Below are 57,671 nucleotides of genomic sequence, written 5' to 3' on the forward strand. Positions count from 1 at the left end.
GGACGAGGGCCATGTGGTGGCGACCGCCCAGCTGGACCGTACGCCGCACCGTGCCGTGCCCGCCGTACGGCTTCCGTCCGACTGGCGGCGGAGCGACGGGACGCTGACCCTCGGCATCGCCGAGTTCACCGACGGGGCCCTGGTACGGCTCGCCGGCCGCGCCGTGGCGGGCCCCCGACTGGAGCTGTTCCGCGCCCCGACCGACAACGACGAGGGCACCTCGGGGGTGGCCGAGGAGAGCGACGCCTACGTTCCGGGGGTCTCCAACGCCGAGCTCTGGCGGCGCGACGGCCTGGACCGGCTGACCTCACGGCTGTTGTCGGTGGAGACCGCCGCGGACGCCCTGCGGACCGTCGCCAGGGTCTCCGCGGCCGACTCCGCCTCGTCGGTGACGGTGGAGACGGTCTGGTCCCTCCAGGGGGACGACCTCGAACTGCGCGTGGAGATCGAGCCGTCGCGCGGATGGACGACGGTGTGGCCGCGGATCGGCATCCGCTTCGACCTGCCCGACGGCGGCGCTCCGGTCGACGGCGCCGAGTGGTTCGGTCTCGGCCCGCACGAGTCCTACCCCGACAGCCTGCGCGCGGCGCGCACCGGCCGCTTCTCCGCGGGCCTCGCCGGGCTCTCCGTCGACTACGCGCGCCCGCAGGAGACCGGGCACCGCTCCCGGTTCCGGGAGCTGGCGCTGACCAGCGGCGGCGCTGGTGTGCTGCGCTTCACGGCCGTGCCGGACGTGCAGGGCCGCCTCCCCGGCTTCACGCTCAGCCGTCACACACCTCAGCAGATCGCCCGGGCGGCGCACCCGTTCGAGCTCCCGGAGCCGGCGGCGAGCCACCTCTTCGTCGACGCGGCCCAGCACGGCCTCGGCTCCCGGGCGTGCGGACCCGACGTGTGGCCCGGGTTCGCGCTGCGCCCGCAGGCCCGCACGATCAGGCTCCGCGTCACGGCGGGCTGACGTGCGCCCGGCAGAAGGCCGCGCGCGGCGGCCTTCTGCCAGGGTGGTGCCATGAAGTACATGGTGCTGATGTACGCCGACCCCGCGGCGACCGAGGCGATGACCGCCGAGCAGCGCGCCGAGGTGTTCCGCCGGCACGACGAACTGCACAGGGATCTGGCGGACACCGGCGAGCTGCTGAACGGGGCGGGTCTCGGATACCCCCGGGACAGCACGACGATCCGGCTGCGCGGGGACGGCTCGTCGACGGCGGACGGACCGCTCACGAAGGCGCGGGAGCAGCTGACCGCGTACTACGTCGTCGACTGCGTGAGCCGGGAGCGCGCGCTGGAGATCGCCGGACGCGTCGTCGATTTCCACGTCGTGGCGGTCGAGGTACGGCCCGTCCACGACTCGTTCGGCATGCACGAGGACTGACCGGACGGGGTCAGGGAGCGGTGTGGGTGAAGGAGGCGGTCGTGGTCTGTGCGGTCTGCCCTGCGGGCAGGTAGTCGAAGGTGTAGGTGAGGTTGTCCCCGGAGCGCAGCGGGACGGGCTGCTCCCAGCGGCCGGCCGAGGCGTTCCAGGTCAGGAAGTAGTTCGCCTGCGTGCCGCCGTTCACGCGGTAGTGGACGGTGACGAAGGTCGCGGTGAAACCACCGGGCTTGAACCAGACGACGGGGGCTGCGCCCTGGGTGACGCCCTGGGTGAAGCCGGACTGCGGGGGCGGGTCGGTGGGGTCCGTGGGCGGCGGTCCGGACGTACCCGTGCCGCCCACCCACTGCGTGCCGCGCAGTTCGGCGAGGAAGCGGTCGCGGATCGTCGCGTCCGCCTGGATGCGGGCGTCGCCCCAGTAGCCGTTGGAGCAGCCGGGGCCTCCGGCCGCCGCGCCGTCGGCGCACTGCCACTGGGTCTGGCCGTCCCAGTCGGTGTTGATGTAGGCGGCGGCCCGGATGACGTCGCGGTTGGCGGTGATCCAGGCGAACCAGGGCCGGTACCACTCGTTCCAGATGGTGTCCGCGCCGGTGGCCACGGGGTTCTTCCGCATGATGCAGCTCTTGGTGTGCGCGCCGTTGTCGTAGCCCTGCGGTGAGGACTCGGCGATCATCACCGGTTTGCCGTGTCCGCGGGCGAAGTCCAGGACGCGGTTCTGCAGGCCGGTGGGCGAGGTGTCGTAGCTGCTGCAGCCCCACTGCGTGCCGACCGAGCCGGTGCCGTAGAAGGCGGAGACGCCGACCCAGTCGACGTACTGGTCACCGGGGTACCAGGCGTCGTAGTGGGCCGGGTCGGTGACGACGTAGTTCCACTCGGGGTGGTCGGGGCTGGTGTTGAGGGGCCAGGCCGCGGTCTGCCAGACGGTGGCCACCTTGGTGGCGCCCAGGGCGTCGATGCGGCCCTTGATGTAGACGAAGGCCCGCTTGTAGAAGTCGGCGTTGTAGCAGTTCCAGGGGCCGTCGAACTCGTAGCCGATGCGCAGGAAGACCTGCCGGTCGTAGCTCTTGAGCCGGGTGACCATCTCGTCGACCTTGGCCCGGTACTGGCTCGTCAGGTTGGGGGTGCCGGACGTGACGTCGCTGTCGCCGGTGCCGATGATCGCGCGCAGGGGCTGGTTGCCGCAGCCGGTCGTGGCGTCCGACAGGTAGAGGCCGACAGCGAGGGCGGACCGGGGGTACTGGGCGAGGGTCGCGGCGAAGTCGACGGTGCCGGAGCCCCAGTTGACGGGCCCGTTCATGCCGGCGAGCGGCGCCGGACTGCCGCCGAGGACCAGGTTGGTGTAGAGGGTGACCCCGCCGGGGGCGGGGGCGTCCAGCGACGCCCGGTCGAGCACGTCGCGCTTGTAGTCGGCGAGGGTGTCGCTGTCCTGGCCCATCAGGGCCAGGACCTTGCCGTCGGGCGGCAGGTTGCGGGCGGCGACGGCGGCCTGCGCGGTGCCCGTGGCCAGTCCGGGCGCGATCAGGACGGCGACCGCGGCGAGGCCGGCGAACAGTGCCCCGGCTCGTCTTCGCAGCGCGTGCATTCAACTCTCCTCGGTGCCGGGTGGATGTGTCGCACGGCATGGTGGAGAGCCGCAACTTCCCCGTCAATCATTCGCGTAAGTTTCGAAGGACTGCGCAGGTCCGGAAACCGGAAGCGAAACTTCGGCCACGCCGGGGACATCCGGGGCGCGGTCAGGAATCGCCTTCGACAGCGACCAGTTGCAGGTCACGGCGCCATCGCGGATTCTCGAAACTTCTACGTAACTATTGACAACAAGTTTCGTGCGGCGGCAGGTTGTGCGAGCCGCACCGTCCACCGGTCGTCATTCTCCGGATGCCACGTCGGCCTCTCCCCCACGCCGTCACCCGTCCTTTCCGCACGCCCCTGGAGGTCCGCATGGGCTCCTCGCACATCCGCAGATCGCTCGCCGCAGCCGCCGGCCTGACCGCGCTCCTCGCGCTCGCGGGCTGCTCCACCGGCTCCACCGGCACCACCGGCGAGATCACCCTCACCGTCGCCACCTTCAGCGACTTCGGCTACAAGCCGCTGATCGCGCAGTTCGAGAAGACCCACCCCGGCATCAGGGTCCAGGAGCGCGTCTCCCAGCTCGACCAGCACCACAACAGCCTGTCCACGCAGCTCTCCTCGGGCAGCGGCGCGGCCGACGTGGTCGCCGTGGAGGAGGGGTACATGCCCAAGTTCCGCCAGGTGAAGGACAAGTTCGCCAACCTCGCCGACTACGGTGCGCTCAAGCGCGAGAACGAGTACCTGCCGTACAAGTGGGCGCAGGCCACCGCAGACGACGGCCGCTTCGTGATGGGCTACGGCACCGACGTCGGCGGCCTCGCCATCTGCTACCGCCGCGACCTGTTCGCGCGGGCCGGGCTGCCCACCGACCGCGACGAGGTGGGCAGGCTGTGGCCCACCTGGGACGACTACTTCAGGACCGGCGACACCTTCACGGCGAAGGTGCAGGACCACGCGTGGTTCGACTCCGCGGGCAACGTGTTCAGCGCGATGATGAACCAGACCGAGGTCGGCTTCTTCGACACCTCCGACTCCTACGTGGCCGACACCAACCCGGACGTCAGGAAGTTCTTCTCCGACACCGCGAAGGCGGCCGCCGCCGGCCAGTCGGCCAACCTGGTGCCGTTCAGCCAGCAGTGGAACGCGGGCATCAAGCAGGGGAAGATGGCCACCATCACCTGCCCCGCCTGGATGACCGGGCTGATCCAGACCGCGGCCGGCAAGGAGGCCGAGGGCAAGTGGGACATCGCCTCCGTGCCAGGGGGCGGCGGCAATTGGGGCGGCTCCTTCCTCACCGTGCCCAAGCAGGGCAAGCACGTGAAGGAGGCCGCCGAGCTGGCCGCCTTCCTCACCTCCGCCGACTCGGAGAAGAAGATCTTCCGGGGGCCCACCGGTTCGCTGCCCTCACTGACCGACGCCCTGTCCGACCCCGCCGTGCAGGACACCCGCAAGGCGTACTTCAACGACGCGCCCACCGGGAAGATCTTCGCCGCCTCCGCCAAGGACCTTCGGCCGAGCTTCCGAGGCAGCAAGGACCAGCAGGTGCGCGTGCCGTTCGCCAATGCCCTGCAGCTGGTCGAGCAGCGCAAGGCGTCACCGGACGAGGCGTGGCGCAAGGCCCTCGCCGACGCCGCGAAGAACCTCGCGCACTGACCGGCGGCACGAGCCCGCGACCCCACGATCCCCGTCCCGTACCCATCCGCTCATCACTCACCCAGGAGGTCACCATGGCGGTCGACGCCGCCGGTGCCGGGCGCGTGCCCGCCCGCACGCCGGGCACGCCCCCTCGCCGCGGGGCCCGGCCGCGCCGCGGCGGCCGCCTCGTCCCGTACAGCTTCGTCGCCCCGTTCTTCCTCGTCTTCGGGATCTTCGGCCTGTACCCGCTGCTGTACACGTTCTGGGTGTCGCTGCACCACTGGGACCGGCTGACCGGCGACGGCGGCTTCGCCGGAGCGGACAACTTCCGCGACCTGTTCGCCGATCCCGACTTCTACACCGCCACTTTCAACACCTTCAGCATCTTCCTGCTGTCGACGGTCCCGCAGTTGCTCCTCGCCCTCGCGGTGGCCTGGCTGCTGGACCGCCGGCTGCGGGCCCGTACCACCTGGCGGGCGCTGGTCCTGGTCCCGCAGTACGTGTCGGTGGTCGCCGTGGCGCTGGTCTTCTCCCAGCTCTTCGGGCGCGACTTCGGCGTGGTCAACTGGGCGCTCCAGCACCTCGGACTGATCTCCGAGCCGGTCGACTGGACGGCCGGCACGTGGAGTTCGCACCTGGCGATCAGCTTCATGGTGATGTGGCGCTGGACCGGCTACAACGCCCTGATCTACCTGGCCGCCATGCAGGCCGTGCCACGTGAGCTGTACGAGTCGGCCATGGTCGACGGCGCCGGCCGCATGCTCACCTTCCGCCGCATCACGCTTCCGGCCATCCGGCCGACCGTGCTGTTCACCGTGGTCATCTCCACCATCGGCGGCCTCCAGCTCTTCGCCGAGCCCTTCCTGTTCGACCCGCAGGCCAACGCCGAGGGCGGCACCGAGCACCAGTTCCAGACGCTCACGCTGATGCTCTACAAGTACGGCTTCATCAACAACGACGCGGGCTACGCCTCCGCCATCTCGTGGGTGCTGTTCCTCGTCATCGCCGCCGTCGCCGCACTCAACTTCCTCGTCACCCGCCGCCTCGGCGGCTCCGACCGCTGACCGCCGGCCCCCGAGAGGAGATCCGTCCATGGCCCCGTCCCTCACCGCCCCCGCGTCCCGCCCGGACGCCCGTACCGCCCTCCCCGGCGCCGGCGGCCCACGCGCTCACCCGCGCCGCCGGCGCGGCACCGGCCCGCGGCGCCACGACAGCGCGGGTCCACTGGCCCACATGCTGCTCGCCGCGGTCGTCCTCGCCTCCGTCTTCCCGCTGTACTGGACAGTCGTCGTCGCCTCGCACGGCGACAACTCCGTGCTGGGCGGCTCCACCCCCTCGCTCGTGCCCGGCGGGCACCTGATCGCCAACATCCGACGGGTCTTCGACACCGTCGACTTCTGGAAGGCGCTCGGGAACTCCTTCACCGTCGCCGGGACCACGGCCGTCAGCAACGTGCTGCTGTCCTCCCTCGCCGGCTACGCCTTCGCCAAGCTCCGGTTCCCGGGCCGCGACGCCCTGCTCGTGGTGGTGATCGCCACCGTGATGGTGCCGACCCAGCTCGGCATCATCCCGCTGTACCTGCTCGTCACCGACATGGGTCTGTACGGGACGCTCAGCTCGCTGATCGTGCCCGCGCTGGTCTCTGCCGTCGGCGTGTTCTGGATGCGGCAGGCGATGGAGGAGAACATCCCCGACGAGCTCATCGAGAGTGCCCGCGTCGACGGCGCCGGCCACCTGCGCACCTTCCTGCACGTCGCCTGGCCCGGCGTACGCTCCACGGCCGCCGTGCTCGGCATGTTCACCTTCATGTTCGCCTGGAACGACTACTTCTGGCCGCTGATCGCCCTGCCGCCGGAGAACGGCACCGTGCAGATCGCCCTCAACCAGCTGGCCGCCGGCTACTACACCGACTACACCCTCATGCTCGCCGGGGTCGTGGTCTCCGTCCTGCCGGTCCTGGCGCTCTTCGCCGTACTGGCCCGCCGCATCGTCTCCGGCGTCATGGACGGCGCCGTCAAGGGCTGAGCCCGCCGCCCGTGCCGCCTCCCGTTTCGCCGCCCCCGATCCCGTACCGCCCGACCGAGTCCCGAGGAACCGCATGACTGCCGCCGTACCCGCGACCGGGAATCCCGTCCCGGCCCCCGACGACCGCCGCGCGGTGATCCGCAACCCCGTGCTCACCGGCTTCCACCCCGACCCCTCCCTGCTGCGGGTCGGCGCGGACTACTACCTCGCCACGTCCACCTTCGAGTGGCTCCCGGGCGTGACCCTCCACCACTCCCGCGACCTCGTCCACTGGGAGCCGCTGGGCGGGGCCCTGACGGAGGAACGGCTGCTGGACCTGACCGGCGTGCCCGACTCCGGAGGTGTGTGGGCGCCCTGCCTCTCCCACGCCGACGGTCTGTTCCACCTCGTCTACTCCGACGTGAAGAGCCTGACGGGCGCGTACAAGGACGTCCACAACCAGGTCGTCACCGCGCCCGCGCCGACCGGCCCGTGGTCCGACCCGGTGCCGGTGGCGGGGCACGGCTTCGACCCGTCCCTCTTCCACGACACCGGCCCCGACGGTACCGGCCGCAGCTGGCTCCTCTGGCTGGAGTGGGACCACCGTCCGGGCAAGGACCCCTTCGCCGGCATCCTCCTGCAGGAGTGGGACCGTGCCGGGCGCCGGCTGCGCGGGCCGGTGCACCGCATCTTCACCGGGACCGCGCTCGGACGGACGGAGGGCCCGCACCTCTACCGGCGCGACGGCTGGTACTACCTGGTCACCGCCGAGGGGGGCACGTCCTGGGAGCACGCCGTCACCGTCGCCCGCTCCCGCGAGGTCACCGGGCCCTACGCGCCCGACCCCGCCGGGCCGTTGCTCACCTCGCTCGGCGACGACGGACTCGCGCTCCAGAAGGCCGGCCACGGCAGCCTCGTCGAGACCCCCGAAGGCGACTGGTACCTGGCACATCTGACGGCCCGTCCGCTGACCCCGCGCGGCGCCTGCGTCCTGGGCCGGGAGAGCGCCCTGCAGCGCGTGCACTGGACGGCGGACGGCTGGCCGCGCGTCACCGGCGACGCCGGGCCCGGCCGCCCCGCGCGGCGCGTACCGGCGCCCCCGGCCCCGGGCCCGGTGGACACCACCGCCGGGCCGGGCCCCGCACCGTACGACGGTTTCCCGGGAGCGGAGTGGATGACCCTGCGCCGCCACCCCGACCCCACGTGGCTGTCCCCCGCGGACGGCTCCGGCGGACTGCGGCTGCGCGGCGGCGAGTCGCTGTCCTCCCGGCACCGGCAGAGCCTCGTGGCCCGGCGCCAGCAGCACACCCGGTTCCGCTTCGAGGCCACGGTGTCCTTCGCACCGGACTCGCCGCGGCAGATGGCCGGCCTCGTCCACTTCTACAACACCCGGCTGTGGCACTACGCCCATCTCACCGCCGACGCCGACCACGGCCGTGTGCTGCGTCTGGCGGTGTGCGACCGCGGCCGCTACTCGGAGCCGGCCGGGCCGGTTCCGGTGCCCGGCGAGGGGCCGTTGCGGCTGCGGCTCACCGGCCGGGGCGGGGCGGCGTCCTTCGCCTGGTGGGACGAGGCCGCCCAGGGCTGGCGGCCGCTCGGCCCAAGCCTCGACGCCGGCCGGCTCTCCGACGAGTACGCCACGGTCGGTGACGCCGACGGGCACTTCAGCAGCTGGGGCTTCACCGGCGCCTTCGTGGGCGTGTGCGCGCAGGACCTGACCGGCGGCCGCCTGGGCGCGGACTTCACGGGCCTGGAGTACGAGGGCGATCCCCAGCCGGACGCGGACGGCGGGGCGCCGTGACCGCGCGCCGCACGCGGCGGGGCGCCGTAGGGACGGCCGGGCCGGCGGAGCCCGGCCGTAGGCTGACCGGGAACACCGGGGCGGGCCGGGTGGTCCGGGCGGCCACCGCCTGCGGCACCGCACCGACGGGCAGGACGAGGGGGACGCACGGCGCATGAGCACTCAGCCGGGATCCAAGGTGACGATCGGCGCCATCGCCGCCGAGGCCGGGGTCTCCACCGCCACCGTCTCCAAGGTCCTCAACGGCCGCAGCGACGTCTCCGCGGCCACCCGCGAGCGCATCCAGCAGATCATGGCGCGCCGTCACTACCAGCGGCGCGGGGCCCGCCGCCGCGGCGGCATCGTCGACCTCGTCCTCAACGAACTCGACAGCCTGTGGTCCATCGAGATCATCCGGGGCGCCGAGGAGACGCTGCGCACCGCGGGCGTCAGCATGGTGCTCTCCGCGGCCCACGGGAGCGGCGCCGCCACCAGCGCCTGGCTGGAGCAGCTGACGGCCCGCCGCTCCGACGGCGCGATCCTGGTCGTCTCCGACCTCAATCTGCGGCAGCGCACCAAACTCACCTCGCTGGGCGTCCCCTTCGTCCTCGTCGACCCGGTCGGCACCGTCGAGGCCGGTGTACCGACGATCGGCGCGACCAACTGGGCCGGAGCCGTCTCCGCCACCGAGCACCTCATCGGGCTCGGCCACCGCCGCATCGCCCACCTCGCCGGGCCGCGGCAGCTGCTGTGCAGCCGCGCCCGCGCCGACGGGTTCCGCGCCGCCATGGAGGCGGCCGGTCTCGACGTGCCGCAGGAGGCCGTGCGGCACGGGGAGTTCAACGACTCCTCCGGGTACACCGAGACCACGGCCCTGCTGGAGGAGGCCGAACGGTCCGGCCGCCGGCTGCCGACCGCGCTCTTCGCCGCCAGCGACCTGCAGGCGTTCGGCGCCTACACCGCGCTGCGCGAGCGCGGGCTGCACGTCCCCGGCGACGTCAGCGTCGTCGGCTTCGACGACGTGCCGGTCTCCCGGTGGACGGCCCCCGCCCTCACCACCGTCCGCCAGCCGCTGCAGGCCATGGCCGCCATGGCGGCACGGACCCTGCTGCGGCTGGTCGACGGCGAGGAGGTCGACCTGCCGAGGGTGGAGCTAGCGACGCAGCTGGTCGTCCGGGACAGCACGGCGTCGCCGCGCGACGAAGGGTGACGGATCGATTGCGGTCCGTCACACCCACCTCCGAGGTGCGGCTATCACGCCCACTTATAGGTTGAATGTGCAATTTAACCCATTTGGGCGAATAATGGACCAATGGACGTGATGTTTGAACCTTCGGTGTACCCACCGCTCGCACTCGGCTTCTTCGGCCTCGCGACCGGCTACCTGATCTGGGGCTCCCAGGAACTGTTCGGCTGGCCCAAGAGGGACGAGAAGGTCGACCGGGCGATGGGCGTCTGGGGCATCTGGCTGCCCGGCCTCTGCCAGCTCCTGGCCGGCGTCATCCTCTTCGTGGGGCTGACCTGGTTCGAGGTGTTCAAGGAGCCGCCGCTGTACATGGCCGCCCTGGCCTTTACCGCGTACGGCATCCACTGGTTCGCGCTCGGCTGGGACCGCTACCGCGGCAACGACGCACGCGTCAACGCCGGTGTCGGCGTCGCCTACATGGTCCTTTCGGCCCTCGGCGCGACGGTGTTCTTCGCGGTCGACGACTGGCCCGTGGGCCTGGTCTTCGTCGGCCTCTTCGCCGTCTACCTCAGCAAGTTCGCGATGTCCCTCGGGGCGCCGCTCGCCGAACGCGTGATGGGGCTGTTCCGCCTGCTGACCGCCGTCTGGCTGCTGTACCTGACGTTCGCCGTGGTGGTCAACTTCACCCTCGGGTACCACTGGGAGACGTGACCCCCACGCAGCGTCAGACCTCGACCAGCCCCAGCCGGAACAGGCTCTCGGCGGTGTCGAGGACGGTCGCCTCCACGGGGCGGGGCTCCCAGCCCAGCACCGCGCGCGCCTTGTCGGTGCGGAGCACCGGCACCTTGCCCAGCTGGCTCTCCGCCTCCCGCAGCGCGGGGTCGGTGCGCGCACCCTCCCGCACCTCCTCGGGGGTCAGTTCCCTGGCCGGCACCTTCGCGGCGCGCTCGCCCAGCCCCTCGGCCAGGACACGGGCCATCCCGTAGAAACTCGTCGCCGTGCCGCTGCCGATGAGGAAGCGCTCGCCCGCGGCGGCCGGTTCCGTCATCGCCCGCAGGTGGGCCCGCGCCACGTCCCGCACGTCGGCGATGTCGAAGTACAGCGGCGGGACCACCGGCAGGGCCCCCTGCAGCATCGCCTTGACGAGCCGCACCGAGGCGGACAGGTGCCCGTCCAGCACGGGACCGAAGATCCCGGGCGGATTGATAACGGCCAGTTCGAGGTCCCCTCCCTCCGCGGCCGTGAAGTCCCACGCGGCGCGTTCGGCGATCGCCTTGGACTTGATGTAGGGGCTCAGGTCGTCCCCGGGGTCGGTCCAGTCGCTCTCGTCGTAGGCGTCGCCGCTCTTGCGGCTGTAGCCGATGGCGGCGAAGGACGAGGTCAACACCACGCGCCGGACGCCGTGGTCACGCGCCGCCCGCAGTACGCGCAGCGCGCCGTCCCGTGCCGGGACGACGACCTCGTCCTCGTTGCGGGGCTGCACGGCCGGGAAGGGCGACGCCACGTGCAGGACGTGCTCGCAGCCCTTCACCGCCTCCGCCCAGCCCTCGTCCGCAGCCAGATCGGCCGCGACGATCTCCAGCCGTCCGGGGTCGGCTCCCGCCCGGGCCGCCGTCGCGCGGACGCCCTCCGCGCGGTCAGGCGACCGGACGGTGGTGCGCACCCGGTGGCCGGCACGCAGCAGCGCGTCGAGGACGTGCGAGCCGAGGTAGCCGCTGCCGCCCGTCACGAGGACGGGTCCGGAGCCGGGGTTCAGGTCGTACATGGTGTTCTCTTCCCTATCTCAGATCGGGCACCGTGCGCGTGAGTTCGTCCACGGCACGCTGCTCCGCGTCGTCGTCGCCCCGCTCACGCGCGTCCCACAGTTCGGTCTTGAGCTGCAGGTACCGCAGGCGGACCCGCATCAGCTCGAGCTCCCCGGCCACCCGGTCGGCGTTGCGCCGGAACAGGTCGCGCAACCGTGCGGCCCGGTCGGCGTCCGCCTCCCCGTCGAGGTGACGGAGATACGCGCGCATGTCGTGCACGCTCATCCCGGTCGCCTTGAGGCAGCTCAGGGCCTCGATCCGCTCCACGACGGAAGCGCCGTAGCGGCGGTGGCCGCTGCTCTCGTCGCGGGGGACCGGGCCGATGAGGCCGATCTTCTCGTAGTAGCGCAGTGTCGGCTCGGAGAGGCCGCTGCGTCGCGACACCTCCTGGATCGACACCGGCGGGGCGTCTGTCATTGCCACGTCCTCAGTCTTCGGAACCTCAAGCGCTTGAGGTCAAGCGTGGGGGTGCGGACGTGGCCGGGGTCACTTCGCCCCGGCTTCCGGCGCGTCGTCAGCCGGGGTCCCCGAGGTGTTCACGGGGCCTCACCCCCGAGGGGGAGTTAGTGTAGCCTTACCTAAACTCCAGACATGGGGTGCTGATCGCCGTCGGCTGGGTACCGGAAGGGTTCGCGGGGTGGGAACGAAGGCGCCGTCGGGGCGGGATGTGCTGCTGCGGACGGTCAGGAGCCGGCGGAGGGACGTCGCCGTGGGCGCCGTGCTCGGCGCCGGCCACCAGTTCGGGGAGGCGCTCGTCCCCGTGCTCATCGGCATCGTCATCGACCGGGCCGTCTCCGACGGCGACGGCCGCGCCCTCTTCGGCTGGCTCGCGGTGCTCGCCGTGGTCTACGTGGGCCTCTCCTTCAGCTTCCGCTTCGGCGCCCGCGCCGGTGAACGCGCCGCGGAACAGGCCGCGCACGAATGGCGGATCACCCTCGTACGACGGGTCCTCGACCCCCGCGGCGGCGCCGAACGCGGCCACCTGCCCGGAGAACTGGCGAACATCGCCACCGAGGACGCCAAGCGGGTCGGCGCCGTCAACATGGCCGTCATGACCGGGATATCGGCCCTCACCGGCCTCCTGGTCAGCGCGGTGGCCCTGCTCCGCATCTCCGTGCTCCTCGGACTGGTCGTCCTCCTCGGCACCCCGGTGCTGCTCTTGCTCGGCCACCTGCTGAGCAAGCCCCTGGAGCGGCGCAGCGAGGCCGAGCAGGAGCGGGCCGCGCACGCCTCCGGGATCGCCGCCGACCTGGTCGCCGGACTGCGGGTGCTCAAGGGCATCGGCGCGCAGGCCGCGGCGGTCGAACGGTACCGGCGCACCAGCCGCTCCTCGCTCGGCGCGACGGTGCGGGCGGCGCGCGCCGAGGCCTGGCAGAGCGGGGTGGTGCTCACCCTCACCGGCGTCTTCATCGCGCTGGTCGCGCTGATCGGCGGACGGCTCGCCACGGCGGGCGACATCACACTGGGTCAGCTCGTGTCGGCGGTCGGCCTGGCGCTGTTCCTCCTGGGCCCCCTGGAGGTCTTCGCCTGGGTCAATGCCGAGTTCGCCCAGGGCCGGGCCTCCGCGGGACGCATCGCGGCCGTGCTGGCCGCGGAGCCCGACGTACTGCCCGGCGAACGCGGCCTGCCGGAACCGGTGCTCGGCGGCCTGCGGCTGCGCGGCGTCACCCTCGGCGCCCTGCGCGGGGTCGACCTCGACGTACCGCCCGGCGAACTGCTCGGCGTCGCCAGCACCGACCCGGCCGCCGCGCAGGCGCTGCTCGCCTGCCTCGGCCGCACCGCGGACCCGGAGTCCGGCGTCGTCGAACTGGACGGCGTGCCCCTGCCGGAGCTCGACCCCGCGCGGCTGCGCACCGCGGTCCTCGTCGCGGCGCACGACGCCGACCTCTTCGAGGGCACCCTCGCCGACAACCTGGGCGGCACCGGGAGGACCGGGGACACCGACCGCGCGCTGGCCGCCGCGTGCGCCGACGAGGTCGCCCGGACCCTGCCGCAGGGCACCGCCACCGAGGTCACCGAGGGCGGCCGCTCCCTCTCCGGGGGGCAGCGCCAGCGTGTCGCGCTCGCCCGCGCCCTCGTCGCCGACCGCCCGGTGCTCGTCGTCCACGACCCCACCACGGCGGTCGACGCGGTCACCGAGGCCCGCATCGCCGGCGGACTGCGCGAGCACCGCCGCGGCCGCACCACACTCCTGGTCACCAACAGCCCGGCCCTGCTCTCCGTCGCCGACCGCGTCGTCCTCCTCGACGGCGGCCGGGTGGCCGCCGACGGCGCTCACCTCGACCTCGTGCACGGCGACCCGGCCTACCGGACGGCGGTACTCGCATGACGACGGCAACGGGATCCGCGGCGCGCGAGCTGCTGCCCACGGCGACGCCCGCGCGGACCAGGACCGCGGTACGTGAACTGCTGCGTCCGCACCGGACGCTGGCGATGGGCGGCGCCGCGGTGATGGTGGCGGCCACCACGGTGGGGCTGCTGACGCAGCCGCTGCTGGGGCACATCGTCGACCTGGTGACCGACCGGCGCCCGGCGGGGGCACTGACGCTGCCCGTGGTGCTGCTGGTGCTGGTCGCGGTGGCGCAGGGCGTGGCAACCGCCCTCGGCATGTCGCTGGTGTCACGGCTGGGTGAGACCGTACTGGCCGAACTGCGCGAGCGCTTCGTCGAGCGGGCGCTGTCGCTGCCGCTGGAGCGGCTGGAGCGGGCCGGTTCCGGCGACCTCAACTCCCGGGTGACGCGGGACGTCTCGCGGGTGGCGGAGGCGGTGCGGACCGCGCTTCCGGAACTGGTGCGGTCGGGGCTGTCGATCGTCCTGACGCTGGCCGCACTCGCGGTGCTGGACTGGCGGTTCCTGCTGGCGGCGCTGCTCGCGGTGCCGGTGCAGGCGCACACCGCCCGCTGGTACGTCCGCAACGCCACCCCGCTCTACGCGAAGGAGCGCATCGCCACCGGCGCCCAGCAGCAACAGCTGCTCGACACGATCGGCGGTGCGGCCACCGTACGGGCCTACCGGGCCGAGGACGGGCACACCGAGCGGGTCACCGAACGCTCCCGCGCGGCCGTGGACCTGACGCTGCGCGGGGTCCAGCTGGTGCTGCGCTTCTACAGCCGGCTGCACGTGGCGGAGTTCGCCGGGCTGGCCGCCGTGCTGGTCACCGGTTTCCTGCTGGTGCGCGGCGGTGCCGCGTCGATCGGCACGGCGACGGCGGCGGCCCTGTACTTCCACAGCCTGTTCGGCCCGGTGAACACCGCGCTGGTGCTGCTGGACGACGCCCAGTCGGCGACCGCCGCCCTGGCCCGGCTGGTCGGTGTCGTCGACGAACCGGCGCCCGGCGCCGACGACGAAGCGCTGCCGCGGGACCTCCCCGGCGTTCCCGCCGTCACCGTGGAGGGCGTCGGCCACGCCTACGTGCCCGGGAGGCCGGTGCTCAGCGACGTGGACCTGGTGCTGCGGCCCAAGGAGAAGGTCGCCCTCGTCGGTGCCAGCGGCGCCGGCAAGACCACGCTCGCCAAGATCGTCGTCGGAATCCACCGGCCTTCCTCGGGCCGGGTCGACGTCGGCGGCGGCGAACCCTCGGCGACCGGGCGCACGGTCGCGCTGGTCACGCAGGAGGTGCACGTCTTCTCCGGCCCGCTCGCCGACGACCTGCGGCTGGCCCGTCCGGACGCCACCGACGAGGAACTGTGCGAGGCCCTGGAACGGGTGGGCGCGCTCGGCTGGGCGCAGGCCCTGCCGGAGGGCCTGGACACCGTCGTCGGCGAGGGCGGCCACCGGCTGACCCCGGACCGCTCGCAGCAACTCGCCCTCGCCCGGCTGGTGCTGGCCGACCCCCCGGTCGCCGTACTCGACGAGGCGACCGCGGAGGCCGGCAGTGCCGGTGCCGGACGGCTGGAGGAGGCCGCGGAGCGCGCCCTGGAGGGCCGTACGGCCCTGGTCGTCGCGCACCGGCTCAGCCAGGCCGCCACCGCCGACCGGGTGGTGGTGATGGAGGAGGGCCGCGTCGCCGAGACCGGCACCCATGACGAACTGCGCGCCGCCGGGGGGCCGTACGCCGCCCTGTGGCGGGCGTGGGCGGAGCACCGCAGCAGCCCCCGGCCCTAGCGGCCACCGCCCCGGAAGACCCCGTCCACAACCGAAACGAACAGAAGGATCACGCGATGCCCCGCGCCACCAGAGCCACCCGGTTCGCCGGACTGCTCGCCTCCGTACTGATGCTCGTCGGCGCGGTAGCCGGCTGCGGCTCCTCCGACTCGCCCTCCGACGCGTCGAAGCCGGGCTCCGGCTCCACCAAGGCGGCGAGCAGCACCTTCCCCGTGACGATCGCCCACAAGTACGGCAGCACCACCATCAAGGCCGAGCCCAAGCGCGTGGTCACCGTCGGGCTCACCGACCAGGACGCCGTCCTCGCGCTCGGCACCGTTCCGGTCGGCACGACCGAGTGGATCGGCGGCTACAAGGGCGCCGTCGGTCCCTGGGCGCAGGACAAGCTGGGCTCCGCCGCGGCCCCGACCGTCCTGAAGGACACCGGCACCGGGCCGCAGGTCGAGAAGATCGCCGCCCTCAGGCCCGATCTGATCCTCGCCCTGTACTCGGGCCTGACCAAGGCGCAGTACGACACGCTGTCGAAGTTCGCGCCGGTCGTGGCCCAGCCCAAGGAGTTCAACGACTACGGCATCCCGTGGCAGCAGCAGACCGAGACGATCGGGAAGGCGCTGGGCAAGGCCGACGAGGCAACCAAGCTCGTCGAGGGCGTCGAGGCGAAGTTCGCCGAGGCCAAGAAGGCCAACCCCGCCTTCGCCGAAGCCACCGCGGTCATGGCCACCCCGTACGAGGGCACCTTCGTCTACGGCAGCCAGGACGCGCGCTCCCGGCTCCTGGCCGACCTCGGGCTGAAGCTCCCGGCCGACCTCGACAAGGTCATCGGCGACACGTTCGGCGCCAACATCAGCAAGGAGCGCACCGACCTGCTCGACCAGAGCGTCGCCGTGTGGATCGTGCCCGACACCACCGGGGCCGTCGCCAAGCTGCACAAGGACAAGCTGTACGCCGACCTGAAGGTCGTGAAGGAGGGCCGCGAGGTCTTCGTCCAGGAGAGCGGCGACTACGGCAACGCGGTCTCCCTGTCGACCGTGCTGAGCATCCCCTACGTCCTGGACCGCCTCGTCCCGCAGCTCGCGGCCGCGGTGGACGGCGACCCGGCCACGAAGGTGGAGCAGCCCGCGTCCTGACCGTCCCGTCCCGCGGTGCTCCGTGCGCCGCCGGGACGCAAACCCGCCGCCGGGCGGTGTGTGCAGGCACACGCCGCCCGGCGGTCTTTGCGCTTCTCAGGGAGCGTCCGGCTACCGGAACCCGAGTTCCCGAGCACGCTCGCAGGTGTCGTCGCAGACGCGTCCGCAGGTCTTCGGACCCTCCTCGGCAAGGAGGTGCAACACTGCCCCCACCGGCTGGGCTGCGCAGGCTGCCCGTTCTACGTCCCCAAAGCCTCCGCCTGCGTTCAGCTACTGGCCGTCAGGAACAGCATCGATCAGATGCTCGAGCAACTCGACCTGACGAGCCCGAGGCCCCCAAGGAGACCGCGAAACTGTCACCGTCCTTGCCGAACGTCTCGCGGACAGCCCCGCTCCCGCCGGCCTCACTCCCAGGGACCTCGGAACGGCCGGCGCCCTTCATCCCACTGACCCAGCTCATGAGCACCGTTCCTGCGCAGGACCCGAGGCAGCACGACAAGCGAGATATCGATCGAAAACCGCCTGGCTATCAGGAGTGAAGGTCCACTGCTGCAGAGCCCGCCGCAGCTCGGACTCGGTCAGCCACCCGTGCCAGGCCACCTCTTCCGGATCAGGGGCGACGATCTCCGGAAGCACGGCGTCGCAGACCGCAAGCCAGTGAGGGCTCAGCCCTGCCCGGTTGAGGAACTTGGACCGAAAGCGCGCTGTCGCCCGTACCCCCAGCTCCTCGATGAGCTCGCGGGCAGCTGCCTGCTCATAGGACTCCCCGACTCCCGCAGCACCCCCGACCCCGAGTTCGTAGTGCCCCGGGAAACGAAACAGGTGCTCGGCCCGCCGATGGACGAGAAAGCGGCCTTGCCTATCGCGGCACACCACCACGCCAACCCGGTGGAGCCAGCCCTCCCGAACGGCGTCCCGCCGACTGACCACCCCCAGCACACGGTCCTGAGCGTCGACACGTTCCACGAGTTCATCCACGACGCAGACGATCGCAGAACCCACGGACACCCGCCCGGAATGACCGGACCGTCACACAGTCAGCCGCCCCTCAGACCGGCCTCACCCCGCCGAATGAAGAATCATCGCGGCCTCTCGCTCATTCCGAGCGGGAGAAGATCTCCGCGACGGATAGATAACAGTGGCCAGTCTGGCTGGCGTGGATCTTCTTGTGGCGCATCAGGTCATCCAGACGGATGCGCTGGTCGAGGACGGCCATGAAGTCCAGGCCGTCCATCGTGATGAATGGAGTGCTGTAGCTGTATACGGCCAGGGCATCGGCAGTGAAGCTGCTCATGCTGATGTACAGGCCGAGGGTGTTCTTGCCCTTGCGCTCGATGTTGGTCTTGAAGACATCCAACAGCGATCGCCCGATGGGCTCCTTCCACCACTTGGCTTCGAGCACGTAGTGGTCGGTGTCGAAGGAGTAGGCACCATCAATTTGCTCATGCTCCAGGATGTACGACGCCCGCGGCTCCAGGTCGTACAGTCCGAACAGCTCGTTGATGAAGCCTTCAAACTGGGTCCCCCGCTTGTGCGGGTCGGCTGCTGAGTGCATGAGCAGGAACCGCTGCTTCAGCTCCTCATGGGCCTGGGCGAATGCCCTGCCATCCTGGGCATTCTTGGCGCTCTCGGCAATGGTGGCTGCGTGAGCCTCGTGCTCGGCGATAACCTCCCGCTGCTTGGCCGTCCAGCGCCGCAGCTCAGCCACGGCGGCCACGGCCTTGACCACCATGTCGTCACCGTCCACCTGAGTGGTCAGGTTCGGAAACGTCTCCATGGCGGCGATGTCCAGCATGAGTGCGACGGTCACATCGAGGTACCGGGCTTCATTGGCTCGCAACAGATTGACCAGTTGGCCGGACGCTTCGCGCTTGGTGGCTGAGAAGTCGAGGCGGCCCAGCAGTTCGCTGTGGTCCTGGAGCATCCCTCGGAGGTACAGCTCGAAGGGCTTCTTGTTCCAGAAGATCGCGGTCAGGGCCTCGACGAGCGCCAGGTAGGCACTCGGGTTCATCGTCTTCTTGCGGGCGCTGTCCTGCATCCGTCCCCCTTCAGCGGGCCACCACGTACTCATGGTCACCGACCTATTACGGTACCGCTCAACGAGGCGTTGATCAGCCCATATGACATGGGTTGATCCAAGGGTGTCCCGACGAGTACCTGCTGCATCGAACTCTCGTACTAGTGCCTGAACTGCTCCTGACCACCAGCGACAATCGCGTAACTTGGGAGGCTGCCGCCCAGTCGGTTGGCATCAGGGTCCGGGAGGCTCAGTCGCGAACGGTGCGCAGCAACGACAAAGAGCACTCGAACCCGCGCACACGGCCTCCGAGGTCATATGCGCAGCCGACCAGGCCTGTTCACTCCCTGTCGAGGGAACTGCGCTCGCCCTCGGTCGCATCGGTCGGCCGATGTACGGCAAAGGGGCCGACCCGCACGGTGCGGGGCGGCCCCTTGGGCGCGTGCGGGCGGTTACCGGCCCTCGACGAGGCTCTTCGGGCGCAGGTCGGTCCAGTTGGTCTCGATGTACTCCAGGCACTCCTGGCGGGCGGCCGGGCCGTGGGCGACCGTCCAGCCGGCGGGGACGGTGACGAACTCCGGCCAGAGGCTGTGCTGGCCCTCGGCGTTGACCAGGACGGAGTAGACGCCGTCGGGGTTCTCGAAGGGGTTGCTGCTCATCGGGTGGTTTCCTTCCGTGTGACCAGGGCCTCAAGGGCCCGGAACCAGGTCTGCGCCAGATCCCGGACGGCCTCCTCGGTGAGGAGTTCGCCGGCGTAGGCCCAGTGGGCGCTCAGTTCGGGGCCGCCGGGGCGGTCCTCGGTGAGGGCGTTGAGGGTGAGGGCGTGGGACATGGGCATCCCGGGGTCGGCGTCGAGGTCGGCGGCGTCGCCCTCCGGCGCGTACGACCAGTCGGCGGCCTCGGGGACGTCGAAGCGGCCCATGTAGTTGAACTCGATCTGCGGTTCGGCGAGCCGGGCCAGTTCCGGACCGGTGACCGGGTTGAGGTGCCGCAGCAGGCCGTGTCCGGCGCCGCCGGTGGGCGGGGCGGTCAGGTGCTCGCGGACGCGGGCGACGGCCTCGTCGGGGTCGAGGCCCGCGGGGCCCGGGTCGAGGCGGACCGGGACGACGCTGGTGAACCACCCGATGGTGCGGGACAGGTCGGCGTTGCCGGCGAGTTCCTCCTCACGGCCGTGGCCTTCGAGGTCGACGAGGACCGCGCTGCCCGGCTCCGCGCCGAGCAGCCGGGTCCGCCAGTCGGCGACGGCCTGCGCGAAGGCGGTCAGCAGCACGTCGTTGACGCTCGCGCCGTACGCGGCGGGCACCCGGCCGAGCAGGGGTCCGGTGACCTCGGCGGGCAGGGTCAGCGACAGGTAGCGGGTGCTCTCGACGGTGTCGCGTTCCGTGTCCAGCGGGCGGGCCAGCGGCAGGCCGGCGCCGTCCGCGAGGACCGAGGTCCAGCGGGGCAGTTCGTCCTCACGGGAGGGGTCCTGCGCGCGGGCCGTGAGCAGTTCGGACCAGCGGCGGAAGGAGACGTCCACGGGGGGCAGCTCGGGGGCACGGCCCGCCGCGACCGCCGCCCAGGCTTCCTCCAGGTCGGGGAGGAGGATGCGCCAGGTCACACCGTCGACGACGAGGTGGTGCAGGAGCAGCAGCAGCCGTCCCGGCCGCCCGGGCCCGGCGTCGAACCACACCGCGCGCACCATGTCGCCGGAGTCCGGGTCGAGCCCGGCCCGCGCGGTGAGCGCGTGGGCGGAGATCGCCTTCCGCAGAGCGGCGTCGTCCGCGCCGGCGACGTCGGCGCGGGCGAGCCAGGACGCCACGTCGACGGTGCCCGGGGCGGGCACCCGCAGCACCCACCGCTCGCCGCCGTCGCCCTTGTGGCACGGCTGGGTGCGCGTGCGTTCCAGGCGGGCGCGGAGCATGTCGTGCCGGTCGGCCGCGGCGCGCAGGACCGTCAGCAGGGCCTCCTCGTCCATGCCGGCCGGGGTCTGCAGCAGGGCGGCCTGGTGGTAGCCCCAGATGGGGCCGCCGCGCTCGCGCAGGGCGTGCATGATCGGGGTGAGCGGGACGAGACCGGTGCCGTCGTCGTGGGTGCGGACCAGGTCGTCGCCCGCGAGCGGTACGGCCGCCTCGGCGAGCGCGGCCACGTCGCGGTGCTGGAACACCTGGCGCGGGGTGATCCGCAGTCCGGCCGCACGGGCCCTGCTGACGAACTGCATCGCGACGATGCTGTCGCCGCCGAGGGCGAAGAAGTCGTCGTCGGTGCCGACGGCCTCCGCGGGCAGTCCCAGCACCTCGGCGACGATGCCGCACAGGGTGCGTTCGGTGTCGTTGCCGGGCCTGCGGCCGCCCGTGCCCGCGGTGAAGTCCGGGGCGGGCAGCGCCTTGCGGTCCAGCTTGCCGTTGGACAGCAGCGGCAGCCGCTCCAGGACGACCACGGCGGCCGGGACCATGTACTCGGGCAGGGTCGCCGCCACGTGGGCCCGCAGGGCGCCGGGGTCGGCGGTCCGGCCCTCCGCGGGGACGACGTACGCGACGAGCTGCCGCACGCGCGGCCGGTCCTCGCGGGCGGTGACGACGACCCGGGCGACGGCGTCGTGCGCGGCGAGGGCGGTCTCGACCTCGGCGAGCTCGATCCGGTAACCGCGGATCTTGACCTGGTCGTCGGAGCGGCCGGCGTACTCGAGCTGCCCCTCCTCGGTCCACCGGGCGAGGTCGCCGGTGCGGTACATACGGGCGCCCGGCGGGCCGAACGGGTCGGCGACGAACCGCTCCGCCGTCAGGTCGGGGCGGCCCAGGTAGCCGCGGGCGAGCCCGGCGCCGGACAGGTACAGCTCGCCGGTGACGCCGGGCGGGACCAGGCGCAGCGAGGCGTCCAGGACGTACGCCCGCGTGTTGTGGACGGGGCGGCCGACGACGGGCCGGCCGCTGTCGGCGACCCGTCCGACGAGGGCGTCGACGGTGGCCTCGGTCGGCCCGTACAGGTTGAAGGCCTCGGTGGACTCCAGGGCCGCCAGGCGCGACCAGAGGGCATCGGGTACGGCCTCGCCGCCGACGCCGACCACCGCCAGCGGGCAGTGGCCGTCGCGGATCAGTCCGGCGTCGGCCATCTGGGCGAGCAGGGACGGGGTGACCTCGATGAAGTCCAGCCCCTCGTCGCGGATGAGGGCGGCGAGCAGTTCCGCGTCGCGGCGCGTCTCGTCGTCGACGATGTGCAGCGCGTGCCCGTCCAGCAGCCACAGCTGCGGCTGCCAGGAGGCGTCGAAGGAGAACGACCAGGCGTGGCCGACCCGCAGGTGTCGGCGGCCGGTCAGCTCCTTGGCGCGGTCGTGGAGGTCGTGGCGGTGGCTGTGGAAGAGGTTGACGAGGCTGCGCTGGGTGACGACGACGCCCTTGGGGCGGCCCGTCGATCCGGAGGTGTAGATGACGTACGCCGGGTGGTCGGGCGCCGGGGCCTGCGGGGCCGCCTCGGGCAGCCCGTCGAGGGCGTCCAGGTGCAGCACCGGAACGTCGGTGTCCGGCAGGGACGCGGCGAGTTCCCGCGTGGTGAGGATCAGCCGCGGGCGGGCGTCGGCGAGCATGTCGAGCAGGCGGTCGGCGGGCAGGTCGGGGTCGATCGGCAGGTAGCCGGCGCCCGCCGTCATGACGGCCAGGATCGCCGTGATGTGGTCGGCGGTGCGCGGCAGGGCCAGCGCCACGAATCCCTCGGGACCCGCACCCGCGCCGGCCAGGACACGGGCCAGTCGGCCGGTGCGTGTGGCCAGTTCGGCGAAGGTCCACGTCACGGACGCGTCGGTGACGGCGACCGCGTCCGGGGACGCGGCTGCCTGCGCCGCGAAGAGGGCGGGGACGGTGGCGTCGGCGGCCCGCGGGATCAGGGCCGTGTCGTTCCAGGTCTCCAGCAGCAGGCGCCGGTCGGCGTCGCCGAGGATGTCGATGCGGCCGACGGCGGTGTCCGGGTCGGCGGCCATGGCCGTCAGGACGGAGAGCATGGCCGAGGCGATGCGGCCGGCGGCGGCCGGGGTGAACAGGTCGGGGCGGAACTCGGCCGTAAGGCGCAGGCGTTCGTCGGGCTCTACGGCCCAGGCGAACGGGTAGTGCGTGGAGTCCTCGTGCTCCCGTACGGACAGGCGCAGGCCCGCGTCGTCGGTGTCGTCGGCGACCGGGTAGGACTCGAACACCATCAGCGTGTCGAAGAGGTCGCCCAGCCCGGCGCCGCGCTGGATGTCGGCCAGGCCGAGGTGCTGGTGCGGCAGCAGACGGGACTGCTCGTCCTGGAGCCGGTCCAGGAAGGCGCCGACCGGCTCCCGCTCGTTCAGCCGGACCCGGACGGGCACGGTGTTGATGAACAGGCCGATCATGGACTCGACGCCGTCCAGCTCCGGCGGCCGGCCCGCGACGGTCGCGCCGAACACCACGTCGTCGCGGCCGGTCAGCCGGGACAGCACGATCGACCAGGCGGCCTGCACGAGGGTGTTGACGGTCAGCCCGCGGCGGCGGGCGAGTGCGCCGAGCGCCTCCGTCAGCTCCTCGCCGGCCTCGACGGTGTGGGTGCGCGGCACGGCCGGCGCCCGGTTGGCGTCGGCGGGCACCAGGTGGGTGGGCTCCTCCAGTCCGTCCAGGGCCTCGGCCCAGGCGGCCGCGGAGGCCGCCTGGTCCTGGGCGGCGAGCCAGCGCAGGTAGCCGCGATAGGGGGCGGTGGCGGGCGGGGTGGTCCCGTCGTAAAGGGCGGTCAGTTCCGCCATCAGACGGGGCACCGACCAGCCGTCGAGCAGCAGGTGCTGGTGGGACAGGACGAGGCGGTGGCCGCCGTCGCCCGTCCTGGCCAGCAGCAGCCGCAGCAAAGGGGGTTCGGCGGGGTCGAAGCGGCGGCGTTCCTGCAGCAGCAGGCGCTCCCACTCCCCCTCGGGGTCCGGGACGGCCGCGAGGTCGACGTGGCGCCACGGCAGCGGCACCGAGCGCGGCACGACGGCAACGGGACGGCCGGAGGAGAGGTAGCGGAAGCCCGCGCGCAGGCTCTCGTGCCGGTCGAGCAGGGCCTGCCCGGCGGCGCGCAGCCGCTCCGGGTCGACCTCGCCCTCGATGTCGTACGACACCTGGACGGTGTAGACGTCGGGGCCCTGCTCGCCCGAGTCGAAGGAGGCGTGGAAGAGCAGGCCCGCCTGGAGCGGGGAGAGCGGCAGCGCCTCGGACGCCGCGGCGCCGCGGAGTTCGGCGCGCTCTGCGTCGGTGAGGCCCGGCAGCAGCTCGGCGTCGGCCTCCGTGTCCTCGTGGACGGTGTCGACGGCGACGGTCGCCAGGCCCGCGGGCGTCTTGTGACGGAAGACGTCGCGCGGGGTGATCGTCAGCCCGGCCGCGCGGGCCCGGACGACGAGCTGCATGGCGACGATGCTGTCGCCGCCGAGGGTGAAGAAGTCGTCGTCGGCACCGACCCGTTCGAGGCCGAGGACGTCCGCGACCAGCGCGCACATGCGCTCCTCGCGCGGGGTGCGGGGCGCGGTCGCGGTGACCTGGGCGGCGAAGTCCGGCGCGGGCAGGGCAGCGCGGTCGAGCTTGCCGTTCGGCGTGAGCGGAAGGGCGTCCAGGACGACGAACGCGGCGGGCACCATGTGCTCCGGCAGCGCGGCGGCCGCCTGGGCGCGCAGCGCCGCCGGGTCGGCCTCCTGTCCCGGCGCGGGGACGACGTACGCCACCAGGCGCTCGTCGCGCAGCAGCACCGTGGCCGAGGCGACGCCGGGGTACCGCGTCAGCGCTCCCTCGATCTCGCCGGGTTCGACGCGGAAGCCGCGCAGCTTGACCTGGTCGTCGACGCGGCCCAGGTACTCCAGCTCTCCGTCGCGCGTCCAGCGGGCCAGGTCGCCGGTGCGGTACATGCGGGCGCCGGGCTCCCCGTACGGGTCGGCGACGAACCGCTCCGCGGTCAGCCCGGACCGGCCGAGGTAGCCGCGCGCCAGCTGGACGCCCGCGAGGTACAGCTCCCCCGGCACGCCGGGCGGAACCGGGCGCAGGGAGGCGTCGAGCACATAGGTGCGGGTGTTCCACACAGGGCGGCCGATCGGCACGGCGTCCGCACCGGGGGTGACCTGGTGGGCGGTGACGTCGACGGACGCCTCGGTCGGGCCGTACAGGTTGTGCAGCCCGGCCGTGCCCAGCACCTCGTGGAAGCGGGCGGCGAGCGCGGCGGGCAGCGCCTCGCCACTGCAGATGACGCGGCGCAGGCCCGTGCAGGCCGCCGCGGCGGGCTCGTCGAGGAAGGCGCGCAGCATCGACGGCACGAAGTGCGCCGTGGTGACGCCGCTCTCCTGGATCAGCCCGGCCAGGTAGGCCGGGTCCTTGTGGCCCTCGGGGCGGGCCAGGACGAGCGTCGCACCGGTGATCAGCGGCCAGAAGAACTCCCAGACCGACACGTCGAAGCTCGACGGCGTCTTCTGCAGCACGCGGTCGTCGGCGGTCAGGCCGTAGGTGTCCTGCATCCACAGCAGGCGGTTGACGATGCCCTCCTGCGGCACGACGACGCCCTTGGGGCGGCCGGTCGAGCCGGAGGTGTAGATGACGTACGCGGGCCGGCGCGGGTCGTAGGCCCGCGGGAGCGGTCCTGTGGCGGCGTCCGCCGCCGGGGTTCCCTCGGCGTCGACCAGCAGGCGCGGCGCGTCGGTGTCCGGCAGGTCGACGCCGTCGCCGGTCACCACGCACACCGGGCGGGCGTCGGCGAGCATGAACGCCAGCCGCTCCGCCGGGTAGTCGGTGTCCAGCGGCAGGTAGGCGCCGCCCGCGCGGTGGACGGCGAGCAGGGTGACGACCAGGGCCGCCGAGCGCGGCAGTGCGACGGCCACCGTGGACTCCGGGCCGACGCCCGCGCCCGCGAGGGCGTGGGCGAGGCGTTCGACGCGGGCGTCCAGTTCGGCGTAGGTGACGGCGGCGTCCTCGGCCATGAGCGCGGTCGCGGACGGGGTGGCGGCGGCCTGGGCACGGAACAGCTCGGGGAGGGTGAGGGCGGGCACGGCCCGGTCCGTGGCGTTCCACTCTCCCAGGACGCGGGCGCGCTCCTCGTCGTCCAGTACGTCCAGGTGCCCGACCGGCCGCTCCGGTTCTGCGGCGGCCTGCTCCAGCAGGCGCTCCATGCGCCGGGCGAGGAGTTCGGCCGTCGAGCGGTCGAAGAGGTCGGCGCTGTACTCGATCCAGCCCTGGATGCCGTTGCCCTCGCCCTGCTCGACGAAGTCGAAGCTGAGGTCGAACTTGGCGGTGTCCTGGCCGACCGGCTCCGGGCGTGCCGTGAGCCCCGGCAGCACGGGCGTGCCGGCGCGCTCGGCGAGGTGGACGACCATCACCTGGAAGAGCGGGTGGCGGGCCAGCGAGCGGCCCGGGTTGAGGGCTTCGACCAGCCGCTCGAAGGGCAGGTCCTGGTGCTCGTACGCGGCCAGGTCGGCGGTCCGGACGCGGCGCAGCAGCTCCGCGAAGCCGGGGTCGCCGGACAGGTCGGTGCGCAGCACGAGGGAGTTGACGAAGAAGCCGACCAGGTCCTCCAGGCGCTCGTCCGCACGTCCGGAGACGGGCGCGCCGAGGGGGATGTCCTCGCCCGCGCCGAGCCGGTGCAGCAGGGCGGCGACGGCGGCCTGGGAGACCATGAACATGCTGGCGCCCTCGCGGCGGGCGAGCGCGCGCAGGCCGCGTTCCAGCTCCGGCCGGATCGTGAAGCCCACGGTGCCGCCGGTGTGCGAGGACTCCTGGGGCCGCGGCCGGTCGGTGGGCAGCGCCAGTTCCTCGGGGAGGCCGCGCAGGGTCTCCGTCCAGTAGGCGAGCAGGTCGTCGCCTGAGTGTTCCAGCAGATCGCGCTGCCAGAGCGTGTAGTCGGCGTAACTCACCGGCAAGGGGGCCCAGTCGGGCGCGTGGCCGGCGGTGCGTGCGGCGTAGGCGGAGCCGAGGCCGTCGAGCAGGGCCCGGTCGGACCACTCGTCGGTGGCGATGTGGTGCAGCACGAGCAGCAGCACGTGCTCGTCCGGACCGGTCGCGGACAGCGCGGCCCGCAGGGGGAGTTCGCGCTCCAGGTCGAACGGCCGCGCGGCGATTCCGGGCAGCTCGTCCGCGGCGGCGGTGCCGAGCGTCAGGTGCACGCGCTCCGGGGCCAGGACGTGCTGGTGGGGCACGCCCTCCACGGCCGGGAAGACCGTGCGCAGGGTGCTGTGCCGGGCGACGAGGTCGTTCAGCGCCGCTTCCAGCGCAGCGCGGTCGAGGGCGCCGGTCAGGCGCCAGGCGGCCGGGAGGTTGTAGGCGGGGTCGGCGGCGTCGACCTGGTGCAGCAGCCACAGCCGGCGCTGGGCCGAGGAGAGCGGCAGCCGCTCGGGCAGGGCGCGGGCGGCGACCAGCGGCGGACGCTGCGCCGCGCTCTCGCCGTCGAGCAGCGCCGCGAGCCGGGCGACGGTGGGGGCGTCGAAGACGGCGCGCAGCGTCACCTCGGCACCGACCGCCGTACGGATGCGGCTGATCAGGCGCATCGCGAGCAGCGAGTGACCGCCGAGCGCGAAGAAGTCGTCGTCGATGCCGACCCGTTCCAGGCCCAGCACGGCGGCGAACTGCTCGGCCAGCAGCTCTTCGCGCGGGGTGCGGGGCAGGCGGCCTCCGACGGCGGCGGACAGGTCGGGCGCGGGCAGCGCGGACCGGTCCAGCTTGCCGTTGACGGTACGCGGCAGGGCCGCGAGGGCGACGAACGCCGCGGGCACCATGTGCTCGGGCAGCGCGGCGGCGGCGCGAGCGCGCAGCGCGGCCGGGTCGGGCTCGTGGCCGGGGGCGGGGACGACGTACGCGACGAGGCGCGGCACGCCGGGGGTGTCCTCCCGGACGAGGACGGCGGCCGCCGACACACCGGGGTCGGCGGTGAGGACGGACTCGATCTCGCCGAGCTCGACGCGGAAGCCGCGGATCTTGACCTGGTCGTCGGCGCGGCCCAGGTACTCCAGCGTCCCATCGCTTCGGCGCCGCGCCAGGTCGCCGGTGCGGTACATGCGCTCGCCGGGGGTGCCGTACGGGTCGGCCACGAACCGCTCGGCGGTCAGGCCCGGCCGGCCGAGGTAGCCGCGGGCCAGACCCGCACCGGCGAGGTACAGCTCGCCGGGCACGCCGACGGGGACGGGGCGCAGCCGCGCGTCCAGGACGTGGACGCGGATGTTGTCGAGCGGTGCCGCCCACTCCGGGGGGCCGCCGTGCCAGCCGTAGGCGTCGACGGCGCATTCCGTCGGCCCGTACAGGTCGTGGACGACCGTGCCGGGCAGCGTGGTGAGCCGTCGCCACAGCGCGGCCGGGGTGGCCTCGCCGCCGACGGTGAGGACGGCGGGCGCGTGGCCGCCGGGGGCGAGGAAGCCGTGGTGCATCAGCTCGCCCAGGTAGGTCGGGGTGAAGTCGGCGTAGTCCACTGCCTGCTCGGCCAGATGCGCCGGCAGACCGGCCGGGTCGAGCATCGTGGCCTCGTCCACGACGTGGAGTTCGTGGCCCGCCAGCAGCCACAGCAGCGGGTCCCACGACCCGTCGAAGCTGAACGAGGCGGTGTGCGCGGCCTTCAGGACCTCGCGGCCGGTGGCGCGGACCGCCGGTTCGATCATGTCGCGCAGGTGCGCGCCGAAGAGGTTGGACAGGCCCCGGTGGGTGCCGACGACGCCCTTGGGGGTGCCGGTGGAACCGGAGGTGTAGATCGTGTACGCGGCGCTCAGCGCCGGGTACCCGGCCGGGCGCGCGAACTCTGCCTCGGGCAGGGGCCCGTCGAGCAGCAGCCGTACGACGCCCGGCGCGGCCGGGAGGCGTTCGGCGAGGTCGGCGGTGGTCAGCAGGCAGACCGGTGCAGTGTCGCGGAGCATGAACTCCAGCCGGTCGGCGGGCAGGGCGGGGTCGAGCGGCAGGTAGCCGGCGCCGGAGGCGAGCACGCCGAGGATCGCGGGGACCATGGCGTGCCGCGGCAGCGCGAGGCCGACGACGGCACCCTCGGCGGCGCCGTGACCTCGCAGCAGGGCGGCGATGGTGTCGACGCGGGCGCCCAGTTCGGCGAAGGTCAGCGCGCCCTCGGGGGTGACGAGCGCCGTCCGCTCCGGGTGGGATCGGACGGTGTCGGCGAGGATCTCCGGCACCGCGCGGGTCTCGGCGGGGTGCCGTGCCGTGTCGTTCCAGGCGACGGCGGCGGCCTCGTGCTCGGCGGGGGTGAGCAGGTCGAACTCGGCCAGCCGGGCGTCCGGGTGGGCCGCGGCCTGCCGCAGCAGCAGGACCAGCCGGGCGACGAGCAGCGCCGCGGTGGCCTCGTCGGCCAGGTCGGTGGCGTACTCCAGCAGCAGTGCCAGCGGGTGCGCCTCGCCGTGGTCGACGAAGGTGAAGTCCAGGTCGAACTTGGCCGTGCCGGTGTCCATGTCGAACCACTCGGTGGGCAGCCCGAAGACGTCGGGGTCGCCGTCCGGGCGGTGGTGGTAGCCCAGCATCACCTGGAACAGCGGGTTGCGGCCCGCCGCGCGCGGCGGGTTCACCGCCTCCACGACCCGGTCGAAGGGCATGTCCTGGTGCTCGAACGCCGCCAGCGCGGACTCACGCACCCGCCCCAACAGCTGACGGAACGTCAGTGCATCGCCGGACAGGTCGGTGCGCAGCACGAGGGTGTTGACGAAGAAGCCGACGAGGTCGTCCAGGCCGCTGTCGGTGCGGCCCGCGATGGGTGCGCCGAGCGGCACGTCCTCGCCCGCGCCGAGGCGGTGCAGCAGAGCCGCCGTCGCGGCCTGGAAGAGCATGAACATGCTGGTGCCGGTCGCGGTGGACAGCTCCCGCAGCTCCCGGCCGAGGTCCGCCGGGACCTCGCCGCGCACGATCGCCCCGGCGCCGGTGGGCGCGGCGGGACGCGTCCGGTCCAGCGGCAGCGTCAGTTCCTCGGGCAGGTCGCGCAGCCGCTCGGTCCAGTAGGAGAGCTGCGTGCCGCCGACCGTGCCGAGGAGACGCTCCTGCCAGAGCGTGTAGTCCGCGTACTGGACGGGCAGCGGCTGCCAGGCCGGGGCGGAGCCCGCGGCGCGGGCGGTGTAGGCGGCGGTCAGGTCCACCGTGAAGGGGCGGTCGGACCACTCGTCGGTGGTGATGTGGTGGAGCACGACGGCCACCACGTGGTCGTCGGCACCGACCCGGAACACCTCGCAGCGCAGCGGCAGTTCCGTCGACAGGTCGAAGGGACGGCGCTGGGCCGCCTCGATCAGCCCGGCGAGGTCCGCCTCGGCGCACTCGGCGACCGAGAACTCCGGCAGCGCTTGGTCCGCGGACACGATCCGCTGGTACGGCTCGCCGTCGTGTTCGCCGACGAGGGTGCGCAGCGCCTCGTGGCGGGACGCGACGTCGCCCAGGGCCCGGCGCAGCGCGTCCGTGTCCAGGGCGCCGCGCAGCCGGAAGACGAGCGGGAAGTTGTACGCGGAGCCGCCGCCGGTCAGACGTTCCACCAGCCACAGGCGGCGCTGCGCGGCGGAGAGCGGGATCCGCCCGGGCCGTTCGGCGGCCGCGGTGAGCGCGGGGCGGACGGGCCGCCCGGCGTCGGCGCGGCCCGCGAGCCGCGCGGGCGTCGGGGCCTCGAAGAGGTCGCGGATGGCGAGTTCCGCGCCGAGCTCGGTGCGGGCCCGGCTGACCAGGCGCGTGGCGAGCAGCGAGTGGCCGCCCAGGTCGAAGAAGTCGTCCTCGGCGCCCACCGACGGCAGGGCCAGCACCTCGGCGAAGAGGCGGCACAGCACCTCTTCCTGCGGGGTGCGCGGTCCGCGTCCGCCGCCGAGGGCCACGGCCGGCTCGGCGTCGGGCAGCGCCCGGACGTCCAGCTTGCCGTTGGCGTTCATCGGCAGCCGGTCGAGGGTGACGAAGGCCGCGGGGACCATGTACTCGGGAAGTTCGCGCTTCAGGTCCTCGCGCAGCACGCGCACGAGGGCGCTGGCGTCGCGGGCCGCCGCCGGGTCGTTGGCGTACGGGGCGCTGCCGCCGCCCGCCCGGTACAGCCCGGCGGTCGTGCCGGTGGTGCCGGCGGGGACGAACACGGCCTCGTAGGTGCCCGTTTCGGCACCCCACGTCGTCAGCACGCGGTAGCCGAGACCGGAGCCCAGGTCGTGCAGGGTCTCCGGGTCGACGCCGTCCGGACGGACGCGGCCGTCCGGCACGCCGGTGACGCGCAGCCGCGCGGGGCGCTCCTCGCGCAACCGCTCGGGAAGACCGGGCGACCACACCGTCTCGGGCTCGTCGCCCAGCCGCACCGCGGGCTCACCGCGGTAGAGCACGGCGTCGTAGCGGTGCCGGGTCAGCTCGTTGTGGTGGTGTCCGCGCTTGGTGCGCAGGTCGAGGCCGTGGCCGAGGTGCGCGAAGAAGTCCGGGTCGACCAGGAGTTCCTTCTCCAGGCGCAGGCCGCGCTCCACGGCCCGCTCGAACTCCGCGCCGTCGGTGCCGCGGGCGTGCTGGATCTCGGTGTGGAAGGTGCGGGCCAGCCGCAGGTTGCGGACGTCGCCGACGAAGAGCGCGCCGCCGGGGGCGAGCAGTGCCATGGCGCCGCGGACGACCGACTCCAGGTAGGCCGCGCTCGGGAAGTACTGGATGACGGAGTTGATGACGATCGTGTCGAAGTACCCCGCGGGCAGCCCCTCCAGGTCGTCGGCGGGACGGCAGCGCAGCTCGACCTTCGCCGCCAGTTCCGGGTCGCGCCGCAGTTCCTCACCGATCTTGCGGATGACGGGGGCGGCGAAGTCGGTGGCCCAGTAGGCCTCGGCGTCCGGGGCCAGCCGGGACAGCAGCAGGCCGGAGCCGACACCGATCTCCAGGACGCGGCGCGGCCGCAGTTCGCGGATGCGGGCGAGGGTGGCCTCGCGCCACTCGTGCATGTCGTCGAAGGCGATGGGCCGCCCGTCGTAGGAGCTGTCCCAGCCCGCGTACGCCTCGGTGAAGACGGCGGTGGAGATCTCCTCGTACTCGTCGGAGTAGATCTCCTGCCACTCGCCGACCTGGGCGCGCTCGGTGGACTCGCGTTCGGCGGCCTCGGCGGGGGCGGGGACGACGTAGCCGATCAGCCGGTCGTCGCGGACGACGACGGCGGCCTGGGAGACGCGCGCGTGGCGGCTGAGGGCGGTCTCGATCTCGCCGGGCTCGACGCGGTAGCCGCGGATCTTCACCTGGTCGTCGGTGCGCCCGAGGAAGTCGAGGTTGCCTCCCGGGCCCCGCCGCACCAGGTCGCCGGTGCGGTACATGCGCTCGCCGGGCTCGCCGAAGGGGTCGGCCACGAACCGCTCGGCGGTCAGGCTCGGACGGTCGAGGTAGCCGCGGGCCAGGCCGATGCCCGCGATGTACAGCTCACCGGGCACACCGTCCGGCACCGGGCGCAGCCAGGCGTCGAGGATGTGGGCGCGGGTGCCGCGGATGGGACGGCCGACGGTGGGCGTGACGCTGTCGTGGGTGCCGCCGCCGAGGGTGTTGATGGTGTACTCGGTCGGTCCGTAGAGGTTGTAGCCGTACGTCCCCTCGGTGTCGCGCAGTCGCGTCCAGACCGTCTCGGGGACGGCCTCGCCGCCGAGCAGCACCAGCGGCGGGACGTGCCCTTCGAGCAGCCCCTCCTCGATGAGCAGGCGGGCGTAGGTCGGGGTGACGTTGACGACGTCGATGCGGTGCCGCTCGCAGTACGCGGTCAGGGCGTGGGCGTCACGCCGCAGCTCCTCGTCGCAGACGTGCACTTCGTGGCCCTCGACGAGCCACAGCAGCTCCTCCCACGACATGTCGAAGGCGAAGGAGACGGTGTGCGCGACGCGCAGCCGCCGTCCGCCGGCCGAGGCGATCGCCGGTTCGAAGATCTCCTTCTGGTGGTTGAGCTGCATGTTCGTCAGGCCCCGGTAGGGGGTGACCACGCCCTTGGGGCGGCCGGTGGAGCCCGAGGTGTAGATGACGTACGCGGGGTGCTCCAGGCTGAAACTCGCGACCACCGGGGCGTCGGACAGCTCCGCCAGCTCGGTGGCGACCGCCGGGTCGTCGAGGAGGACGCGCGGGGTGCCGGCGTCCAGGGTGGCGGAGACGGCGGCGTTCGTCAGGAGCAGCAGCGGGCGGGCGTCCTCCAGCATCAGGGAGAGCCGGTCGGCGGGGTGGTCCAGCTCCAGCGGCAGGTACGCGGCGCCGGTGCGCAGCACCGCGAAGAGGGCCACGACCATCTCGGCGGAACGCGGCAGGCCCAGCGCGACCACCTTCTCCGGTCCCGCGCCGCGGGCGAGCAGCAGCCGGGCCGTGCGGTTCACGGCGGCGTCCAGCTCGGCGTAGCCGAGGGTGCGCTCGCCGAAGACGAGGGCGGTGGCGTCCGGGGTCCGGCCGGCCTGCGCGGCGAGGAGGTCGGCGATGGTCTCGGTGGGTTCCGGCACGCGGCTGCCGGCCCATTCCCGCTCCAGGGCGGCGTGTTCGGCGGGCAGCAGCGGGTCGAGACGGCCGACGGGGGCCGTCAGGTCCGCCGCCATGCGCTCCAGCAGCAGGGTGAAGCGGTCCAGCAGCGCGCGGGCGGCGGCGTGCGGGACGACGTCGGGGCGGTGCGCGAGGGTGACCAGGACGCGCTGCCCCGGGGTCACGATCAGGTTGACGGGGTAGTGCGTGGCGTCGACGTTGGCGACGGCCGTGGCGCCGTGCTCGGCGCGCAGCCGCTCAAGGCGGTCCTCGGTGTCGTTGTTGCGCAGCACGAAGAGGGTGTCGAACAGCCGCCGGTGGCCGGTCTCGGCCTGGAGCACGCCGAGGCCCAGGTACTCGTACGGCATGAGCTCCAGCCGTTCGCCCTGGATGCGCCGCAGCAGGCCGAGGACGGACTCCGCCGGGTCGAGGGCGACGCGGGCGGGCACCGTGTTGAGGAACATGCCGATGACGTTCTCCACGTCCGGCACCTCGGTCGGCCGGCCCGCGACGGTGGTGCCGAACACCACGTCGGTGCGGCCGGTCGCGGAGGCCAGCGTCAGGCCCCAGGCGGCGTTGAGCACCGTGTTGAGGGTGAGGCCGTGGGCGCGGGCCCGTTCGCGCAGCGAGTCGCCGAGTTCCGCGGGGAGCAGCGCGTCCAGCTGCTCGGGGATGACGGGTTCCAGACCCGCGTCGGCGACGGCCGGGACGAGCAGGGTGGGCTCCTCCAGGCCCGCCAGCGCGCCGCGCCAGGCGGCGGTCGCGGCGGCGTCGTCCTGGGTGCCGAGCCACGCCAGGTAGTCCCCGTACGAGCCGGGGCGCGGCAGGCCGGTGTCGTCGCCGCCGGTCGCGTAGAGGGCGAAGAGCTGGTCGAGGAAGAGCCAGGCGGACCAGCCGTCCCACAGGATCAGGTGGCGGCCGATGACGAGCCGGTCGCCGAGCTCCGCGCCGCGGCGTACGAGCAGCATGCGGAACAGGGGCGGCGCGGACAGGTCGAAGCGGCGGGTGCGCTCCTCGTCCATCAGGGCGCGCAGCCGCGCCTCCTGCTCGGCGGCGGGCAGGGCCGACAGGTCGACGCTCTCCAGCGGCACCTCGGGCTCGGCGACGATGAACTGCACCGGCTGGCGCAGCCCGTCGCTGGTGAACCCGGCGCGCAGCCCGGGGTTGCGGGCGAGCAGGGTGCGTGCGGCGGCGCGCAGCCGGTCCTCGTCCAGGCGCTCGGCGAAGTCGAAGGTCTCGTGGACGGTGTAGACGTCCAGGGCGCCGTCGTCGTAGGCGGAGTGGAAGAACAGGCCTTCCTGGAGGGGCGCGAGCGGCCAGACCTCGGCGACCGCTCCCCCTGCGGTGCGGTGGACGCGCTCGGTCTCCTCCGGCGTCAGCTCGGGGCGGACGGGCCCGGTGCGGTCCGGGGCGGCGGCGCCGGTGCGGGCGGCCAGGGCGAGGGCGGCGGGGGTGCGGTGCTCGAAGACGTCGCGCGGGGTCAGTTCGAGACCGGCGGCACGGGCGCGGCTGGCCACACCGATGGAGCTGATGCTGTCGCCGCCGAGGAGGAAGAAGTCGTCGTCGGGCCCTGCGTCCGGCAGGCCGAGGACGGCCGCGAAGACCTCCGTCAGCGTCCGCTCGCGGTCGGTGCGCGGGGCGCGGGCGGCGGCGCGTTCGGCCTCGGGCGCGGGCAGCGCGGCGCGATCGAGCTTGCCGCTGGGGGTCAGCGGAAGCGCGTCCAGCACCACGAAGGCGTCCGGGACGAGCGGCGCGGGCAGCAGCCCGGCCACGGCGGCGCGCAGGGCCGCGGTGTCCGGGCGGGAGTCACGCACCGGGACGACGTACGCGACGAGGCGCTGCTCGCGCACCGTCACCGCGGCCTGGGCGACCTCCGGGAGCCGTACGAGGGCAGCCTCGGTCTCGCCGGGCTCGATGCGGTTGCCGCGCAGCTTGACCTGGCGGTCGGTGCGGCCCAGGTATTCCACCGTGCCATCGGCCCTGCGCCGCACGAGGTCGCCGGTGCGGTACATGCGGGTGCCCGGCGCGCCGTAGGGGTCGGCGACGAAGCGCTCGGCGGTGAGCGCGGAGCGGCCGTGGTAGCCGCGGGCGAGCTGCGCACCGGTCAGGTAGAGCTCGCCGGGCACGCCCTCCGGTACGGGGTGCAGGCAGGCGTCCAGCACGCGTAGTCCGGTGTTCCACACGGGGCGCCCGATGGGCACGGTGGTGTCCGGGGCGCCGTCGAAGGCGTGGTGGGTGACGTCGACGGCGGCCTCGGTGGGCCCGTAGAGGTTGTGCAGCGGCACTCCGGTGAGCGCCTGCCAGCGCGCGGCGGCACCGCCCGGCAGGGCCTCGCCGCTGCTCAGGACGCGGCGCAGGCTCGCCGCCCACGAGGCGTCGGTGGTCACCTCCGGGGTGCTGAGGAACGCCTCCAGCATGGAGGGCACGAAGTGCAGGGTGGTGATCCGCTGTTCGCGGACGAGCCCTGCGAGATAGGCCGGGTCGCGGTGTCCGTCCGGCCGGGCCAGGACGACGGCGGCGCCCTCGCACAGCGGCCAGAAGAACTCCCACACGCTGACGTCGAAGCTGGACGGGGTCTTCTGCAGGACGCGGTCCTCGGCCGTCAGGCCGTACTCGCCCTGCGTCCACGCGAGGCGGTTGACGACGGCGCGGTGGGTGACGACGACGCCCTTGGGGCGGCCGGTGGACCCGGAGGTGTAGATCAGGTACGCCGGGTCGTCGGGCCCGGCCGGGACGACCGCGGCCGGCTCGGCGTCGTCCTCGGCGGGGGCGTCGACCAGCAGCGGCGTCAGACCCTCCACGGCGGGCAGCCGCGGGGCGTCGGCCGCCGTGGTGACGACGGTGGCGGCGCCGGAGTCGGCGAGCATGTAGGCGACGCGCTCGGCCGGGTAGTCCAGGTCGACGGGCAGGTAGGCCGCACCGGACTTGAGGACGCCGAGCAGCGCCACCATCAGCTCCGCCGAACGCGGGACGGCGACGGCGACGAAGCGCTCGGGTCCGGCGCCGCGGGCGCGCAGCCGCGCGGCCAGTGCCTCGGCGCGCGCGTCGAGTTCCGCGTACGTCAGGGTGGTGTCGCCGTACACGACGGCGGTCGCGCCGGGCGTACGCGCGGTCTGCGCGGCGATGACGGCGGGCAGCGTGGTGGCGGGGACGTCGCGGACGGCGCCGTCGAGGTGGGCGGTGTCGTGCTCGCGCGGGGTGAGCAGGTCGACGGAGGCCACCGGGCGGCCGGGGTCGTCGGCGATCGCCTCCAGCAGCAGCGTGAGCCGGCCGCCGAGGGCGCGGACGGCGTCGGCGTCGATGCGGCGCCCGTGGTGCTTGAGCCGCAGGTCCATGCGGCGGCCGGGCTTCACGATGAGCGCGAGCGGATAGTGCACGGTGTCGTGGAAGGCGTGGCCGGTGACGCGCACGGCGCCCGAGGGGTCGGCGAGACCTGTCTCGGCGGGGTAGTTCTCGAAGACGACGAGGGTGTCGAAGAGTTCGCCGCCGCCCGCGTGCCCGGCGGCACGCTGGATCTCCGCGAGTCCGAGGTGCTGGTGGTCCAGCAGGGCGCTCTGCTCGTCCTGGAGGCGGCGCAACAGCGTGCCGAGGCCGGTGGCCGGATCCCAGGCGAGCCGGGTCGGCAGGGTGTTGATGAAGAGGCCCACCATGGAGTCGATGCCGTCGACGGCGACGTCGCGGCCGGAGACGGTGGTGCCGAAGACGACGTCCTGCTGTCCGGTCAGCCGGCCCAGCAGCAGGCCCCAGGCGCCCTGCACGACGGTGCCGAGGGTGACGCCGAGTTCGCGGGCGCGGGCCGCGAGGCGGGCCGTGACGCGCTCGGAGAGCTCCACGCGGATCTGCGCGGGCTCGATGGGGCCGCCGTCCGCGGGCGCCTCCACCAGGCGTGTCGGGCCCTCCAGCCCGGCGAGCGCGGTACGCCACGCGGCGCGGGCGGCGTCCCGGTCGGCGGCGGCGACGCTGCGCAGGTAGCCGGCGTAGGCGGGTACCTCGGGCAGCGGCGCCGGGTCGTCCGCGTACAGGGCCATGAGCTCGCGGTGCAGGACGGGCAGCGACCAGCCGTCCGCGACGATGTGATGGAACGTCAGCAGCAGGCGGCTGCGGTCCGCGCCGAGGCGGACGAGCGCGCAGCGCAGCAGCGGCGGCCGGGCGAGGTCGAAGGGGCGGGACCGCTCGTCGCCCGCAACGGCCTCCGCGAGACCGCGGCGTACGTCCTCTTCCTGCGCGGACAGGTCGACCTCGCGCCAGGGCAGCACGGCCCCGCTGGTGACGACCTGGACGGGCCGGCCGCCGGGAAGCTGGCGGAAGCAGGCGCGCAGCGGCGCGTGCCGCTCCAGGAGCCGTTCCATGGCGCGGCGCAGGGCGGCGCCGTCGACGGGGCCGGACAGCTCGACGGCCTGCTGCACGACGTAGGCGTCGTGGTCGGCGCCGTCGACGAGGGCGTGGAAGAAGAAGCCCTCCTGCAGCGGGCCGAGCGGCAGCACCTCGTCGACCGTGGCCGTCAGTTCGCCGCGCAGGGCGGTGAGTTCGGCGTCCGTCAGGGCGATCAGGGGCGCGTCCTGCTTCTCCGCCGTGGTGTCGTCCGGACCGCCCTCCCGGGCGACCTCGGCGAGCGCGGCGACGGTGCGGTGCCGGAAGACGTCGCGCGGGGTGAGACGCAGGCCGGCGCGGCGGGCGAGGACGAGCAGCTGGATCGCGACGATGCTGTCGCCGCCGAGGGCGAAGAAGTCATCGTCGATGGTGACGGTCCGCACGCCGAGGGCCTGCGCGTACAAGGCGCACAGCAGTTCCTCGCGGGCGTCGCGCGGGGCGCGGCCCGAGCTGAGGGCCGCGTAGTCGGGGACGGGAAGGGCGGCGCCGTCGAGCTTGCCGCTGGGCGTCACCGGCAGGCGGTCCAGGGGCACGAGGGCCGCGGGGACCATGTACTCGGGCAGGAAGTCGGCGGCGTGCGCGCGCAGCGTCCGCATCAGCGCCGTGACATCGCGGAAGGGGGCGGGCCGGTTGGCGGGCGGGCGGCCGCCGCCGGGGCGGTACAGCGGGCCGGGGTCGGCGCCCTCGGGGACGAAGACGGCGTCGACGCTGCCGTCGTCGGCGTCGCCGGTCCAGGTGAGGACCGCGGACAGGCCGTGCCGCGCGGCGAGTTCGTGCAGCGATTCGGGATCGACGCTGCCGACGCCGCCGGCGCCGGGGCGGCTGCTGTCGTCGAGGACGGCGAGCGCGTCGAGGTCCTCGGTGAGGCGGGCGTTGGGCACGGCGGTGACGCGCAGCCGCTCCGGGCGCGCGGCGAGCCGGGCGTCCAGGGCGTCGAGGCCGCCGAGCGCGGCCCACGCGATCTCGTCACCCGTGTCGGGGGTGGCGTCCGCCGCCGCGCGCAGGACGACGTCGTAGCGGTAGCGGGTCAGCTCGTTGTGATAGACGCCGCGCTTGATCCGCACCTGCGCGGCGAAGCCGTCGAGGCCGGCGAACCAGTCGGGGTCGACGAGGAGTTCGCCCTCCCACGCCACCGAGCGGTCGACGGCGGCGCGCAGCGCCTCCTTGTCGTCGGAGGCGTCGGTGCCGTCGCCGGCACCGCGGCGGCTCTCCACCGCGGCGCGCAGGGTGCGCAGCAGCCGCAGGTTGCGCACGTCGCCGACGAAGATCGCACCGCCGGGGGCGAGCAGGGCGGCCGCCTTGCGCAGCACGTCCTCGAGGTAGTCCGCGCCGGGGAAGTACTGGGCGACGGAGTTGACGACGACGACGTCGAAGTGGCCCTCGGGCAGACCGGCGGTGTCGTGCGCGGGGCGGGCCGACAGCTCGACGCGCCCGGCGAGTTCCGGCACGTCGCGGATCTGGGCGCGCAGGGCGGCGACGGCCTCCTCGGAGACGTCGGTGCCCCAGTACGTCTCGCAGCCGGGGGCCAGGCGGGAGAGCAGCAGGCCGCTGCCGACACCGATCTCCAGGACGCGGCGCGGCGCGAGCGCGGCGATGCGCTCGACGGTGGCCGTCCGCCACTCGCGCATGTCCGCGAGCGGGATGGGCAGCCCGTCGTACATGCTGTTCCAGCCCGCGAAGTTCTCCTGGAAGCCCTCGGAGCCCGCCGCGGAGTAGAGGAGTTCGTGCAGGTCCTTCCACTCGGCGACCTCGGCCTCGCCGTCGAGCGCCGGCACGACGTAGGCGGCCAGCCGCCGGTCGCCGGGCCGGTCCTCGCGGACGACGACGGCGGCCTGGGCGACGGCGGGGTGGGCGCGCAGCACGGACTCGATCTCGCCGGGCTCGATGCGGAAGCCGCGGATCTTGACCTGGCTGTCGACGCGGCCGAGGAACTCCAGCCGCCCGTCCGGCTTCCAGCGCACGAGGTCGCCGGTGCGGTACAGCCGCTCCCCCGGCTCGCCGAAGGGGTCGGCGACGAAGCGCTCGGCCGTCAGGTCGGGCCGCCCGAGGTAGCCGCGGGCGAGTCCGGCGCCGCCGAGGTAGAGCTCTCCCGCGACTCCGGCGGGGACCGGGCGCAGCCGGGCGTCGAGGACGTACGCCCGGGTGCCGGGGTCGGGCACGCCGATCGGCACGATCGTCCCGGCCGGGGTGTCGGGGTCGCACAGGCCGAGGGTGGAGTTGGTGGTCGCCTCGGTCGGGCCGTAGGCGTTGAACATCATGCGGCCGCGCGCGTAGCGGACGACGAGTTCGGGCGAGACGCGCTCGGTGCCGGCCAGCAGCGTCGCCTCCGCGGGCAGCCGCACGTCGTCGGGCATGGCGGCGAGCAGCGCGGGCGGCAGGATCATGAAGGTGATGCCGTTGGCGTTCGCGTAGTCGGCGAGCGGCGGCCCGGGCACGCGTCGTTCGGAGGGTACGACGACGAGGCGTCCGCCGGAGAGCAGGCCGAGGCACAGGTCCCAGAAGGCGACGTCGAAGCTCGGGGAGGCGAACTGCAGCACCCTGCTGTGCGGGCCGATGCCGAAGCGCTCGCTCTGGGTGGCGACGAGCTTGGCGACACCGGCGTGGGAGAGGACGACGCCCTTGGGCCGGCCGGTGGACCCGGAGGTGTAGATGACGTAGGCGGCGTTCGCGACCGTCAGCCGGCCGCCGAGGTCGGGGGCGTGGTCCGGGAGCCCGGCGAGCTCGGCGACCGTGTCCGGGGTGTCGACGATCAGGGTGGGCACCTCGCCGGGCAGCTCCGCGGCGACCTCGGCGGTGGTGAGGAGGCAGACCGGCGCGGCGTCGGCGAGCATGTAGGCGACGCGGTCGGCGGGGTAGTCGGTGTCGACCGGGAGGTAGGCGGCGCCGGACTTGAGCACGGCGACCTCGGCGACGATGAGTTCGGCCGAGCGCGGCACCGCCAGCGCCACCACCGTCTCGGGGCCGGCGCCGCGGGCGGTCAGGGCGTGGGCCAGCCGGTTGGCGCGGGCGTCGAGTTCGGCGTAGGTGAGGCGGACGTCCTCGAAGACCAGGGCGGTCTCGTCGGGCCGGGTGCGGACCTGCTCGGCGAACATGGCGGGCCAGGTGGCGAGCGGCACGTCGTGTCCGGTGTCGTTCCACTCGTGGAGGACGCGGTGCCGTTCGGGGCCGTCCAGCAGCGCGAGGTCGCCGACGGCGCGGTCCGGGTGCGCGGTCGCGTCGGCGAGCAGCGTCGCGTAGTGGCCGAGGATCCGGTCGACGGTCGCGGCCTCGAAGAGGTCGGGGCGGTACGCGGCGTGGACCTCGCCGGGGGTCACCCGCAGTTCGAGGTCGAGGGGGCCGCCGGACCAGTCCCCGGCGGCGAAGCCGGTGTTGCAGAGCAGTCCGCCGCCGCGGGTCGCCGCGGCGCCCAGTTCGGCGGCAAGCCCGCCCGCGGGGACGCGGTGGGCGCGGGCGCGCTCCGCGGCGTCGGCGACGCGCGCGGTGAGCCCGGCAAAGGTGGTGTCCGCGGTGAGGGCGACGCGCAGCGGCAGCCCGTCGTGGGCGAGGACGAGGTCGGTGGCGCCGCTGCCGTAGTGGTGGAGCAGGGCGACGTACGCCGCGAGGTGCCGTTCCTCCGCCGCGGCGGTGCCGGGCAGGGCGCGGGAGCGGGCCGCGGCGGGTCCCGCGGGGTGCTGCGGATACGGGAGGTCGATGGGGAGGACGGTCTCCTGTGCGAGCGGAATCAGCCGCTCACGCCAGAAGTCCATTGCCGTCATCACCAGTTCTTCGTTACCCGACACAGGTGCCCGTGCCTCCCAAGACGTGCGGAACCGACTCGGCCGAGCCGTGACCGCTGGCCATATTAAGGTAAGCATTACCTAACTTGATAGACCTCCCCTCGGGGGCACGACGGCACAGCTCACGGCGGTAGGGTTAAGGTGTGCCTAACCTAAGGATGGTGGCCGTGGAGCCAGGCCGGTGACCGCGCGCAGAAGCCTGCGCCCAGCCCTGCTCGTGGTGTTGCTCGCCGCCGCCCTCATGGCCCTGTGCGTGCTGTCGATCGGGCTGGGCGCCGTCGACATCCCCCCGGACCAGGTCGTCCGGGCGCTTTTCGGCCATCCCCCGAGCCGTCTCGTCGACAACATCGTCTGGACCGTCCGCGTACCGCGCACCGTCCTCGGTGTCACCGCGGGCGCGGCCCTCGGGCTGTCCGGCGCGCTCATGCAGGCCCTCACCCGCAACCCGCTCGCCGACCCCGGCATCCTCGGCGTCAGCGCGGGCGCGTCCTTCGGGATCGTCGTCGCCATCGCCCTGTTCGGGCTCGGCTCGCTGTACGGCACGATCTGGTTCGCCTTCGCCGGCGCCCTCGGCACCAGCGTGCTGGTCTTCCTGCTCGGCCGGACCGGCCGCTCGGGCGCGACGCCGGTCAAGCTGGCGCTGGCCGGAGTCGCCGTCACCTTCCTGCTGTTCTCGCTGACCAACGCGATCGTCCTCACCGATCCCGACGCTCTGGACCGCTACCGCTTCTGGTCCGCGGGCACCCTCGCCGACCAGGACGGCACCGTCGTCCGCAGCATCCTGCCGTTCCTGGCGGTCGGCGCGGTGCTCGCGCTCGCCGCCGCCCCCGCGCTCAACAGCCTGGCGCTGGGCGACGACGTGGCGGCCTCGCTCGGGCGCCGGCTCGGCCTCGTACGCCTGCAGGGGGTCGTCGCGGTGATGCTGCTGACCGGCGCGTCGGTCGCAGTGATCGGCCCGGTGGTCTTCCTGGGCCTGGTGGTGCCGCACGTCGCACGGGTGCTCGCCCAGTACGCGGGCATCGGCCCCGACCACCGCTGGCTGCTGCCGCTGTCGGCGGCGCTCGCGCCGTGCCTGCTGCTCACCGCGGACATCCTCGGGCGGGTCGTCGCCAGACCCACCGAGGTGCAGGCGGGAGTGCTCGTCGCCTTCATCGGCGGCCCGTTCTTCATCGCCCTGGTCCGCCGGCGCAAACTCGCGGAGGTCTGAGCATGACCGCCCTCGCCCCCCTCCGCGGCCGCCGGCCCTTCCGGCTGGCGGCCCCGCCGGTCTCCGGAGTGCTCCGGCCGCGGCTCGTCGCCTTGTGCGCCGCCCTGGTCGCCGCCGTGTTCGTGCTCTTCTGCTGGGGCGTGACCACCGGCGACTACCCCATCGGGTTCACCGACGTCGTCAAGGCCCTCACCGGCGCGGGCGATCCCGGAACGGTGCTGGTCGTACGGGAGTTGCGGCTTCCCCGCGCGCTCGTGGGACTGCTGGTCGGCATCGCCTTCGGCATCTCCGGCGCGCTCTACCAGACGATGACCCGCAACCCGCTGGCCAGCCCCGACATGATCGGGCTGACCGAGGGCGCGGGGACCGCCGTGGTCGCGGGCATCGTGCTCGGCTGGGACGGCGGCCTGGGCACCCAGGGCCTCGGCCTGTTCGGGGCGCTGGTCACGGCACTGCTCGTCTACGCGCTGGCCTGGAAGGGCGGCGCCACCGGGTACCGCATCATCCTGGTCGGCATCGGCGTGTCCTGGATGTGCACCAGCGCCACCGACTACCTGGTCGCGCGCGGCGAGCGGTTCGAGGCGCAGGCCGCCCTGGGCTGGCTGGTGGGCAACCTCAACGGCCGCACCTGGGACCAGGTCACCCAGCTCGCGATCGCCATGGCCGTCCTCGTACCGGTCGCCCTCGGCATGGGCCGAAGGCTGCGGACCCTGCAGCTCGGCGACGACGTGGCGGCCGGCCTCGGCACTCCCGTGCAGCCGGTACGGCTGGCCCTGCTGCTCATCGGCGTGGGCCTGATCGCCTTCGGCACGGCGGCGGCGGGCCCGGTCGCTTTCGTGGCGCTGGCCGCCCCGCAGATCGCCCAGCGGATGGCCGGCACGGCATGGCCGCCGCTCGCCGCCTCGGGACTGACCGGCGCACTGGTCGTCCTGGGGTCCGACCTCATCGCGCGTGAAGCGATCCCCGGCACGGAACTGCCGGTCGGGATCGTCACCGGCGTCATCGGCGCGCCGGTCCTGCTCTGGCTGCTCATCCGCGCCAACCGCGCGGGCTCAGGAGGCTGAACCGATGACGACCACCGACCCCGCCCCCGCCGCGACCGCCGCCCCGGACCCGACCGCCACCGGCCCCGACCTGCGGGCACGCGGGCTGCACCTGGCGTACGACGACCGGCTGGTCGTCGAGGACCTCGACCTCGTCATACCCTCCGGCCGCATCACCGCCATCGTCGGCGCCAACGCCTGCGGCAAGTCCACCCTCCTGCGCGCCCTCGCCCGGCTCCTGGCGCCCCGCCAGGGAGCCGTCGAACTCGACGGCCGCTCCCTGCGGTCGGTGCCGACCCGGGAACTCGCCCAGCGGCTGGGCATCCTGCCGCAGACCCCGGTCGCACCGGAGGGGCTGACCGTGATCGACCTGGTCAGCCGCGGCCGTTCGCCGCACCAGACGTGGTGGCGGCAGTGGTCCAAGGCCGACGAACTGGCCGTCCACGAGGCACTGGCGGCGACCGGCCTGACCGAGCTCGCCGACCGGGCCGTGGACGAGCTGTCCGGCGGCCAGCGCCAGCGGGCCTGGATCGCCATGGCCGTCGCCCAGGGCACCCCCGTCCTCCTGCTGGACGAGCCGACCACCTACCTCGACCTGGCCCACCAGATCGACGTGCTGGACCTCGTCACCGACCTCAACCGCCGTGAGGGCCGCACGGTGGTGATGGTCCTGCACGACCTCAACCAGGCCTGCCGCTACGCCGACCACGTCATCGCGATGAAGGCGGGACGGATCGCCGCCGAGGGCCCGCCGGCCGAGGTGATCACGGCCGCGACGGTCGAGGACGTCTTCGACCTGCGCTGCCAGGTGACCACCGACCCGGTCAGCGGCACCCCGCTGGTGATCCCCATGGGCCGCCACCACGAGGCGGTCCCCGTCGCCGCCGAGTGACCGGGAGGGCGGCCCGCCCCACGGCGGGCCGCAGGAGATCCGGGAGCCGGAATCCGCCGACCTGCGGCGCGTACGGCGGCGGCCTACGGTGTTGTCACGGGGGTCGCACGGGGATCGGAGCCGTCCATCCCTCTTCTTCGGAGGGTATCCCCGCCTTCAGGCGGGGAGGGAATCCGGTCCTGGGCGGACACACGGAGCGCCGGAACTCCCTGTCTCTTCGTCCTGACGGTCAGGTGGGCCGCTTCTGGTTCTCGATGTAGTCCTTCCCCAATTGAAGTGGTGCGCCGCTGCACGATCCGGCGAAGTAGGAGCCGGGCCAGAAGCGGCCGTGCAGGGTGGCGCGTTGAACTCGATCAGGTCCGGTGCGAAGTCAGTGCACACGTTGCGCATAATCTCTTCGCAGCGCGTCAGCATCTTGTCGTTGAAGACGTTGCGTCGATGGTGACGAATACCACATGCGCATGAAGGTCATAGACTACGTGACGGCCGCGCCGGACATCGGGGTTTGGTTCGCAGCGTGGTGACATGCACCAGTGCGGTCGGCGGAACGGACGCGGAGGAGGTGGGCTGGATGATCCGTGCGTACAAGTTCCTCATGCGGCCCACCGTGGGCCAGGTGATCGCGCTCGGCGAGATGCTGCGCGATCACTGCTCGCTCTACAACGGTGCATTGCAGGAACGCCGTGACGCCTACCGACACGTGTCCAAGACCACCATCCGGTACGGGAACCAGTCGGCCCAGCTCAAAGAGATCCGGGCGTTCGACCCGGAGCGTCAGGGCCGATGGTCGTTCAGCTCGCAGCAGGCGACGCTCAGGCGTCTGGACAAGGCGTTCGCCGCGTTCTTCCGTCGCGCCAAGGCCGGGGAGAAGCCCGGCTATCCGCGCTTTCGGGGTACCGGCCACTTCGACACCGTGGACTTCCCCAAGGACGGGGACGGCTGCCGCTGGGACTCCACACCGCACGATCCCGTCACCCGGGTCCGCTTCCAGGGCATCGGGCACGTCAGGGTGCATCGGCACCGTCCCGTGGCCGGCAAGGTCAAGACCGTCTCAGTCAAGCGTGACGGCAAGCGCTGGTACGTCATCCTGACCACCGAGCAGGCCCGGCCCGAACCACTGCCGCCGACCGGCAACACGGTCGGCATCGACCTCGGCATCACCAACTTCCTCGCCGACTCAAACGGCCGCTTCGTGCCCAACCCACGTCATGGCCGCAAGGCGGCCGCGAGGGTCAAAGCAACACAACAGGCCCTCAGCCGGTGCAAGCGCGGCAGCAAGCGCCGCCGCAAGGTCGCGGAGAAGGTCGCCCGACTGCACCGCAAGGCAGGCCGCCAGCGCCTGGACCACGCGCACAAGACCGCGCTCAAACTCGTACGCGAACACGATTTCATCGCGCACGAAGACCTCAGGATCCACAACATGCGCCGGGCTCCTGAACCCAAGCCCGACCCCGACCGGCCAGGCAGCTTCCTGCCCAACGGGGCCGCATCCAAGGCTGGACTCAACCGCTCGATCGCTGATGCCGGTTGGGGGGTGTTCCTCGCGATCCTGAACGCCAAGGCTGAAAGCGCCGGACGGGAAGTGATGGCCGTGGACCCCCGTAATACCTCCCGGCAGTGCCCCCAATGCCGGCACACTGCCAATCAGAACCGCCCCACACGGGAGAAATTCCACTGCGTCGCCTGCGGCTACCACGCACACGCGGACACGGTAGGCGCCCTGAACGTTTTGCGGGCCGGGCTGGTCCGTCGCGAAGCCCAACCGGCATAGCGAGAAGCCACCCCCTTCGAGGGTGGAGGAGTCACGCCTGTGTACCACGTGGTCACGACGCAGAACACCGTCTCGGCGGAGCAGAAGGCCGAGTTGGCGGCGGAGATCACGCGTCTCCACGCGTCGATCACCGGGGCGCCCACCTCCTTCGTGCACGTGACGTTCGCCGAACTGCCCGAGGACAGCGTCTTCACTGATGCGGCCCCCTCACGTCCCCTGCTGATCGAGGCGACCACCCGGGCGGGCCACGCGGACACGGAGAAGACACAGCTGGCCATGGAGATCTCGGCCGCCGGCAGCAGGGTGGCCGGCGTCCCGGAGTCGCGCATCCTCGTGATCATCAAGGACAGCCCCGCCCGGTTCGCCGCCGAGGGAGGCCGCATCCTGCCCGAGCCGGGGGACGAGGGCGACTGGCCGGCAGGGTCGGGCTGACCTGTTCCGGGACGTCCGCCGGGGCGGACGGGCACGCGCCACTGCGGGCGGGCCACCCCCGGCGAACAACCTCCGGCCGGGGGTGCACCCACTCCGCGGCACTCCCGCAGTCGGCGCTGCGAGGTGCCACCAGGCACGGCGCTCCCCGGCCGTCGGCCCGGGGAGTTGTCGACTCGACTCTCCGCCCTGCGACGCACCGCACCTGGGGGCTTTCGCCGGCGCCGGCCGAGGGGCCCACGTGACGACGCCTACCCCGGCAGGACGGTCGTGCCGGCCCCGCCCGGCCCCGCTGTCAGCGCGCGGAGCAGCGCGTGCGGGGCGCGGCCGTCCAGCACGCGGGCCGTGCGGACTCCCGCCCGTACCGCCCGCAGGCAGCTCTCCATCTTGGGCACCATGCCGCCGCCGAGCGCCGGGAGCATCGCCTCCAGTTCGGCGGCGGTGAGCCGGTCCAGGACCCGTTCGCGGCGCGGCCAGTCGGCGTACAGCCCGGGCACGTCGGTGAGGACGACCAGCGCCTCGGCGTCGAGCGCGGCGGCCAGGGCCCCGGCCGCCGCGTCCGCGTTGACGTTGTAGATCTGGCCGTCCGTGCCCCGGCCGAGCGAGGAGACGACGGGGATGTGGCCGTGGTCCAGCAGCACGTCCACGGCCGCCGTGTTGACCTCCGTCACCTCGCCGACGAGCCCGATGTCGACGATCTCGCCGTCGACCTCGGCGTAACGGCGCACCGCTGTCAGCGTGTGCGCGTCCTCGCCGGTGAGCCCCACCGCGTACGGGCCGTGCTCGTTGAGCAGCCCGACGAGGTCCCGCTGGACCTTGCCGGCCAGCACCATCCGCGCGACGTCCAGGACCTCGGGGGTGGTGACCCGCAGCCCGCCGACGAAGCGGGCCTCGATGCCCACCAGGTCGAGCTGGGCGCTGATCTGCGGGCCGCCGCCGTGCACCACCGCGACCCGCACCCCGGCCTCGCGGATGCGGACGACGTCCTGCGCGAAGGTGCGCAGCAACGACCCGTCGCCCATGGCGTTGCCGCCCACCTTCACGACGACGGTACGGCCCCCGAGCGCGCGCAGGGCGGGAAGCGGCCCGGGGCCGGCCAGTGCCGTCGTCACGGACGGGACGTCAGGTAGCCGCCCATGGTGCGGAACCAGTCGGCGGCCGCGTACTCGGTGCCGTCGTCCGTGCGGATCGTGCGCACCAGCAGCCCCTTGCGGTGGCCGCCGCGCGCGTCCGCGCCGGCGACGATGACGACGCCGTCGCCCTCGCGGATGAAGATGCGGCCGGGCGTGCCGCCGTAGCGGGCCTGCGAGACTGCGGCGGAGACGATCCTGATGCGCTCGCCGCGGTGGTGGGTGAAGGCGTTGGGGTAGGGGTCGGACTGCGCCCGCACCAGCCGTTCCAGGTCCTCGGCGGGCCAGTTCCAGTCGATGCGGCTGTCCTCGACGGAGCGCTTGTGGAAGAAGCTCGCGCGCGAGCGGTCCTGGGGCGTCCACTCGGCGCGGCCGGAGGCGATCAGGTCCAGCGACTCGCGGACGAGGGGGGCGATCAGGTCGCAGGTGCGGTGGAAGAGGTCGGTGGCGGTGTCCTGCGGGCCGACGGGCACCGAGCGCTGCAGCAGGATGTCGCCCGCGTCCAGTTCGCCGTCCATGCGGTGGGCGGTGACGCCGACCCGCTCCTCGCCGTTGATGAGCGCCCAGATGATCGGGGAGAAGCCCGCGTAGGCGGGGAGCAGGGAGTCGTGCACGTTGAGGGTGCCGTGCGGCGGAAGGTCGAAGATCTGCGGCGGCAGCCAGGTGCGCCAGTTGTTGGCGACGATGATGTCGGGTGCCGCGGCCCTGATCGTCTCCAGCAGTTCGGCGTCGTCCGGACGGTTGCGCAGCAGCACGGGAACGCCGTGCTTCTCGGCGAGTTCCGCCACCGAGTCGTCCCAGATCTTCTCGTAGACGTGCTCGCTCCTGGGGTGGGTCACGACGAGGACGACCTCGTGATCCGACTCCAGCAGGGCCTGCAGCGTCCGGTGTCCCCAGGTCTGATAACCGAACATGACGACCCGCATGGGCGGCCTCTCCTTCAGTGATTATTGCAAGGTTAGGCTTACCTTATCTAGTATGTGGCGCGCATAGGGAGGCGATGCAACGGTGACAGCACCGCTCAATGAGCCGGACACCATCCACGACATCCTGGGAATCGGGTTCGGGCCGTCAAATCTGGCTCTGGCGATAGCCATCGAGGAGCACAACGCACAAGTCCCGGACTCCCGGCGGATCAACGCCCGCTTCCTGGAACGGCAACCACGTTTCGGATGGCACCGCGGCATGCTCATCGACGACGCGACGATGCAGGTGTCGTTCCTGAAGGACCTGGTCACCATGCGCAATCCGACCAGTGACTTCAGCTTCCTGTGCTACCTGCGCGAGCAGGGCCGGCTGGTCGACTTCCTGAACCAGAAGACGCTCTTCCCGCTCCGCGTGGAGTTCCACGACTACTTCGAGTGGGCCGCCGCCCGCGTCGCCCCCGTCGTCGACTACTCCTCGGAGGTGTTGTCGATCACACCGGTCCGCGGCGCCGGCGGAGAGGTCGACCACCTCGACGTGACGTGCCGTGACCCCGAGGACCCCACGCGCACGGTCACCCACCGGGCCCGCAACATCAGCGTGGCCGTCGGGCTCGAGCCGCACCTGCCGCCGGGCACCGAACTGTCCGACCGCGTGTGGCACAACAGCCAGCTGCTGCCCAGGGTCGCCGAACTCACGGCGACGGGCAGCCCGGTACGCCGGGCCGTCGTCCTCGGCGCCGGGCAGAGCGCGGCCGAGGCGGTCGACTTCCTGCACCGCACCTTCCCCGACGCGGAGATCTGCGCGGTGTTCGCCAAGTACGGCTACACGCCCGCCGACGACAGCCCCTTCGCCAACCGGATCTTCGACCCGGAAGCGGTGGACCTCTACTTCGGCTCCCCGTCCGAGGTGAAGCAGTCCCTGTTCGACTACCACCGCAGCACCAACTACTCGGTGGTCGACATGGACCTCATCGAGGCCCTGTACGCCACCTCCTACCGCGAGAAGGTGCAGGGCCGGGAACGGCTGCGCTTCCTCAACGTCTCCCGCATCCGCGACGTGAGCGCCGCGGAGAACGGCCTCGACGTGACGGTGGAGTTCCTGCCGACCGGCGAGCGGCACGTCCTGGAGGCGGACGTCCTCGTGCACGCCACCGGCTACCGCTCGCAGGACGTCGGCACCCTCCTCGGGGAGTCCGCCAAGATCTGCCTGCGCGACGACGGCGACGCCCTCCGCGTAGGCCGCGACCACCGCGTCGAGGTCGCCCCCGAAGTGCGGGCGGGCATCTACGTGCAGGGCGGCACCGAGCACACGCACGGGCTGACCTCCACCCTGCTGTCCACCACCGCCATCCGGGCCGGCGAGATCGTCGCCTCGCTCGCCGCCCGTCAGGGCGAGCCGGCCGCGACGGCCGCGGCCCGCGCCTGAGACGCCTCTGGGGGCCGCCGGTCGTCCGGCGGCCCCCAGGTCCTCGGCGCCGCTCCCGGCGCCAGACCGACGCCGGACCCGAGACCGGGTCGGGCCGGTGAGTGTGTGCGGGTTCCTCTCGCGCCCTACGGGCGCGAGACGGCGCGACAGCCGAACCACCGGCAGGGCGCCAGCAACCACCCACTGTTCGCGCCCCTCGCCGCTACCGCCGGGTGCGCAGCAGCAGGTGCAGGAAGTACGGCGTGCCGATGACGGCGGTCATCAGGCCCGCGCCGAGCTGGGCGGGCGCGATGACGGTGCGTCCGAGCAGGTCGGCGGCGCAGACCAGCGAGGCGCCCAGGAGCACCGCGACCGGTACGACCCGGACGTGGCGGCGGCCCACGAGGGCCCGGGCGGCGTGCGGGGCGACCAGTCCGACGAAGCCGATGGTGCCCGCGGCGGCCACGGCCGTCGCGGTGAGCAGCACGCTCGTCACGAGGAAGCCGAGCCGGGCCGGGCCGCGGCGGAGCCCGAGCAGGGCGGGGGTGTCGTCGTCGACCGACAGCAGGTCGAGTTCGGTGCGTCGCGCGACCGCGACGGCGAGACCCAGTACGAGGGCGGTCGCCACGGGCAGCGTGTCGGGCACGGTCCGTCCGTAGGTGGAACCGGAGAGCCAGGTCAGCGCCTTGGTCGCGTTGAACGGGTCGGTGAGCACGATCAGCAGGCTGATCAGGGCCGTCGCGGCCGCGGACACGCCGACGCCGACGAGGACCAGCCGGGTCTGCCGGAAGCCGCCCCGCGCCGCCAGCCCGAAGACGAGGACGGCGGTGACCGCCGCGCCCGCGAACGCGGCCCCCGCCACGCTCCACGCCCCGGCGACCGGGACCGTCGTGACGAACAGCACCGCGCCGAGCGCGGCGCCGCCCGAGACGCCCAGGATGCCGGGCTCCGCGAGCGGGTTGCGGGTGACGGCCTGCACCAGGGTCCCCGACAGGGCGAGCGCCGCCCCCGCCAGGAGCGCCGCGAGCACCCGCGGCACGCGCGTGTCGAGTACGAAGGAGACCGCCTGACCGGCCCTGCCCTGCGCCCAGTTGACGACGTCGCCCAGGAGAAGCTTGGTGTCGCCCAGCAGGACTCCGGCGACGGTCAGCCCGACCAGCACGGCGACCAGGAGGGCCACGGTCACCAGGAACGTGACGCGGCCGGGGATGCGCATCCGGTCCGGCGCGCCCACTCCCCCGGAGTCCCGCGTCCGCAGTGCCATCACGACCAGGAAGACCGCGCCGACCAGGCTCGTCACGACGCCGGTGGGCACCGCGACGGCGGTCCGTGCCGGTACCACCGCGCGCAGCAGGACGTCCGCGCCGAGCACCAGGCCCGCACCGGTCAGGCCCATGACGGGCAGTCCGGAGCGGGTGCGCACCAGCGACCGGAAGCGCCGGGCCGCCGGCCGTACGAGGGCCGGCGCGCACAGGCCGACGAAGCCGATGGGTCCTGCGAGGGTCACCGCCGCGGCGGACAGCAGCGAAGCGGACACCACGACGGTGATCCGGGTGCCCCGGACGGGCACGCCGAGGCCGCGGGCGGCGTCGTCGCCGAGGGCGAGCGCGTCGACCCGGCGGGCCACCAGCAGCAGTCCGGCGACGCCCACCACCGCGACGGGGGTCATCTGCACCACGCCGTCGAAGCCGTTCTGGCTGATGCTGCCCTGGCTCCACTGGTAGAGCCCGTTGGTCTGCTGCGGGAAGAGCAGGATCAGCCCCTCGGTGACGGAGGTCAGACCGAGGGTGAGGGCGCTGCCGGCCAGGACGAGGCGCACGGTCCCGGCGCCCAGCCCGGAAAGCGACAGGACGACTGCCGCGGCCGCGAGTCCGCCGGCGAAGGCCACCCCGGAGGAGGCCAGCAGCGGCAGGGACGTCCCGGTGACCATGAGGACGCCCAGGGCCAGGTACGAACCGGCGTTCACGGCGAGTGTGTCGGGCGCGGCGAGCACATTGCGGCTGACGGCCTGCAGGGCCGCCCCGGCGATCCCGAGGGCGGCGCCGACCAGAAGGCCCGCGGTCATGCGGGGCAGTCGGGAGGCGATCACGACGGACGCGTCGCCGGGGGCGGCCCGGCCGGTGAGCGCCTTCCAGACCTCGGCGGGTCCGACGGAGGCGGTGCCCTGGGTGATGTCGACGACCGCGAGGGCGGCGACCAGGAGCACGAGCGCGGCCGTCACCGCGGCCGCTCCCGTCCGGGAGCCGGCCGCGTGCGGACGGGTGGCGGGGGTCGTTGCGGTGACGGCCACGGCGCGCTACTTCGTCAGGGCGCCGACGACGGCGTCGACGTACGACTCCATCGACCGCGGGCCGCCGAACATCCAGATGCCGTCGGGCAGCCGGTGCACCTCGTCCTTCTTGACGAAGGACAGGGACTTCCACACGGAGTTCTTCGCGAGGTCGTCGGCGAAGACGTCGCTGCCCTCGCTGTCGCTGCCGATGTAGGCGAACCGCGCGTCGCCGAGGCCCGTGAGTCCCTCGACGTCGGTGGCGGCCAGGCCGTAGTCCTTGTCGCCCTCGATCTTCCACGCGTTCTGCAGGCCGAGCGCCGTGTTGACGCCGCCGATGAGGGAACCGCCGGTGTAGGGGCGGATGGAGACCTGGTTGGAGGCGACGTAGCCGTCGGCGAACGCGATCCGCGTGCCGGCGAGGCCGGCGTCGGCCAGAGCCTTGCGGCCCTCCGCGACCTTGGCGTCGAAGGCCTTCTTCGCCTCGTCGGCCTCGGCGGTGGTGCCGGTCGCCTCGGCGATGAGGTCGAGGTTCTCCTTCATCTGCCCGACCGGGTCGGCGGCGTCGGCGGAACGGACCTCGAGGACCGGGGCGATCTTCCTCAGCTGCTTCACGGCGGCTTCCGGCAGGTCGGTGGTGGCGACGATCAGGTCCGGTGAGAGGGAGGCGACGGTGTCCATGCTGGGCTCGCCTCGGGTGCCGATGTCCTTGGGCCGGTTCCTCAGCGGGACGGCCGTGTCCCAGGTGCCGTAGCCCTTGACGTCGGCGACGCCGACCGGGTCCACCCCGAGCGTCACGAGGGACTCGACGACGTTCCACTCCGTTCCGACGACCTTCTTCGCCGGTCCGTCGAGGGTGACCTTCGCTCCGCTCGCGTCGGTGAGCGTGATGCCCTTGGTGTCCTTGGCGGGCCCGTCCACGGCCTGTTCGGTGGTGCCGCAGCCGGTGAGGGCGAGTGCGGCGGCAGCGGCGGCGGCGGTGATGACGATGGAGCGACTCATGGGGTGGTGACGGGCCTTTCGTTGCGTGCGTGGTGGCGGCCGACGGCGCGGGTGCGCAGCAGGCCGGTCAGGGGATCGGTGTCGACGTCGACCCGTATCCCGTAGGCGTCGGTGAGGCGTTGCGGTGTCAGCACGTCCTCAGGACGGCCGTCGGCGACGATCCGGCCCGCCCGCAGCAGGGCGATCCGGTCGGCCACGGCGGCCGCCTGGTCCAGGTCGTGCAGGACGACGCCGACGGCGATGCCGTGGTCGTCGGCCAGGTCCCGGACCAGGTCCAGCAGTTCGACCTGGTAGCGCAGGTCGAGATAGGTGGTGGGCTCGTCGAGGAGGAGCACCCCGGTCTCCTGGGCGAGGCAGCTCGCGAGCCAGACGCGCTGGAGCTGTCCGCCAGAAAGGTGCTCGGCGCCGCGGGCGGCGAGGTCGGCGACCCCGGTCATCGCCAGTGCGCGGTCCACCGCGGCCGGCCCGTCCGGATCGGGGCGGCCCCAGCGGCCCCGGTGGGGGTAGCGGCCGAACTCCACGACGTCGCGTACCGTCAGCCCGCCCGGCGTGGGGCGACCCTGTGTCAGCAGGGCCACCCGGCGGGAGAACTCACGCGCCGTCAGGGCGAGCCCGTCGGCGGTGGTCCCGTCGTGCGCGTCGATCGTCAGTGTGGCGCGGCGGGCGCGCTGCAGGCGTGCCACGGTGCGCAGGAGCGTCGACTTGCCACTGCCGTTGGGGCCCACGAGCGCGGTCACCTCACCGGGCCGGAGGGTGATCGCCGCGTCGTGGACGACGTCGACCCCGTCGTACGACACGGTCACGCCGTACGCCGTCAGCCGGTGACCACGCGGGCCGGGGGCCGTGCTGGTCTCTTCCGTTGAACTCACGAACGAAGGTTAGCCTAACCTAAGCGGCGCCCGAACCGCCCCCCTCTCACTTCGGTAAAGTTAGGCTAACCTTCCTCCATGGCGAAGACCCCGCGGCTCATGCCGCAGAACCCCAGGATGTTCCGCGCCGAGGTCGTCAGGACCGAGCGGGTCACCCCCTCCCTGCACCGCGTGACCGTCACGGGCCCGGACCTCGCCGATTTCCCGTGGCTGGGCTACGACCACTGGTTCCGCCTCTTCATGCAGCTCCCCCACCAGGACACTCTGCGGCTGCCGGAGTACTCCGGGGCCCGCTGGTGGCAGCCGTACCTCGCCATCCCCACGGCCGAGCGCCCGCACTACTCGAACTACACCGTCGCCGCGTTCCGGCCCGAACCGGCCGAAATGGACATCGAGTTCGTCGTGCACCGCGGCCCGGACGGCGAACTCGAGGGCCGCGCCGCGATATGGGCCTGCGGCGCCCGGCCCGGGGACGCGCTCGCGCTCCTCGACCAGGGCGTCATGTTCGACTGCCCGGAGGACGCCTCCGAGGTCCTCGTCGTCGCCGACGAGAGCGGGATGCCCGCGGCCACGGGCATCCTGCGGTCCCTCCCCCGCGACACCGTGGGCCGGCTGATCCAGGAGGTCCCCACCCCCGACGACCGCCGCGACCTCGACGCCCCCGCGGGGATGTCCGTCACCTGGGTCGTGCGCGACGACCCGCACGCCGTCCCCGGCTCCGTCGCACTCGCCGAACTGCGCGGGCACACCCCGCCGGACGCCACCGGCTACGCCTTCGTCGTCGGCGAGCAGAGCCTCGCCACCAAGGGCCGCCGGCACCTGCACCGCGCCGGCCTGCCCAAGGACCGCATCACCTTCTCCGGCTTCTGGCGGCACGAGGCACGCCACGTGGACGCCTGACCGCCGGCCCGGTACGGGCGGCGCCGCCCAGGACCCACACACGGGGGCGCTTCGCGCACGGAGGGCGCACAAAGCCGGCGCCTGAGCCCTGTACGCGCTCCCGGCCGTACGGGGAGAATGCCCAGCACAAGCGATCATGCGACCGGCACGCTCGCCGTCCGGCCGCCCACTCCCGGAAGGCGGGTCGACTGCCGTGCTGCTGCATCTGCCCACGTCCGTGTCCGAAGCACAGGGGTTCATGGCCCAGGGGGCGGTGCCCATCGGCGGGGCGACGCTCGTGTGGGCCACCTGGCAGCGCGACGGGTTCCCGGAGCAGGCCATGTCGCTGCGCAACCTGCCGGAGGCCAACGCGGTCGAACGCGAGGCGCTGGGCGCCGCGGTGGTGCTGAACCGGATCGACGACCGCGTTCCGGAAGCGCTGCGGCGGGCGGCCGCCGGCGTGGGGACCGGCGCCGTACGGCGGACGGCGACCGTCGGCGGCAACCTCGTCGGCAGCACCCTGCGCTGCCTGCTGCCCGCCGCGCTCGTCCTCGACTCCCGCGCGATCACGCTGGAGCCCGACCGGACGCAGGAGACCGATCTGGCCGAGGCCGTGGCCAAGCAGCACCTCCTGCTCGGCATCCGCTGGCGGGAGCCGCTGGTCAGCGCCTACGACAAGCTGCCCGGCGACGCGGGCGGACCCCCACCCCTGGTCGTCGCCTCCGCGGTGCACGCCGACGGCGGCGGACGCCGTCTGCGCGTGGCCGTCCGCGACGGCCACGAAGTGCTCCGCGGGACCGCACCGTTCGACGGCGGCACCGGAGCGGCACTGAGCGCCCTGGAGGAGACGGAACTCGCCGCGCTCCACCCCGGGGCGCGGGATGTGGTGCGCCGGCAGGTCACCGGACTCGCCGGGCGGCTCCCGGGCTCCTGAGCCCGCGGGTCCGCCCTCGCCGTCCCGGCGGCGTCCTTGCGGAGTCCGCACCGAATCCGCGAGATCTCTTCCGTCACATCGGGTATGCCCCGGCGTTCCCGGTTGTTGATGTGTGCGAGGGCCCGCGCCGCGCAGCGGCGCAGGGCCCCGCCCGTCCCCCACCGGATCGGAAGAGACGAGAGAAGAGATGGATGACACGCCGGAAGACCCGCGGCGCGCCGCCGCGTTCGGCATGATCCGGAGCGGGGCGGACCCGGCACGGATGTGCCTCATCACACCCGACGGCGTCACCACGGTGGAGTTCGTCGTGGAGCCGTCGGTCGGCCTGCGCTGCGCCCGCGCGGAAGGCGCCGCGGCGCTGGCACTGAACCGGTGGCTCCACGACGCGGACCCGTCCCGGTACTTCGAGCTGCAGGTCGCGTTCCTGCAGTTCGAGTACAACCCCGGTCACGAGTCCTTCGCCGCCGAGGAGGTCCGGGCGCTGCGCGCCCTCCTCGAGGAACAGCGGGGCACCGCGCGGTGGAACGCCGCCCTGGCGAGCCTGCTCACCAGGCTGGAGGCGTGCGAGGCGGAACTGTGACCGCCGGCGGGTGAGGCCGGCCCGCGGACGGGTTCAGCCGGCGGCGGGCGGCAGGAGGCGCGCGGTCATCGCGCCGACGGCCGCCACGACCGCCTCACGGTGCCGGTCCCGCCGGGCCGCCTCGTCGCCGTCCCCCGGATTGCGGATGCTCGCGGGCGTGGTGACCCACGCCTGCGCGGCGGAGAGCGCGACCATCAGCGCGTCCATGCCCGCCTCGAGGCCGACGCCGTGGGCATCGGCGACCGCCTGCGCCTTGGCGAGGTGGTTGTCCCTTTCCATGGCCGACGCCTCGGGACGCTCGAGGGCCTTCCACTGGGTCAGCTTGAGGAGGTCCGGGTCGTCGGTGAAGACGTCGAAGAGCGCGCCCGCGTATCCGGCCAGGTCGCCGGGGGTGAACGGCACGACGTCGGCCAGCACCCGGAGCCGGGCTTCCAGCACCGCGTCGAAGAGCTCGTCCTTGGACCCGAAATAGGCGTAGATGGCCTGCTTGTTGGCCGGCGCCGCCTTGGCGATCCGGTCGACACGGGCACCGGCGAGCCCGTGCGTGACGAATTCGCCGTATGCGGCCTCGATGAGGCGTGCCCGCGTGGCGGCGGAGTCATAAGCCATGGTGACAGCCTAGGAGATCCCGGTCGGGCGAGGTGGCGGGGTGCGCGTCCAGGGTCGCCCGAACACAAAACCAACCGGATGGTTGCATCCATCGCCCACCTCGCCTACATTTAAACCATCCGGTTGGTTGCTTATTCGGCCGACACCGTCACCCGGCGTGCCCCCACACCCACGCCGGAAGCTGAAAGCAGGAACTCATGTCCCTCGTCACCGACATCCCCTTCGGGGCGCACTCCACCGCGGCGGAGGTCGTGCGCGACGTCGACCTCTCCGGCAAGCGCGCCGTCGTCACCGGCGGCGCCTCGGGCATCGGCCTGGAGACGGCCCTCGCCCTGGCCGGGGCGGGTGCGCAGGTGACCCTCGCGGTACGCGACCCCCGCGCGGCCGCGCCGGCCGCCGAGCGCATCCGCCGGGAGACGGGGCGCGACGACCTCCGCGTCGCCCGTGTCGACCTGGCCGACCTCGACGGCGTCCGCGCCTTCACGCAGGACTGGACCGGTCCGCTGCACATCCTGGTCAACAACGCCGGCGTCATGGCGATGCCGCAGCTCACCCTCACCCCGCAGGGCCGGGAGACGCAGTACGCCGTGAACTTCACCGGCCACGCCGCCCTG

34 protein-coding genes and 1 pseudogene (2 of these 35 running past the window's edge) are annotated in these 57,671 nt (G+C 73.3%); 21 read left to right on the forward strand and 14 right to left on the reverse strand.

What is annotated here, in order from left to right; all coding sequences use genetic code 11:
* Positions 1-955, forward strand: partial view of a glycoside hydrolase family 2 TIM barrel-domain containing protein gene (locus ACFW3D_RS11660; protein WP_500503888.1) — the 3' portion only. It extends 2,075 nt beyond the left edge of the window; 955 of the gene's 3,030 nt are visible here — the last part of the coding sequence; its start codon lies off the left edge, out of view; its stop codon occupies positions 953-955.
* A 51-nt stretch (positions 956-1,006) separates the two neighbouring features.
* On the forward strand, positions 1,007-1,372 hold the full coding sequence (locus tag ACFW3D_RS11665) for a YciI family protein (RefSeq protein ID WP_500503889.1): 366 nt from the start codon (positions 1,007-1,009) through the stop codon (positions 1,370-1,372).
* 10 nt (positions 1,373-1,382) lie between these two features.
* Here the strand turns inward: ACFW3D_RS11665 and ACFW3D_RS11670 are convergent, their stop codons facing one another.
* Complete coding sequence (locus ACFW3D_RS11670) at positions 1,383-2,951, reverse strand: glycoside hydrolase family 26 protein (RefSeq protein WP_500503890.1); 1,569 nt, start codon at positions 2,949-2,951, stop codon at positions 1,383-1,385.
* A 356-nt stretch (positions 2,952-3,307) separates the two neighbouring features.
* Between ACFW3D_RS11670 and ACFW3D_RS11675 the strand changes: the two genes are divergently transcribed.
* From ACFW3D_RS11675 to ACFW3D_RS11700, 6 genes are all read left to right on the forward strand, one after another.
* The gene (locus ACFW3D_RS11675; protein ID WP_500503891.1) at positions 3,308-4,591 is read left to right on the forward strand and encodes an extracellular solute-binding protein; all 1,284 of its coding nucleotides are present in this window, start codon (positions 3,308-3,310) and stop codon (positions 4,589-4,591) included.
* Positions 4,592-4,665: 74 nt separating this feature from the next.
* Positions 4,666-5,637: a carbohydrate ABC transporter permease gene (locus ACFW3D_RS11680; RefSeq protein ID WP_500503892.1), complete on the forward strand. Its 972-nt coding sequence runs from the start codon at positions 4,666-4,668 to the stop codon at positions 5,635-5,637.
* A gap of 28 nt (positions 5,638-5,665) precedes the next feature.
* Entirely contained in the window at positions 5,666-6,598 is a 933-nt protein-coding gene (locus ACFW3D_RS11685) for a carbohydrate ABC transporter permease (RefSeq protein WP_500503893.1), read from the forward strand.
* A gap of 73 nt (positions 6,599-6,671) precedes the next feature.
* Positions 6,672-8,378 carry a glycoside hydrolase family 43 protein gene (locus tag ACFW3D_RS11690; protein WP_500503894.1) on the forward strand — a complete coding sequence of 569 codons (1,707 nt, stop codon included), beginning with the start codon at positions 6,672-6,674 and terminating at the stop codon, positions 8,376-8,378.
* 154 nt (positions 8,379-8,532) lie between these two features.
* A complete protein-coding gene (locus ACFW3D_RS11695; RefSeq protein ID WP_500503895.1) occupies positions 8,533-9,567 on the forward strand; it encodes a LacI family DNA-binding transcriptional regulator in 1,035 nt (344 codons plus the stop codon).
* Between the two features lie 102 nt (positions 9,568-9,669).
* Entirely contained in the window at positions 9,670-10,254 is a 585-nt protein-coding gene (locus ACFW3D_RS11700) for a hypothetical protein (RefSeq protein ID WP_500503896.1), read from the forward strand.
* Positions 10,255-10,267: 13 nt separating this feature from the next.
* Here the strand turns inward: ACFW3D_RS11700 and ACFW3D_RS11705 are convergent, their stop codons facing one another.
* Entirely contained in the window at positions 10,268-11,308 is a 1,041-nt protein-coding gene (locus ACFW3D_RS11705) for an SDR family oxidoreductase (protein WP_500503897.1), read from the reverse strand.
* 13 nt (positions 11,309-11,321) lie between these two features.
* Positions 11,322-11,765 carry a MerR family transcriptional regulator gene (locus tag ACFW3D_RS11710; RefSeq protein WP_500503932.1) on the reverse strand — a complete coding sequence of 148 codons (444 nt, stop codon included), beginning with the start codon at positions 11,763-11,765 and terminating at the stop codon, positions 11,322-11,324.
* 220 nt (positions 11,766-11,985) lie between these two features.
* Here ACFW3D_RS11710 and ACFW3D_RS11715 point away from each other — a divergent pair, with 220 nt between their 5' ends.
* Genes ACFW3D_RS11715 through ACFW3D_RS11725 form a run of 3 tightly spaced genes read left to right on the forward strand, consistent with a single transcriptional unit; the run spans position 11,986 to position 16,579 of the window.
* Positions 11,986-13,677, forward strand: coding sequence for an ABC transporter ATP-binding protein (locus ACFW3D_RS11715; RefSeq protein WP_500503898.1), 1,692 nt, complete (start codon positions 11,986-11,988; stop codon positions 13,675-13,677).
* Positions 13,674-15,452, forward strand: coding sequence for an ABC transporter ATP-binding protein (locus ACFW3D_RS11720; protein ID WP_500503899.1), 1,779 nt, complete (start codon positions 13,674-13,676; stop codon positions 15,450-15,452). Before ACFW3D_RS11715 ends, ACFW3D_RS11720 begins: the two co-directional genes overlap by 4 nt.
* A 56-nt stretch (positions 15,453-15,508) precedes the next feature.
* Complete coding sequence (locus tag ACFW3D_RS11725) at positions 15,509-16,579, forward strand: iron-siderophore ABC transporter substrate-binding protein (protein WP_500503900.1); 1,071 nt, start codon at positions 15,509-15,511, stop codon at positions 16,577-16,579.
* Between the two features lie 456 nt (positions 16,580-17,035).
* Here the strand turns inward: ACFW3D_RS11725 and ACFW3D_RS11730 are convergent, their stop codons facing one another.
* From ACFW3D_RS11730 to ACFW3D_RS11745, 4 genes are all read right to left on the reverse strand, one after another.
* A complete protein-coding gene (locus ACFW3D_RS11730) occupies positions 17,036-17,557 on the reverse strand; it encodes an NUDIX domain-containing protein (RefSeq protein ID WP_500503901.1) in 522 nt (173 codons plus the stop codon).
* A 118-nt stretch (positions 17,558-17,675) separates the two neighbouring features.
* Positions 17,676-18,617: a restriction endonuclease gene (locus ACFW3D_RS11735; RefSeq protein WP_500503902.1), complete on the reverse strand. Its 942-nt coding sequence runs from the start codon at positions 18,615-18,617 to the stop codon at positions 17,676-17,678.
* A gap of 431 nt (positions 18,618-19,048) precedes the next feature.
* Positions 19,049-19,255 carry an MbtH family protein gene (locus ACFW3D_RS11740; protein WP_500503904.1) on the reverse strand — a complete coding sequence of 69 codons (207 nt, stop codon included), beginning with the start codon at positions 19,253-19,255 and terminating at the stop codon, positions 19,049-19,051.
* Positions 19,252-41,091, reverse strand: coding sequence for a non-ribosomal peptide synthase/polyketide synthase (locus ACFW3D_RS11745; RefSeq protein WP_500503905.1), 21,840 nt, complete (start codon positions 41,089-41,091; stop codon positions 19,252-19,254). Before ACFW3D_RS11745 ends, ACFW3D_RS11740 begins: the two co-directional genes overlap by 4 nt.
* A gap of 262 nt (positions 41,092-41,353) precedes the next feature.
* On the opposite strand from ACFW3D_RS11745, the gene ACFW3D_RS11750 reads away from it, so the two are divergent.
* Genes ACFW3D_RS11750 through ACFW3D_RS11760 form a run of 3 tightly spaced genes read left to right on the forward strand, consistent with a single transcriptional unit; the run spans position 41,354 to position 44,254 of the window.
* A complete protein-coding gene (locus ACFW3D_RS11750; RefSeq protein ID WP_500503933.1) occupies positions 41,354-42,319 on the forward strand; it encodes a FecCD family ABC transporter permease in 966 nt (321 codons plus the stop codon).
* Positions 42,320-42,321: 2 nt separating this feature from the next.
* Entirely contained in the window at positions 42,322-43,383 is a 1,062-nt protein-coding gene (locus tag ACFW3D_RS11755) for a FecCD family ABC transporter permease (protein ID WP_500503906.1), read from the forward strand.
* A 4-nt stretch (positions 43,384-43,387) separates the two neighbouring features.
* Positions 43,388-44,254, forward strand: coding sequence for an ABC transporter ATP-binding protein (locus ACFW3D_RS11760; RefSeq protein WP_500503907.1), 867 nt, complete (start codon positions 43,388-43,390; stop codon positions 44,252-44,254).
* Positions 44,255-44,483: 229 nt separating this feature from the next.
* Here the strand turns inward: ACFW3D_RS11760 and ACFW3D_RS11765 are convergent.
* A pseudogene (locus ACFW3D_RS11765) lies at positions 44,484-44,781 on the reverse strand (transposase).
* 44 nt (positions 44,782-44,825) lie between these two features.
* Here ACFW3D_RS11765 and ACFW3D_RS11770 point away from each other — a divergent pair.
* Both ACFW3D_RS11770 and ACFW3D_RS11775 read left to right on the forward strand, forming a co-directional pair.
* On the forward strand, positions 44,826-46,025 hold the full coding sequence (locus ACFW3D_RS11770) for an RNA-guided endonuclease InsQ/TnpB family protein (protein ID WP_500503908.1): 1,200 nt from the start codon (positions 44,826-44,828) through the stop codon (positions 46,023-46,025).
* A 39-nt stretch (positions 46,026-46,064) separates the two neighbouring features.
* Positions 46,065-46,457, forward strand: a complete 393-nt coding sequence (locus tag ACFW3D_RS11775) for a tautomerase family protein (protein ID WP_500503909.1) — start codon at positions 46,065-46,067, stop codon at positions 46,455-46,457.
* A 248-nt stretch (positions 46,458-46,705) separates the two neighbouring features.
* Here ACFW3D_RS11775 and argB read toward each other — a convergent pair whose 3' ends face one another.
* Both argB and ACFW3D_RS11785 read right to left on the reverse strand, forming a co-directional pair.
* Positions 46,706-47,566 (reverse strand): acetylglutamate kinase, encoded by an 861-nt coding sequence (gene argB, locus ACFW3D_RS11780; protein ID WP_500503910.1) that lies wholly within the window; start codon positions 47,564-47,566, stop codon positions 46,706-46,708.
* Positions 47,563-48,510 carry a methionyl-tRNA formyltransferase gene (locus tag ACFW3D_RS11785; protein WP_500503911.1) on the reverse strand — a complete coding sequence of 316 codons (948 nt, stop codon included), beginning with the start codon at positions 48,508-48,510 and terminating at the stop codon, positions 47,563-47,565. Before ACFW3D_RS11785 ends, argB begins: the two co-directional genes overlap by 4 nt.
* A gap of 82 nt (positions 48,511-48,592) precedes the next feature.
* Between ACFW3D_RS11785 and ACFW3D_RS11790 the strand changes: the two genes are divergently transcribed.
* Positions 48,593-49,936, forward strand: coding sequence for a lysine N(6)-hydroxylase/L-ornithine N(5)-oxygenase family protein (locus tag ACFW3D_RS11790; RefSeq protein WP_500503912.1), 1,344 nt, complete (start codon positions 48,593-48,595; stop codon positions 49,934-49,936).
* A gap of 202 nt (positions 49,937-50,138) precedes the next feature.
* On the opposite strand, the gene ACFW3D_RS11795 is transcribed toward ACFW3D_RS11790, so the two are convergent.
* From ACFW3D_RS11795 to ACFW3D_RS11805, 3 genes are read right to left on the reverse strand one after another with little or no spacing between them, the layout of a single operon-like run.
* Complete coding sequence (locus tag ACFW3D_RS11795; protein WP_500503913.1) at positions 50,139-52,205, reverse strand: iron ABC transporter permease; 2,067 nt, start codon at positions 52,203-52,205, stop codon at positions 50,139-50,141.
* 6 nt (positions 52,206-52,211) lie between these two features.
* Positions 52,212-53,186, reverse strand: a complete 975-nt coding sequence (locus ACFW3D_RS11800; protein WP_500503914.1) for an ABC transporter substrate-binding protein — start codon at positions 53,184-53,186, stop codon at positions 52,212-52,214.
* Positions 53,183-54,055 carry an ABC transporter ATP-binding protein gene (locus ACFW3D_RS11805; RefSeq protein ID WP_500503915.1) on the reverse strand — a complete coding sequence of 291 codons (873 nt, stop codon included), beginning with the start codon at positions 54,053-54,055 and terminating at the stop codon, positions 53,183-53,185. The genes ACFW3D_RS11800 and ACFW3D_RS11805 overlap by 4 nt, the downstream gene beginning before the upstream one ends.
* Before the next feature lie 78 nt (positions 54,056-54,133).
* Between ACFW3D_RS11805 and ACFW3D_RS11810 the strand changes: the two genes are divergently transcribed.
* The 3 genes from ACFW3D_RS11810 (at position 54,134) to ACFW3D_RS11820 (ending at position 56,448) form a co-directional block, all read left to right on the forward strand.
* A complete protein-coding gene (locus tag ACFW3D_RS11810; RefSeq protein WP_500503916.1) occupies positions 54,134-54,955 on the forward strand; it encodes a siderophore-interacting protein in 822 nt (273 codons plus the stop codon).
* A 193-nt stretch (positions 54,956-55,148) separates the two neighbouring features.
* Positions 55,149-55,868 carry an FAD binding domain-containing protein gene (locus ACFW3D_RS11815; protein WP_500503917.1) on the forward strand — a complete coding sequence of 240 codons (720 nt, stop codon included), beginning with the start codon at positions 55,149-55,151 and terminating at the stop codon, positions 55,866-55,868.
* A gap of 187 nt (positions 55,869-56,055) precedes the next feature.
* On the forward strand, positions 56,056-56,448 hold the full coding sequence (locus tag ACFW3D_RS11820) for a hypothetical protein (RefSeq protein WP_500503918.1): 393 nt from the start codon (positions 56,056-56,058) through the stop codon (positions 56,446-56,448).
* 33 nt (positions 56,449-56,481) lie between these two features.
* On the opposite strand, the gene ACFW3D_RS11825 is transcribed toward ACFW3D_RS11820, so the two are convergent.
* Complete coding sequence (locus ACFW3D_RS11825; protein WP_500503919.1) at positions 56,482-57,057, reverse strand: TetR/AcrR family transcriptional regulator; 576 nt, start codon at positions 57,055-57,057, stop codon at positions 56,482-56,484.
* 197 nt (positions 57,058-57,254) lie between these two features.
* On the opposite strand from ACFW3D_RS11825, the gene ACFW3D_RS11830 reads away from it, so the two are divergent.
* Positions 57,255-57,671: the 5' end (the start) of an SDR family NAD(P)-dependent oxidoreductase gene (locus ACFW3D_RS11830; RefSeq protein ID WP_500503920.1), read on the forward strand. 546 nt of this gene lie beyond the right edge of the window; 417 of the gene's 963 nt are visible here — the first part of the coding sequence; the start codon lies at positions 57,255-57,257; the stop codon falls past the right edge of the window.

This window comes from Streptomyces sp. NPDC058864 (genome assembly GCF_042742985.1).
In the GTDB taxonomy this organism is placed as follows: Bacteria; Actinomycetota; Actinomycetes; order Streptomycetales; family Streptomycetaceae; genus Actinacidiphila.

Coding starts and splice junctions, on each gene's coding strand:
- ACFW3D_RS11665 (WP_500503889.1), top strand. CDS start 1,007: ATGAAGTACATGGTGCTGATGTACGCCGACCCCGCGGCGACCGAGGCG.
- ACFW3D_RS11670 (WP_500503890.1), bottom strand. CDS start 2,951: ATGCACGCGCTGCGAAGACGAGCCGGGGCACTGTTCGCCGGCCTCGCC.
- ACFW3D_RS11675 (WP_500503891.1), top strand. CDS start 3,308: ATGGGCTCCTCGCACATCCGCAGATCGCTCGCCGCAGCCGCCGGCCTG.
- ACFW3D_RS11680 (WP_500503892.1), top strand. CDS start 4,666: ATGGCGGTCGACGCCGCCGGTGCCGGGCGCGTGCCCGCCCGCACGCCG.
- ACFW3D_RS11685 (WP_500503893.1), top strand. CDS start 5,666: ATGGCCCCGTCCCTCACCGCCCCCGCGTCCCGCCCGGACGCCCGTACC.
- ACFW3D_RS11690 (WP_500503894.1), top strand. CDS start 6,672: ATGACTGCCGCCGTACCCGCGACCGGGAATCCCGTCCCGGCCCCCGAC.
- ACFW3D_RS11695 (WP_500503895.1), top strand. CDS start 8,533: ATGAGCACTCAGCCGGGATCCAAGGTGACGATCGGCGCCATCGCCGCC.
- ACFW3D_RS11700 (WP_500503896.1), top strand. CDS start 9,670: ATGGACGTGATGTTTGAACCTTCGGTGTACCCACCGCTCGCACTCGGC.
- ACFW3D_RS11705 (WP_500503897.1), bottom strand. CDS start 11,308: ATGTACGACCTGAACCCCGGCTCCGGACCCGTCCTCGTGACGGGCGGC.
- ACFW3D_RS11710 (WP_500503932.1), bottom strand. CDS start 11,765: ATGACAGACGCCCCGCCGGTGTCGATCCAGGAGGTGTCGCGACGCAGC.
- ACFW3D_RS11720 (WP_500503899.1), top strand. CDS start 13,674: ATGACGACGGCAACGGGATCCGCGGCGCGCGAGCTGCTGCCCACGGCG.
- ACFW3D_RS11725 (WP_500503900.1), top strand. CDS start 15,509: ATGCCCCGCGCCACCAGAGCCACCCGGTTCGCCGGACTGCTCGCCTCC.
- ACFW3D_RS11735 (WP_500503902.1), bottom strand. CDS start 18,617: ATGCAGGACAGCGCCCGCAAGAAGACGATGAACCCGAGTGCCTACCTG.
- ACFW3D_RS11740 (WP_500503904.1), bottom strand. CDS start 19,255: ATGAGCAGCAACCCCTTCGAGAACCCCGACGGCGTCTACTCCGTCCTG.
- ACFW3D_RS11745 (WP_500503905.1), bottom strand. CDS start 41,091: ATGACGGCAATGGACTTCTGGCGTGAGCGGCTGATTCCGCTCGCACAG.
- ACFW3D_RS11750 (WP_500503933.1), top strand. CDS start 41,354: ATGGCCCTGTGCGTGCTGTCGATCGGGCTGGGCGCCGTCGACATCCCC.
- ACFW3D_RS11755 (WP_500503906.1), top strand. CDS start 42,322: ATGACCGCCCTCGCCCCCCTCCGCGGCCGCCGGCCCTTCCGGCTGGCG.
- ACFW3D_RS11760 (WP_500503907.1), top strand. CDS start 43,388: ATGACGACCACCGACCCCGCCCCCGCCGCGACCGCCGCCCCGGACCCG.
- ACFW3D_RS11770 (WP_500503908.1), top strand. CDS start 44,826: ATGATCCGTGCGTACAAGTTCCTCATGCGGCCCACCGTGGGCCAGGTG.
- ACFW3D_RS11785 (WP_500503911.1), bottom strand. CDS start 48,510: ATGCGGGTCGTCATGTTCGGTTATCAGACCTGGGGACACCGGACGCTG.
- ACFW3D_RS11800 (WP_500503914.1), bottom strand. CDS start 53,186: ATGAGTCGCTCCATCGTCATCACCGCCGCCGCCGCTGCCGCCGCACTC.
- ACFW3D_RS11810 (WP_500503916.1), top strand. CDS start 54,134: ATGGCGAAGACCCCGCGGCTCATGCCGCAGAACCCCAGGATGTTCCGC.
- ACFW3D_RS11820 (WP_500503918.1), top strand. CDS start 56,056: ATGGATGACACGCCGGAAGACCCGCGGCGCGCCGCCGCGTTCGGCATG.
- ACFW3D_RS11825 (WP_500503919.1), bottom strand. CDS start 57,057: ATGGCTTATGACTCCGCCGCCACGCGGGCACGCCTCATCGAGGCCGCA.